Origin of the sequence: Neobacillus jeddahensis, assembly GCF_000612625.1 — a bacterium.
Lineage (GTDB): Bacteria > Bacillota > Bacilli > Bacillales > Cytobacillaceae > Neobacillus > Neobacillus jeddahensis.
On record NZ_CCAS010000022.1, the window covers coordinates 1 to 57,671 of the forward strand.

At 38.7% G+C, this 57,671-nt stretch carries 48 protein-coding genes and 1 riboswitch (1 of these 49 running past the window's edge); of the genes, 8 read left to right on the plus strand and 40 right to left on the minus strand.

Annotation, left to right across the window (positions count from 1 at the left end):
• The 8 genes from TY15_RS11560 to TY15_RS11590 all read right to left on the minus strand — a co-directional run.
• On the minus strand, positions 1-215 hold a 215-nt coding region (locus tag TY15_RS11560), incomplete at its 3' end, for a cytochrome ubiquinol oxidase subunit I (protein ID WP_042374481.1).
• 16 nt (positions 216-231) lie between these two features.
• A complete protein-coding gene (locus tag TY15_RS25160) occupies positions 232-366 on the minus strand; it encodes a hypothetical protein (RefSeq protein WP_257000215.1) in 135 nt (44 codons plus the stop codon).
• 104 nt (positions 367-470) lie between these two features.
• Positions 471-1,253 (minus strand): cytochrome c oxidase assembly protein, encoded by a 783-nt coding sequence (locus TY15_RS11565; RefSeq protein ID WP_040204178.1) that lies wholly within the window; start codon positions 1,251-1,253, stop codon positions 471-473.
• A gap of 174 nt (positions 1,254-1,427) precedes the next feature.
• Entirely contained in the window at positions 1,428-2,021 is a 594-nt protein-coding gene (locus TY15_RS11570; RefSeq protein ID WP_040204179.1) for a putative ABC transporter permease, read from the minus strand.
• Positions 2,022-2,205: 184 nt separating this feature from the next.
• Entirely contained in the window at positions 2,206-2,748 is a 543-nt protein-coding gene (locus tag TY15_RS11575; protein WP_040204181.1) for an NADPH-dependent FMN reductase, read from the minus strand.
• Between the two features lie 293 nt (positions 2,749-3,041).
• Positions 3,042-4,787, minus strand: coding sequence for an ATP-binding protein (locus tag TY15_RS23175; RefSeq protein WP_179301703.1), 1,746 nt, complete (start codon positions 4,785-4,787; stop codon positions 3,042-3,044).
• A 130-nt stretch (positions 4,788-4,917) separates the two neighbouring features.
• A complete protein-coding gene (locus tag TY15_RS11585; protein ID WP_081799396.1) occupies positions 4,918-7,053 on the minus strand; it encodes a heavy metal translocating P-type ATPase in 2,136 nt (711 codons plus the stop codon).
• Positions 7,054-7,266: 213 nt separating this feature from the next.
• Positions 7,267-8,460 carry a PDZ domain-containing protein gene (locus TY15_RS11590; protein WP_040204182.1) on the minus strand — a complete coding sequence of 398 codons (1,194 nt, stop codon included), beginning with the start codon at positions 8,458-8,460 and terminating at the stop codon, positions 7,267-7,269.
• A gap of 284 nt (positions 8,461-8,744) precedes the next feature.
• A riboswitch (cyclic di-GMP riboswitch) is annotated at positions 8,745-8,830 on the plus strand.
• A gap of 133 nt (positions 8,831-8,963) precedes the next feature.
• On the opposite strand from TY15_RS11590, the gene TY15_RS11595 reads away from it, so the two are divergent.
• The gene (locus TY15_RS11595) at positions 8,964-11,117 is read left to right on the plus strand and encodes a HAMP domain-containing methyl-accepting chemotaxis protein (protein WP_052353762.1); all 2,154 of its coding nucleotides are present in this window, start codon (positions 8,964-8,966) and stop codon (positions 11,115-11,117) included.
• A gap of 72 nt (positions 11,118-11,189) precedes the next feature.
• Here TY15_RS11595 and TY15_RS11600 read toward each other — a convergent pair whose 3' ends face one another.
• From TY15_RS11600 to prfB, 7 genes are all read right to left on the minus strand, one after another.
• The gene (locus TY15_RS11600) at positions 11,190-12,647 is read right to left on the minus strand and encodes a S41 family peptidase (RefSeq protein WP_040204183.1); all 1,458 of its coding nucleotides are present in this window, start codon (positions 12,645-12,647) and stop codon (positions 11,190-11,192) included.
• A 137-nt stretch (positions 12,648-12,784) separates the two neighbouring features.
• Positions 12,785-14,092, minus strand: coding sequence for a murein hydrolase activator EnvC family protein (locus TY15_RS11605; protein WP_040204184.1), 1,308 nt, complete (start codon positions 14,090-14,092; stop codon positions 12,785-12,787).
• Positions 14,093-14,367: 275 nt separating this feature from the next.
• Positions 14,368-15,261 carry a permease-like cell division protein FtsX gene (gene ftsX, locus TY15_RS11610; RefSeq protein WP_040204185.1) on the minus strand — a complete coding sequence of 298 codons (894 nt, stop codon included), beginning with the start codon at positions 15,259-15,261 and terminating at the stop codon, positions 14,368-14,370.
• Positions 15,251-15,937 carry a cell division ATP-binding protein FtsE gene (gene ftsE, locus TY15_RS11615; protein WP_040204187.1) on the minus strand — a complete coding sequence of 229 codons (687 nt, stop codon included), beginning with the start codon at positions 15,935-15,937 and terminating at the stop codon, positions 15,251-15,253. The genes ftsX and ftsE overlap by 11 nt, the downstream gene beginning before the upstream one ends.
• Before the next feature lie 278 nt (positions 15,938-16,215).
• Positions 16,216-16,557 (minus strand): cytochrome c551, encoded by a 342-nt coding sequence (gene cccB / locus TY15_RS11620; RefSeq protein WP_040204188.1) that lies wholly within the window; start codon positions 16,555-16,557, stop codon positions 16,216-16,218.
• A 51-nt stretch (positions 16,558-16,608) separates the two neighbouring features.
• A complete protein-coding gene (locus TY15_RS11625; protein ID WP_392391410.1) occupies positions 16,609-17,436 on the minus strand; it encodes a YitT family protein in 828 nt (275 codons plus the stop codon).
• Positions 17,437-17,716: 280 nt separating this feature from the next.
• A protein-coding gene (prfB, locus tag TY15_RS11630; protein WP_096911836.1) for a peptide chain release factor 2 occupies positions 17,717-18,818 on the minus strand; the annotation gives its coding sequence in 2 pieces (ribosomal slippage) (positions 17,717-18,745 and positions 18,747-18,818; 1,101 coding nt in all).
• A gap of 393 nt (positions 18,819-19,211) precedes the next feature.
• Here prfB and TY15_RS24025 point away from each other — a divergent pair.
• The gene (locus TY15_RS24025; protein WP_052353763.1) at positions 19,212-21,137 is read left to right on the plus strand and encodes an SEC-C metal-binding domain-containing protein; all 1,926 of its coding nucleotides are present in this window, start codon (positions 19,212-19,214) and stop codon (positions 21,135-21,137) included.
• A 32-nt stretch (positions 21,138-21,169) separates the two neighbouring features.
• On the opposite strand, the gene TY15_RS11640 is transcribed toward TY15_RS24025, so the two are convergent.
• The 7 genes from TY15_RS11640 to TY15_RS11670 all read right to left on the minus strand — a co-directional run bounded on the left by TY15_RS11640 (position 21,170) and on the right by TY15_RS11670 (position 30,296).
• Positions 21,170-23,032, minus strand: a complete 1,863-nt coding sequence (locus TY15_RS11640) for a cytochrome c3 family protein (protein ID WP_040204191.1) — start codon at positions 23,030-23,032, stop codon at positions 21,170-21,172.
• 231 nt (positions 23,033-23,263) lie between these two features.
• Positions 23,264-24,295: a cytochrome c3 family protein gene (locus TY15_RS11645; RefSeq protein ID WP_040204192.1), complete on the minus strand. Its 1,032-nt coding sequence runs from the start codon at positions 24,293-24,295 to the stop codon at positions 23,264-23,266.
• Positions 24,296-24,456: 161 nt separating this feature from the next.
• Positions 24,457-25,605, minus strand: coding sequence for a cytochrome c3 family protein (locus tag TY15_RS11650; RefSeq protein WP_040204194.1), 1,149 nt, complete (start codon positions 25,603-25,605; stop codon positions 24,457-24,459).
• A 274-nt stretch (positions 25,606-25,879) separates the two neighbouring features.
• Complete coding sequence (locus TY15_RS11655; protein WP_040204195.1) at positions 25,880-26,848, minus strand: 6-bladed beta-propeller; 969 nt, start codon at positions 26,846-26,848, stop codon at positions 25,880-25,882.
• A 16-nt stretch (positions 26,849-26,864) separates the two neighbouring features.
• On the minus strand, positions 26,865-27,572 hold the full coding sequence (locus TY15_RS11660) for a tetratricopeptide repeat protein (protein WP_040204197.1): 708 nt from the start codon (positions 27,570-27,572) through the stop codon (positions 26,865-26,867).
• Between the two features lie 133 nt (positions 27,573-27,705).
• Positions 27,706-28,863 carry a cytochrome c3 family protein gene (locus TY15_RS11665; RefSeq protein ID WP_040204198.1) on the minus strand — a complete coding sequence of 386 codons (1,158 nt, stop codon included), beginning with the start codon at positions 28,861-28,863 and terminating at the stop codon, positions 27,706-27,708.
• Positions 28,864-28,889: 26 nt separating this feature from the next.
• Positions 28,890-30,296 carry a cytochrome c3 family protein gene (locus TY15_RS11670; RefSeq protein ID WP_257000216.1) on the minus strand — a complete coding sequence of 469 codons (1,407 nt, stop codon included), beginning with the start codon at positions 30,294-30,296 and terminating at the stop codon, positions 28,890-28,892.
• A 525-nt stretch (positions 30,297-30,821) separates the two neighbouring features.
• Between TY15_RS11670 and secA the strand changes: the two genes are divergently transcribed.
• Positions 30,822-33,332 (plus strand): preprotein translocase subunit SecA, encoded by a 2,511-nt coding sequence (gene secA, locus TY15_RS11675; RefSeq protein WP_040204202.1) that lies wholly within the window; start codon positions 30,822-30,824, stop codon positions 33,330-33,332.
• Positions 33,333-33,456: 124 nt separating this feature from the next.
• On the opposite strand, the gene TY15_RS11680 is transcribed toward secA, so the two are convergent.
• The 7 genes from TY15_RS11680 to TY15_RS11710 form a co-directional block, all read right to left on the minus strand.
• Positions 33,457-34,674: a DUF5667 domain-containing protein gene (locus TY15_RS11680; protein ID WP_040204203.1), complete on the minus strand. Its 1,218-nt coding sequence runs from the start codon at positions 34,672-34,674 to the stop codon at positions 33,457-33,459.
• A gap of 198 nt (positions 34,675-34,872) precedes the next feature.
• Positions 34,873-35,421 carry a ribosome hibernation-promoting factor, HPF/YfiA family gene (hpf, locus tag TY15_RS11685; RefSeq protein WP_040204204.1) on the minus strand — a complete coding sequence of 183 codons (549 nt, stop codon included), beginning with the start codon at positions 35,419-35,421 and terminating at the stop codon, positions 34,873-34,875.
• 320 nt (positions 35,422-35,741) lie between these two features.
• The gene (locus TY15_RS11690; protein WP_040204205.1) at positions 35,742-36,458 is read right to left on the minus strand and encodes a ComF family protein; all 717 of its coding nucleotides are present in this window, start codon (positions 36,456-36,458) and stop codon (positions 35,742-35,744) included.
• 36 nt (positions 36,459-36,494) lie between these two features.
• Entirely contained in the window at positions 36,495-37,982 is a 1,488-nt protein-coding gene (locus TY15_RS11695) for an ATP-dependent helicase ComFA (RefSeq protein ID WP_040204207.1), read from the minus strand.
• 293 nt (positions 37,983-38,275) lie between these two features.
• Positions 38,276-39,115 carry a DegV family protein gene (locus TY15_RS11700; protein WP_040204208.1) on the minus strand — a complete coding sequence of 280 codons (840 nt, stop codon included), beginning with the start codon at positions 39,113-39,115 and terminating at the stop codon, positions 38,276-38,278.
• A gap of 152 nt (positions 39,116-39,267) precedes the next feature.
• Positions 39,268-39,954 carry a response regulator transcription factor gene (locus TY15_RS11705; protein ID WP_040204209.1) on the minus strand — a complete coding sequence of 229 codons (687 nt, stop codon included), beginning with the start codon at positions 39,952-39,954 and terminating at the stop codon, positions 39,268-39,270.
• Positions 39,955-39,987: 33 nt separating this feature from the next.
• Positions 39,988-41,133, minus strand: coding sequence for a sensor histidine kinase (locus TY15_RS11710; protein ID WP_040204210.1), 1,146 nt, complete (start codon positions 41,131-41,133; stop codon positions 39,988-39,990).
• A gap of 269 nt (positions 41,134-41,402) precedes the next feature.
• Here TY15_RS11710 and TY15_RS11715 point away from each other — a divergent pair, with 269 nt between their 5' ends.
• Positions 41,403-42,050: a YigZ family protein gene (locus TY15_RS11715; protein WP_040204211.1), complete on the plus strand. Its 648-nt coding sequence runs from the start codon at positions 41,403-41,405 to the stop codon at positions 42,048-42,050.
• A 124-nt stretch (positions 42,051-42,174) separates the two neighbouring features.
• Here TY15_RS11715 and TY15_RS11720 read toward each other — a convergent pair whose 3' ends face one another.
• From TY15_RS11720 to TY15_RS11765, 10 genes are all read right to left on the minus strand, one after another.
• Positions 42,175-43,233 carry a glycosyltransferase family 4 protein gene (locus tag TY15_RS11720; protein ID WP_040204213.1) on the minus strand — a complete coding sequence of 353 codons (1,059 nt, stop codon included), beginning with the start codon at positions 43,231-43,233 and terminating at the stop codon, positions 42,175-42,177.
• 153 nt (positions 43,234-43,386) lie between these two features.
• A complete protein-coding gene (locus tag TY15_RS11725) occupies positions 43,387-44,487 on the minus strand; it encodes a glycosyltransferase family 4 protein (protein ID WP_040204215.1) in 1,101 nt (366 codons plus the stop codon).
• A gap of 452 nt (positions 44,488-44,939) precedes the next feature.
• Complete coding sequence (rfbD, locus tag TY15_RS11730; protein WP_040204217.1) at positions 44,940-45,791, minus strand: dTDP-4-dehydrorhamnose reductase; 852 nt, start codon at positions 45,789-45,791, stop codon at positions 44,940-44,942.
• A complete protein-coding gene (gene rfbB, locus TY15_RS11735) occupies positions 45,791-46,813 on the minus strand; it encodes a dTDP-glucose 4,6-dehydratase (RefSeq protein WP_040204218.1) in 1,023 nt (340 codons plus the stop codon). Before rfbB ends, rfbD begins: the two co-directional genes overlap by 1 nt.
• A gap of 10 nt (positions 46,814-46,823) precedes the next feature.
• Complete coding sequence (gene rfbC / locus TY15_RS11740) at positions 46,824-47,384, minus strand: dTDP-4-dehydrorhamnose 3,5-epimerase (protein WP_040204219.1); 561 nt, start codon at positions 47,382-47,384, stop codon at positions 46,824-46,826.
• A 27-nt stretch (positions 47,385-47,411) separates the two neighbouring features.
• On the minus strand, positions 47,412-48,278 hold the full coding sequence (gene rfbA, locus TY15_RS11745; protein ID WP_040204220.1) for a glucose-1-phosphate thymidylyltransferase RfbA: 867 nt from the start codon (positions 48,276-48,278) through the stop codon (positions 47,412-47,414).
• A 103-nt stretch (positions 48,279-48,381) separates the two neighbouring features.
• Positions 48,382-49,086, minus strand: coding sequence for a glycosyltransferase family 2 protein (locus TY15_RS11750; protein WP_040204221.1), 705 nt, complete (start codon positions 49,084-49,086; stop codon positions 48,382-48,384).
• Positions 49,087-49,090: 4 nt separating this feature from the next.
• Positions 49,091-49,936 (minus strand): glycosyltransferase, encoded by an 846-nt coding sequence (locus TY15_RS11755; protein ID WP_040204223.1) that lies wholly within the window; start codon positions 49,934-49,936, stop codon positions 49,091-49,093.
• Complete coding sequence (locus TY15_RS11760) at positions 49,933-51,288, minus strand: O-antigen ligase family protein (RefSeq protein WP_040204224.1); 1,356 nt, start codon at positions 51,286-51,288, stop codon at positions 49,933-49,935. Before TY15_RS11760 ends, TY15_RS11755 begins: the two co-directional genes overlap by 4 nt.
• A gap of 141 nt (positions 51,289-51,429) precedes the next feature.
• Complete coding sequence (locus TY15_RS11765; RefSeq protein WP_040204226.1) at positions 51,430-52,215, minus strand: glycosyltransferase family 2 protein; 786 nt, start codon at positions 52,213-52,215, stop codon at positions 51,430-51,432.
• Positions 52,216-52,495: 280 nt separating this feature from the next.
• On the opposite strand from TY15_RS11765, the gene TY15_RS11770 reads away from it, so the two are divergent.
• From TY15_RS11770 to TY15_RS11785, 4 genes are all read left to right on the plus strand, one after another.
• A complete protein-coding gene (locus tag TY15_RS11770; protein WP_040204227.1) occupies positions 52,496-53,494 on the plus strand; it encodes an LCP family glycopolymer transferase in 999 nt (332 codons plus the stop codon).
• A 277-nt stretch (positions 53,495-53,771) separates the two neighbouring features.
• The gene (locus TY15_RS11775; RefSeq protein WP_042374485.1) at positions 53,772-54,023 is read left to right on the plus strand and encodes a hypothetical protein; all 252 of its coding nucleotides are present in this window, start codon (positions 53,772-53,774) and stop codon (positions 54,021-54,023) included.
• Positions 54,007-55,968: an insertion element protein gene (locus TY15_RS11780; RefSeq protein WP_244440920.1), complete on the plus strand. Its 1,962-nt coding sequence runs from the start codon at positions 54,007-54,009 to the stop codon at positions 55,966-55,968. The genes TY15_RS11775 and TY15_RS11780 overlap by 17 nt, the downstream gene beginning before the upstream one ends.
• A 74-nt stretch (positions 55,969-56,042) precedes the next feature.
• Entirely contained in the window at positions 56,043-56,381 is a 339-nt protein-coding gene (locus tag TY15_RS11785) for a hypothetical protein (protein WP_040204229.1), read from the plus strand.
• 236 nt (positions 56,382-56,617) lie between these two features.
• On the opposite strand, the gene TY15_RS11790 is transcribed toward TY15_RS11785, so the two are convergent.
• Positions 56,618-57,671, minus strand: the 3' portion of a protein-coding gene (locus tag TY15_RS11790; protein WP_040204231.1) for an oligosaccharide flippase family protein. 398 nt of this gene lie beyond the right edge of the window; only the last 1,054 of its 1,452 coding nucleotides appear in the window; its start codon lies off the right edge, out of view; the stop codon is at positions 56,618-56,620.

The following is a 57,671-nucleotide window of genomic DNA, read 5'->3' on the forward strand; positions in this document are numbered from 1 at the left end:
CCGGTCACAACCCCTACCGCCACAGAAATCACATATCCCCTTGTCCACCGTCTTGCCAATAATATGTAGTGTTCATCCTGTTTTTTAATTCCTACCCATTGCGCAATCATAATCATCAGAGGAATCCCGACCCCGATGGTTGCATAGATAATATGAAACGACAACGTTAATTCTGTTAGAACTCTGCTAAAAAAGATTGCTTCTTCATTTCCCACATTATGCCACCCTTTCTTACCCTGACACGATTCGACCGATAATCGATAATCCTAAAATGGAGGCTACGATAAAAGATAGCCAGATTAGTGCTCGTTCTTGTTTTTTATAAATAAAAATCCCTCCTCCTGTTGTGTATACCCAATTAAACAATCTTTTACTATCCTTCCCAATTTATGTCGGAATATATTTGATACCTTCTATCTATATGGTTTTGACGCGAAGAATTTTTTAAAAAAAGTGGAGGGTGAAGATGGTCAACCATTTCTCCCCCACTCCCGTATGATTCCTTTTCTTCCAAGACGTACAGTTAAATGGATGGAAAATTTGTGCATGCCCAGCATGAGGATTCCTGCCATGATTTGATCAATTCTTGTATTGAAGGGTGCCGGAAGGATCGTGAGGGTACTTAATTGGGAGGGATTCATACAAAAAGTAGCCATCATTTCGGTTAAGAGCGGATTATTCGCCCCGCCGATACAGGCATTTATGATAAAGAGGCTGCAGGCGGGCAACAGTAACAAGCCACTCCAATAGGCATAACGCTTATTCTGTCCCAAAGCAATGGGTCGCCACATACTAAAGGACAGGAGTAATAGCACAACAAGATAGCTATTATGAAGGAAGGAATGTTGCGACAGGAACGCTAGCACGATAGAGGTATGGTACATCAAGAACAAACTAGCAAATACAACGAGTGCCACTTTGGGAGGGAAGAATAATTTCTTTATTCCACCCATCTTTTTGGGGAACGAGGCTGGGATCCCTAAGATGAATAAAGGAGGAAAAATGAAAAATAAAATACTCATTTGGATCATATGCAAACTGACTGCCAAATGACTTAATGTGGCTAAGGGACTGCCAATCGTTACGTATAAGATGGCTAAAGAGAGGAAGAAAAGTAAGGGTTGTTTATGATATAATTTGACTTTGGTAAAGGAAATCATCATGCACCCATAAAAGAGACCTGAACAAATAAGACCCATTAATAAAGGCAAATTCCACAACTGCTGACCAGCAAGCCAAAAATCATAGAACATTACAGTGCCTCCCTCTCAATCGAGATCGAAAACCCCTTAGAGAAAAATTCAACCCACAATATAGCTAACTTTACATTTTATGTTCACAGACGGAATAAAATACCTCACTAAAACCAAACACTCCTTCTTGATAAGATTGAAGGAGTGTCATTGTTACAAATGGTGTCAGGCACCTTATTGAATGGGATTAGTTGGTTCTTCTTGAATGAGGTCCTGGAGGGAGTGTTTTCGGATTGCTAAGACGAGATCGGCAAGGAAGTAAAGTCCAACTGCTGACCAAATCCAAGCCCAATAGGGTCCAAGGACTCCATAAATGAAGACCATTCCAGGATGAACCCATTTTATACAAATTAGTGATAAAACGCCACAACAGATGGAGAAGGGCAGACAAATATGGCCGTGGAGCTGTATAGGAGTATCTGCATAATCCCACCATTGTTTATGAAATAGCTTCTGTAGTAAGGCACCACTTACATATTCCACGGCGGTTGGAATCAAAAGGCATAAAAGGACCACAATGGCCCAATGGGTTTCTGGTAAAATCAGATAAACTAAAAGCACCGGTGCAAATCCATACATTGGTTTAAAAGGACCAAATAAAAAGTTCTCTTTTAAAAATTCGCGTGTTGTGAAGTAGCTATAGCTGTTTTCCAGCAACCAGCCAATAAACGAATACACTGTAAAATAGAAAACGATGGCCGCAGCTCCTTCAATTGTTAGAATTTCGAGAGTTTGATACTCAATGCCTTTCAACATGCTAAGAATCATGGCTAAACCACCTTTCATTGATAAGAATTTCCCACTATAGTTTAGCCGCCGCCCTGCCAAATATACCAAAACATCCCTTTTTTTAAACAAAAATGGTGCCTGACACCACGCATGTTTTTCGCGTGGTGTCAGGCACCATTTATACTATCGAGAAATAATGAACACATTCCTCCGCTTACACTTTTTATCTTAACGGTTTTAATGCGCCACTCCAAGCGTTGACTTCATCAAGCATTGTATTTACATTTGTTAAATGTAATTCAGCCGGTTTGAAGACACTGCCATTTTCAAAATCCGTGAATAGGGACAAGGTTGGGTGTGTACGAACATCTGCTATTTTCAATTCACCTAAGATTCCACGTAAATGTTCAGCAGCACGGGCACCACCAGTTGATCCATAGCTGATAATACCTGCAGCTTTGTCATTCCATGCTTCACGAGCAAAGTCGAGAGCATTCTTTAATGCACCTGTAATACTGTGATTGTATTCTTGAACAACGAATACGAAACCATCTAAGCTGGCCAGTTTTTGATTCCATGCTGCGATACCTGGTTCTGTTCCATCTGTTGTACCTAAGAATGGAAGGTTGAAATCGGCAATATCAACGATTTCATAATTAGCATCTCCGCGTTGCTCTGCGATTCCTTTAACCCATTCGCCAACCTGTGGACTAACGCGTCCTTGACGTGTGCTTCCTAAAATAATCCCAATGTTTAATTTTGTCATTGTTTTTTTCCTCCTCTGTTGTTTTTCCAAATAATTTATCTAACAAACCTTCAATTCCTATATTTCAATTTAAAATATTTTTAAATCGAGATAATAATAAAACAATCCAACTATTTTGTCAACTAATTCAAAACATTTCTATGATTTTAAAAACTACAAAAAAACCAACCACTTAGTCTAGATACATAAGTGATTGGTTTTGTTTAAAATGGAAACTACCAAATTTCATAAAATTCGAGAAGTATATTCACGTTAAAGGAATTCTTCAGGCCATAAATAAATCCCTCTCATGTTCATTTAGTAAGGGAACCCCGCAAAATGATATCGACAATCGTCCCCATTCTTTCCTTACTTCTAATTTGAATATCTCCGTTATTCTCTCTCAAAATTTTAAAACAGACTGTGAGGCCTAAACCAGTCCCACGCTCTTTCGTTGTATAAAACGGTTCTCCTAATTTCTGTAATATAGATTTCTCAATACCTTCACCATTATCAATAATTCGAATTCTTATATCATGCCCATTCATTTTTTCTGTTTTTATTCTAATCCTTCCGTCCATTGGCACAGCTTCCAGAGAATTTTTAAGAATGTTAATTAAAACTTGTTTTAATTGCTTTTCTTCAATTGTAAAGGTAGATAAATTGTCTTTCGTTTCAATATCAATGGTTGCCGGGATGAGAATGGCCGTTGTATCTAGTAACATTTTTACATCATGAATCACTTTAGCGAGACTTACTTCCTTTGTAAATTGGACGGAAGCCTGTGGCTTAGCCATAAAAAGCAATTCCCCTACTACCTCATTAATTCGATCAATTTCATCGTTGACAATGGATAGGTAATACTTTTCACTGGACTCACTTACACTTTGATCCAAAAGCTTGATAAATCCTTTTATCGATGTAAGTGGATTTCTAATTTCATGAGCAATTCCCGCCGCCATCTCCCCAAGCACGCGCAAATTCTCTGTCTTCACGAGCATTTCTTCATCTTTTTTACGTTTCGTAATATCCGTACCTAAACAAAGCGTGTGGTGATGGTTTCCTTTGAAATAAATCGGTAAAAAGCGCCATTCAACAATGCGCTTTTCTCCTTGACTGTTGAAGACTGATTCGTTGAGGTTTAGACGTTCCTCTATTAACAAGAATTCCTTCATCCATTCATCTACTTTTACCCCAATCAGCTTAGATGGACTGATCTTAAAAAGCCTAGCAAATGCTTCATTAACGATAACAAATTCGTTTCGACTATCCTTTACATAAATATAATTGGGATTATTATTTAGGATAATCTCTAAAAAGCTTCTTTCTTCTTTTAATTCCCGATTCATTTTTTCAATCGTTGCATTTTGCAAAATAAAATAGGATGCAAATAAGATGATCGCTGCAAAAGCCGCATTCAAGTTGGAAAAAAATAAAGGATAGACCATATACCCACCTAAAATCCCGTTAAGGTAAATAAATAACGAGGCATAGACAAGTGCGCGGAAAAATTTTCTTATTTTTACTTCCTCTATTTTTTGACAGATAAACAACAGTAAAAAGGACTCTATAAATATCAGAACAAGATTTACATAAAAAGTGATGTTAAGTGCCCCGTAGGCCGGAATATAGTGAGCGGGAAACGCTGCATTCTCTTGAATCTGGTACAATTCAACAACGCCACTAGACGTAAAGTTAAAATAATAAACAAGGAAACCAAATAATAAGACAGAATAAAAGACGGCCTGATTAAAGACCCATTTATAATAGTTCCTTGTGCTTTTGTTAATCAGTCCAGTTTTGTAAATAGTAAAAATAATATAATATAGCAGAGGCGTCCCCATAATGGGACCAAAGCGAAAAATCCTAAAAAGAACATCAATGGTCGTTTTCGAGAAAAAATCGCCTGCATATAAAAAAGCAATATCCATCTGCCAGATGGATAACAGAAATAAAAAATAGGCAATGGATCTAGCCATATTAAATTTATGACCCCAATAGATGATAAGTCCACAGAACAAGGGAATGAGAGAGACAGAAAATAGTAAGATAAATTCCAATAGATAAACAGCCCTTCTACCATTTTGACAGTTAACCGCGCGTAATCCGTATAAACATAAACAATACATTCCGAATTATAACCTTTTTACATCAATTTGGAAATTGGATTTCAAAAATAATACAGTATTATTATTTGTCTTTTACTCGGAGAAGTCGTAACCCATTTAATGTAACAATAAGTGTTGCTCCCATATCCGCGAAGACCGCAATCCAAAGCGTCAACCATCCAGGAATAACTAATAACAGTGCTACAAGTTTAATTACTAGAGAGAAAGTGATGTTTTGTTTGATAATAAATAAGGCTTTTCTACTTAGTTTTAACGTAAATGGCAGCTTACCTAAATCATTCGCCATTAAAGCAATATCTGCTGTTTCGAGAGCCGTATCCGTTCCAGCTCCTCCCATGGCAATACCGACAGTCGCTGCAGCTAGAGCTGGTGCATCATTCACCCCATCCCCAACCATAGCCACACGGTCGTATTGATGACGTAAATCTTTAATAAAGGTAAGTTTATCTTGAGGTAAAAGTTCAGCCTGTATATCAGAAACCCCTACATGCTGGCCAATAGCATTGGCTGTCCCTTTATTATCACCCGTTAACATAATCGTTTTTTGAATTCCTAATGAGTGAAGCTTCTGAATCACTGATTGACTGTTCTCTCTCACTTCGTCAGCCACGGCAAGTAGTGCCAGGATTTCAGTGGCAGTACCTGCCACCATAACTGTTTTGCCCTTATTTTGCAGATCAGTAATGGTCGTTTTTAGATTCGGTGAAATTCCTCCCGATAAGATCTCATCAAATAAATGAGGATTTCCAACATAATATACCTTATCGTTGACTCTACCTTTAATGCCTTTACCTGTCAGCGAAGAAAAGTCTTCAATCTTACTATCTTGGTAGGGAAGTTTTTCTTGTTCAGCCTTTTTCATAATCGCTGAAGCCAGCGGATGCTGAGATCCATTTTCTAAAGCAGCAATAATGGAAAAAATCTCATTCGCATCTGTATTACCATGAGGGAGAAAATCCGTTAAAACGGGAATTCCTTTCGTTAAAGTCCCTGTCTTATCAAACGCGATGGCACGAATCGATCCCATTTCCTCTAAATGAATCCCACCTTTAATCAATACTCCATTACGTGCAGCATTCCCAATCGCCGTCACAATGGACACCGGGGTGGAGATAACAAGTGCACATGGACAGCCAACCACTAGTACTGCTAGCCCCTGGTAAATCCACATACTCCACTCCCCGTCAAATAATAATGGTGGAAGTACTGCTACAAACAGTGAAATCAACATGATGACAGGTGTATAGTATTTCGCAAACCGATCGACAAATGCTTGAGATGGAGCACGCTCTGCTTGAGCCTCCTCCACTAAATGAATGATTTTTGCGATCGTGGTATCGTCCACATGTTTGGTCACTTTGACTTCAAGAAGACCTTCTTCGTTAAGAGTTCCAGCGAATACTTCATCATCAACTGTTTTGGAAACTGGAACCGATTCCCCTGTAATCATCGCTTGATTCACAGAAGATAGTCCTTTTACAACCAATCCGTCCATGGCGATTTTCTGTCCAGGCCTTACGATTAATAGATCGCCAATCCGGATTTCGTCCACCTCTAAAGTAAACTCTTGGTTCCCTCTACGTATCAAAGCTTCTTTTGGGGCAATCTCTATTAGGGAACGAATGGATTGTCTCGCTTTATCCATCGAGTAAAACTCTAGAACCTGACTGATGGCAAATAGAATGACAACAGTTGCTCCTTCACCCCACTCACCGATCATGGCTGCCCCGATAACAGCGATGGTCATGAGGGTTCTCATATCAAAATCTAAACGGAATAAGTTCTTTATCCCGGTCTTAAAAAGGTTAAGCCCACCTACTAAAATAGCAGCTCCATAAGCTAAAATGGAGGATATACTTTCTTCACCATTCATTTGTGCTGAATACCAACCAATGAACAAGAAAACCAATGCAACAATAACTGATTGATATTTCTTCAAGAATGGTTTATTTTGCTCTTCAAAACGTTGTTTCTCAGGAATGACTTTTATATTTTCAAACGCCCCTGCTTTCTCTAATTCCTCTATTGTTGTTTCCCCATAGACAGTGAGCTTTGACGCACCGAAATTTACACTTGCATTCACAACACCATCCAGGTGCTGTACGTTCTTTTCGAACTTTGTCGCACAGCCAGCTCAGGTGAATCCCTGCACTCGGTATACCGTTTTTTCATTTGAATTTTCTAAAGTGTTCCCCAAGTATCTTCGCCTCCTCTTAAAATGTAAGGACTACTAATCTTCTGTTCAAAAAGTCACCATCTAACATTCAAATATCCATTTGAATATCAGTATATGAAAGGTCATGAAAATGGTCAAATGATAATTTGAATGTTTGGATAAGAAATACGGAGACTGGTGCCATAGGCATAAAAAAAACGCTAAAAAAATTCAGCGTTTTTTTTATCACAATGATCATCCAATTTTTTTATCATACTTTCGTTCATCCTGTACAAACAGGATCCCGAGTTCGTGATGGTCCCCCTCGTAAAGGGCGCGTTGCACAAAGCGGATCTCTCCGTTAGTATCGAAAACCTCAAGCTTGCAATGGGCCCGATTTTTCTGCAGTGCCTCATATAGAGTACTTTCGTCACGAACCTTTACTCCGTTTGCCTTTGTAATGATTTCTCCCACCTTCAAGTCCATTTTACTTGCAGGCGATTCAGGGATAATCCCAATAATCATCAAACCTTGATTCTTTTTAGAAAAATAAAAGGGAAGACTCTCATCCTTCAAATAGGCCATCAACGCTATGGTTTCCCTGCCAACTACTGCTAATGCAGCGACAACAATCGACACAAGTGGGTACCAATAACCCGCAGCGGAAAGGAGTGAAATGATGACGCCTAGAACGATAACTCGTCGCCCTTGAAGCTGAATCGCTTCTTTAGGCAGCATCCCTTTGATTTGCTGATGGAAGCCAATCGCAATTGGGACAAAGAGCAACGAATACTCATGGGCCCCTAAACGAAAGACCGGCCACCACTCAAATGGAAGCTGAAGAACATTACCTGGAATTAGCATAAATATCGGCAGCATCCACAACCGTCTTACCTCATGCACCCCTACATTTTGACCCCGCTTACTTTTTACAAGTTTGGGTGAGGACCCCTTGCTGCCATTTTTAAAGATCAAGATACCTTCTGCAATGAGCAGAAGGCCAAGGACCACGACAATGGACGGGTAAACCTTATTATCAATGGAAGCAAACGCCTTTGAAAAAAACGGAACAGACCAGTGATATTCTGCCATAAACGGAATCAAGAAAAAGGCTGCCCCAAATGTATAAGCCGGAGACATGAGACGAATATTGGTGGTTAATGACCACACCAGCGTAAAACCAGCAATCAGTAGAATGACTGCGAGTGGCATGGTAATCCCCACTCCTACAATCACCACAGAAAGGATAAGCCCGATCAATAGCCCTAGCGGAAAGAGCTGCCGTAGTTCGAAATAGGCATCATGGGCCCGAATATGAAAGTTTTTCCGTTCACGTTTTACCCTTATAACGCCTAATATTCCTGCAAGGAAAACGAGATAGTATAAAACAGGATGAAGAAATAACTTGCCTGTCCCTTTAAGAAGTTCCAGAAGCCATGTTTCCACCATTTCCTGCCACCTGCCTCTATCAATTTTTAGTATATTAAGGAAAAAATCTCTTAAAGTCTATTTTACCAAATTTCCACTATAAAACATATTGCTAGTTTCAAGAAAAACATAAAAATGTCGTAACATTCTAGCATTTCTTGGTCCTAGCATATTTTTCACTTTTATTATAGTAAAACATAATATAAATGGGGAAATGTGTCATATTCATTACAAACGCTTCCATTTACCTATAAATTTTCTGTAGTAAATGGTATATTAGACTTAAAGTTAATATGTTTATATAATTATGAAAAAGGCAAACTCTATTGAAAGATGAGGGCGCAAAGCCATGTACCTAAGGCATTTATGCTATGGTTGACAGGTCGCCGAAATAATTGAAGCTCTCTAAAGCTATTCAATTTCGGATAGCTTTTTATTTTTTTAATTTTTTGAGAATTAGAGCAAAATCAACTCAGAGTATTTTTTAACTGATTTTCAGAAGGAATAGAAAAGGGGTTTGAGAAATGTTTAAAAATATGTCGATGAATGTGAAACAAATGGGAAGTTATATCATCATCATTTTATTTTTTATTGTGATTACAAATACTTCTTACAATAACGTCAACCACCTTCGAGATCAAACCATTTCGATAGGAAAAAATGATGTGCCTAAAATTGTCTTAGTAGGTGACATACGAGAAGAATTTGCCCGAATTGACCAAGCCACAAACAAGCACGTCTTTGAACGAACCTTTGAAGACAAAGAATCAATCGAAGTGTCAATTGACAAAAGCATCGCTTCTATAAATGATAATGTAAATGATTTAAAAAAACTAAAGCTGACCGCCAATGATGAAAAATGGTTAACAGAGTTCAGTACAGATTTCAAAGCATACACGGCTTTTCTTCCAACCTTCTATGCCGAATCTAGAAAAAATGATTATGAGACGGTAAATACACAGTTAGCGAAAATAAGCACTTTAAGTGCCCAAAATGAAAATGCATTGGCGAAATTATCTACATCCACTCAAGAAAATGCCAATGCTACCATCGATACTTCTAAGCGAGATTCAAATAAGTTCAATTATGAAATTTTAATTCTATCTGTGATTGCTTCTCTCTTTAGCTCATTGATTGCCATTTTTATGACTAGACTGATTTCACGTATCGTAAAAGGTCTTGTCAATAATGTCGATGTATCGACAAGCTCTGTCACTGAAATAAAAAAGTCAATTGAAAAAACAGGTATTAGTGCCCAGCAATTGGATGCATCGATGGCTAAAGCCAACCATTCCGTAAACGAGTTGGTCCAATCAATTCAACAAGTCGCAGGAAACACCACGGTAACAGCCTCAGGGGTAGATGAAATCTCCGCTGCCGTAGAACAAATGAGCACATCAACCAATTTGGTAGCAGGTAGTGCAGACATTCTGAATGCTTCAGCTGAAGAAACCTCTTCTGCTATTCAAGAAATGATGGCCTCCATTGAACAAGTGGCCGGGAATGTCGGCAATGCCAGTGCAGGAGTGGAACAAATTTCCGCTGCAATTGAAGAAATGGGTGCGTCCATTAAAGGAGTCAGCGAGAATGCTGTTAGCTTAACTAATACGGCTGAACAAACAGCGGAAACAGTAGAGGAAATGGTTGTCTCCATCAAACAAGTAGCGGAAATTGCTCAAAATGTAAATGGACTCAGCATCTCGGTTCAACATGATGCCCTTGAAGGAATGAAATCTTTGAACGAAACCTTAAATGGCATGCAAGAAATTGCTCAAGTTATTAACCAAGCCAGCGATGTCATGCAAAACCTTGGAAAAAGTTCGGAAGAGATTGGCAGCATCATCGAAGTCATAGACGAAATCGCTGATCAAACCAATTTATTAGCCCTCAATGCTGCGATTGAAGCAGCCCGTGCTGGGGAGCATGGCAGAGGATTTTCTGTTGTCGCTGAAGAAGTGCGAAAACTAGCGGAGCGGTCTGCACTGGCTACCAAGGAAATTGCAGGCTTGATTAAAGGGATTCAGACAGAAACTGCTTTTGCCGTCACCTCGATCAACGATGGTGCCCATAAGGTCACAATTGGAAATCAGTTAGCTGACAAAACGAATCAAGCAATCAAGAAAATTTCTGAAGGAATTACCCAGGTGACCGAGGAAATGGATCAAATTGCCAAAGCCACTGAAGAACAAAGGAAGAACAGTGAATTTATCACCAAAGCGGTTGATAACGTAACAAAGCAAACAGTTGAAATGACCCATTCAACAAAGGAACAATCCATCACGGCTGACGAAATTGTGAAAGGAATCATTCAAACTAAAAATCAAGTTCTACAAATTTCCGTTGCAACGTCAGAACAAGCAAAGGGTGGCAGTGCGATTGTACAAGCGGTCGAAAATGTCTCAGGCCAATCAAGCTCTGTGACAATGGCGGCGAAAGAACAGGCCCAGACCTCGGAAGAAATCGTGCGCAATATCAATACCATCAAGGAAATGGTTCAACAAATGTTGGTGGCAACCAACGACCAAGCCAAATATGGTCAAGAAATCGCTCTAGAGGTTGATAATGTTCGAAAACAGACAACTGAATTAGATGGCAGTATTGAAACACAGACAAAAGAAGTAGAGGATGTCGCACTGGCCATTAGTGATGTGAATGACCAAGTGAAAAAGTTAAAATAATTGTCCAAGACAAATGGGACTATCTAAAAAGTCATATACCTGATTTTTGGATAGTCCCATTATTTTTTTCTTCTATTGTTTTGCAATCAACTTCAATGCCATTTTCAGTTGCAAATCATTTTTTTCTTTTTTCATTTCTTTTACGGCCGCTTCTTCTAGTTTGGCAGCCGTAGTAACATCAATTTTCCCCGTTCCCTCAAGGTCATTTTCCTGCTGAAAGCCTTTGACAGCAAGTGCGGTTTCTTCACTAAAGTATCCATCTGTGCGTCCAGGTGCAAAACCTAATCCGTCCAAAATTTCCTGGGCATTCTTCACCTGTTCATTGTTCATATCCTCGGTCAATGGCATTTCCACTTGAATCGGATGAGTCTCAAAGATGGCCGGTTGTTTGATAGCCACGTCTGGCTTAATTCCTTTTTTGTGAATCCAATTGCCATCAGGAGTGAGCCACTTTGCTAAGGTTAGCTTAATATTGCTGCCATCCCCCATAGAGATGGCTTGCTGAACGGTCCCTTTGCCAAAGGTTGTTTCGCCAACAAGCTGATATCCAGCTGCCTCCTTCAGTGAACCCGCTAATATTTCTGACGCAGATGCACTTCCTTTGTTGATCAGGACAAGGACAGGATACTCTTTTTTCTTAGTAATAGTTGAGAAGAAGCGTTGTTTCTTGCCATTTCGTTGTTCAATTTGAACATAGGGCTTATCTTTCGGGATAAACTCCTGCAAAATCTCGCCAACACTATCTAAAAATCCACCAGGATTGCCACGCACATCAAGGATCAACCCTTTAATATCATCATTTTCCAAAGCCTTTAAATCCTTTTTGAAATTTGCCGCCGTATCCTCTGAGAATGAGGTTATTTCGATATAGCCAATTTTTTTACCATCCTGTTTTTTAATCGAGGAATGAACCGTCTCAAGTGGGATCTCATCGCGTTTGACATCAATGGTTAAGGGATCTTTTAACCCTTTTCTAGCAATCTCAAGTTTTACGGTTGTCCCCTTTTTTCCACGAATCTTTAGCGTAGCCTTATTGAGGTCAAGTCCCTCAACACTCTTGCCATTGACCTTTAAGATTTGGTCATTTGGCTTGATACCGGCTTTTTCTGCAGGAGAATCTTTAAATGGGGAGACGATGACAATTTTTCCATCCTCCATCCCTACTTCGGCACCAATTCCTTCAAAGGATGATTCCAAGGTCTGCGTGAATTGCTGGGCCGTTTCCTTGTCCATGTAGACTGAATAAGGGTCCTTTAATACAGACAGCATCCCTTGGATTGCGCCTTCCTTTAGCTTCTCTTCATCAACCTTTTCAACATAACGACTTAAAATGAGATCATAAGCCTGCTCCACTTTTCCAAGGTCCTCACTAGGTTGCTCGGACTCCATTTGATTATCTTTTTGAGGCGACGTTTGCTCAAGGGTAGGGGATTCTTCCTGTTTATCTAAGATAACCATTCCAGCATAGGTGCCCCCTGCTCCTGTTAGTAGTGATCCTGTCATCAACAGGGCCATCCATTTCCGATTCATTTGTACCCTCCTCAGTTCATTCCCTGTTATTAAAAGGCTACGAATTCCTGGCCAATTAGTAACTTATATGTGAGGTATGGACGAGTTATGAATGAAAGGAAGGCAAAAAAAGAAGAAGCTTGGCTTCTTCTTTTCACTTATACGCCTGGAATAATTCCAGCTGGATTAATTTTGTTCGTTTTACCACTATTCCATTCACCCTTATGGAGTTCAAAGTGTAAATGGATACCAGCAGCCTCTCCTGTTGCCCCTTTAGTACCAATAGGTTGCCCTTTCTTAACAGTATCCCCTTCATGAACTAATCTACTTCCGCTTACCATATGTGCATATACGGTTGTATAGATCTGGCCATTTATCATGGAGGTAATCATGATACATTCTCCATAAGAAGAGGAAAGATAAGACCTGAATACAATCCCATCTGCTGCAGCAACGATTGCATCAGAATTCGTTACCTTACCAAAGTCGATTCCATTATGGAAGCTACTGTCAAACGTTCTATAGCCATATCCTGAAGTGACAGGTCCAACCGTAGGCCTTGTAAATGATGAGCTTGAGACTTGTGGAGTTGCTCCTACTGATGAACCTGAACCTGAACCTGAACTTGAACTTTTACTAGAACTTGTGTTTTTACTTGCTTTTGCAGCAGCCGCAGCTGCGGCCTGACGCTCTTGTTCCAGCTTGATTGCCTTTTGGATAGCAATTTCTTGAGATGCTAATACTGACTCTTGCTCTTGTATATCCATAACATGGTCATGCTCTTCTTGTTCCTGGTCAACAAGTGTCGCTAATAATCTATCTTTCTCAGCTTTTTGCGAATTTAATTTCTGATTCATTGTTTCTAAGTCTGCTAGCATCTTTTCTATGCTGGCAAGATCTGTTTCAACTTTGACTTGCTTGTCCACAAGTTCCTTTTTATCCGCCTCATGCTGTTTTAAAATATCCTGATCCGCTTGCATAATCGTCGCAACGGCATTGGCGCGATCAATGAAATCACTAAAACTGCTTGCACCCATTAACACATCCAAGTAATTGACCACTCCGCCTGTTTCTTGATAATTGCGGGCACGATCCTTCAAAAGCACATTTCGTTTCTCAATCCGTTCCTTAATGACACGTATTTCTTCTTGAAGCTTTACAATCTGTGCTTTCGTTTCTTCCACTTTTGCTGTCTTATCCTTAATTTTCACAGTCGTATCACTAATGGCTAAATCAAGGCGTTGCATCTCGTTCTTCACATCAGACTGTTGATCTTGTAAATTACTAATCTTGTCATTTGCTTGATTTAGTTCAGACTCAATCGTGGAACGCTTTTCTTGAATTTTATTTTGTTCCCCTTTTAAACTGGAAATAGACTCAGCTGCTGTTTTAACAGGTGCTCCTCCAAAAACGGTTCCTAAGCCTACCGTTGCTGCAACGGCCATTGTTATTACTGATTTCTTCATTTCCGATTTTTCCCCTCCATCTCTCTATATACAGGTAAATCGTTCTTTATCTGTGTGTACAAAGGTAGTTTTGCCGTGTAACATTCTATCGTTTTCAATCGTTTAAATAGGGTAATAGACTAGTACTCTAGTATTCATTAAATTAGGAAGGAAAAAGGAAACTTGCCGATTGACGAGCCCCTAAGGGCGAAGACAGAGGCATAGTTGCACTTATGCCTGATAGAAAGGTTATACTTTCCGATCGGCCAAAAAGCAAACCTTCCCCTTAAGGAAGGTTATACCTTTAAGAATTTTCTAACAGACATCACACTACCCCAAACGCCAATCAAGGCACCCATCAGAATCAAAATGCCAGAAACCTGATAGATGAATGGATCGAATGGTAGAATTTTGACAAATGTACCCTCAAGCCTTGGACCAATGTAATCGTATGCTCGATAGTAAGCAATTGAAATTAAGATAATTGGTAAAATCGAGCCAAGAATGCCCAGCCATAATCCTTCTAAAAAGAACGGCCAGCGAATAAAGGTATTCGTTGCTCCCACTAATCGCATTATTTTTATTTCTCTTCTTCTTGCGATGATCGTAATTTTAATCGTATTCGAAATTAAAAAGATCGCAGTAAAGAATAAGCCTATGATGAAAACAATCCCTACATTTCGGCTTGCCTTAATAAACTTAAATAATTTTTCAACCTTACCCTGCCCGTATTTTACTTTCGCCACATAATTATACTTGGTCACCTTATCGGCAACTTTCATTGTATCTGTTGGTTTTTTCGTTTTTACGATAAATACATCATTTAATGGATTATCCTGTTCAAATAGCTTGAAGGCCTTCCCCTCTTCACCAAGACTTTTCACTAGATTATCTAGTTCTTCCTTTTTTGGTGAATAGGTAACGCTTTTTACTTCAGGAATTTTCTCCAACTGAGTTTTTAGTGATTGCTGATCATCTTTACTTGCAGCAACATCGATGTGTACGCGGATTTGCACGTCCTCTTCAATGGTTTCAGCCACCCTGTTAAGATTCATCATAATAACGAAAAAGACTCCAACTAAAATTAAGGTAACGGTAACAGCACTAACGGATGCAAAAGTCATCCAGCCATTACGACTGATACTTTTAAGGCTTTCACGGGCGTGACGACCAATTGTCCTAATTTTCATATCCGTAATCACCTCTTTGCTCATCGCGAGCGATCTTTCCAGCTTCAATAGCAATTACGCGATGCTTTATTGTATTTACAATCTCCCTGTTATGGGTTGCCATTACAATGGTTGTTCCTCTTGTGTTAATTTCTTCAAAGATATTCATAATTTCCCACGATGTCTCAGGATCGAGGTTGCCTGTAGGCTCATCCGCAATCACCACTTTCGGTGAATTAACAATGGAACGTGCAATTGAAACACGTTGCTGTTCGCCGCCAGATAACTCGGTCGGAAGCATTCTTGCTTTATGTTTAAGGTTAACAAGATCGAGAACTTCCATTACCCGTTTTTTAATAAATTTAGGTTGTGCTTCTATTACCTCAAGAGCAAAGGCTACATTTTCATAGACTGTTTTACTTGGTAGTAATTTAAAGTCTTGAAAGACCACTCCAAGATTTCTTCTAAACAGTGGAACCTTTTTCATTTTTAATTTGGCAAGATTAACGCCATTCATGGTAATAGTCCCAGAAGATGGCACTTCTTCACGGTACATCATTTTAATAAATGTTGATTTGCCGGCACCACTCGGACCGACTACATAGACGAATTCACCCTGATTAATCTTGACGTCTATTCCATTAATAGCTGTTACGCCATTCGGATACTTTTTATATACTTCTTGTAGTTCTATCATTTTTATCACCTATAGTTAAGTTATTTCGAATATATAAATCGACAATAATCTTCTTTATTTGCAAAATGACCCAAACAACAAACAATATGTGCATAATTTCGCATAGTTTTATTATAACATCATAATTCGCTATTAAAAGCGGTAAAAATATTACAGTTTCTTTTCAAACAATACACAGTTCGACAAAATTCTTCATGAGCAACCCTATTTTTCCACTAAATAAAGGAGATGGAAAAATAAAAAACGCTCTGTTTTTTCTAACAGAACGTTTAGATTGTTTATTTTTTAGCTGCTAACCAATCAGCGATCGAATCAGCGTCATCACCTGATACTAGACCAGCTGGCATTCCACCAGACTTACCATTTTTCAGAATATCTAATATTTCATCCTTCGAGTATCTAGACCCAACCTTTGTTAAATCAGGTCCCACTGCGCCCTTAAGGTCCCCACCATGGCAACTAGAACACTTTTGATCGTAAATCTTTTGTGCGTCACCAGATTGAGCTGTTTCTGTTCCACCATTGTCCTTATCTGCCGATTCATCATCGCCGCCCCCACAAGCAGCAAGTCCCATTACTAGAGAAGTTCCTAGCAATAAGGTTAAGAGTTTTTTCTTCATCTCAATACCCCCTCAAGAAAATATTACCACCAGAGAATTATTATACCAATCCTATGCGCGTTTGAAACCTTCACCAAGCACCTCTGCTGCATCCATAACAACGACAAATGCAGATGGATCTAAGGTTTTGACCAATTGTTTCAATTTTGTGAACTGAGTTTGATCCACCACACACATAAGTACTGGTCGTTCATGGTCCGTAAATCCACCATATGCAGATAGTTTTGTCACACCACGATCAATTTTATTCAAAATACCTTCACGAACTTCATCTTGTTTATCTGTTATGATCATCGCCATCTTTGATCGGCCAAAACCAACTTGAATGAGATCGATGGTTTTACTTGTCACATAAAGGGCGATCAATGCATACAGCCCCTTTTCAATATCAAATACGATCGCGGCAGTAAGGACAATTAACCCATCAATCATGACCACACATCTGCCAAGTGTAAAGCCTGTATATTTATTAATAATCTGTGCAGCTAGGTCGGTCCCACCTGTTGATGCCTTTCCTCGAAAAACAATCCCTAAGCCAAGCCCTACACCAATTCCTCCGAACAATGCGCCTAACAATGCATCATTCGTCCATGGCTCCAAATCCTTGGACAGAAAAACAACAAACGGTAAGAAAATAGTTCCTGCTAGTGTTTTGATCCCAAATTGTTTCCCTAAAAATAGGACGCCAGCTATAAATAGAGGAATATTAAAAGCCCACTGAACATAGGCCGGCTCCCAGCCGAATAAGGTTTTAAAGATCGTACTGATACCACTTACCCCCCCAGATGCTACTTGGTTAGGAAGCAAGAACACATTAAATGACAGCGCAATAATGGCCGCACCAATTAAAACGAATATGTAATCAGCGGCGATTTGCATTTTGGGATGGCTTTGTGTCAAATTGCTTAATAAATTCATACTATTTCTCCTCAAAAATTCTTTCTTCCATAATAAATTCTTGTTGCCGAAAGAGAGTATAGCACGGGAAAAATATAGTGTAAATGGTATTAAATTGACGCATTGAAGGATTAAACCATTACGCTTAGTGTATACCTTAAGCCTATTTTTCATGATGATTCCTGTAGAAATATAAGAGAAGATGATCTTCTTTCGACAAAAAACAGCCTTTGTCGAATTTAGCCGACAAAGGCCACCATGATTATGAAATTCTTGAACGCAAATAAGAATTAATAAACTGATCCAAATCTCCGTCCATAACAGCCTGAACATTCCCACTTTCTGTGCTCGTTCGATGATCCTTGACCATGGAATATGGATGGAAGACGTAGGAACGGATCTGACTCCCCCAACCAATTTCCTTTTGTTCACCGCGGATCTCCAAAAGTTCCTGCTCTTGCTTTTCAATTTCTAATTGATAAAGTTTGGCTTTCAGCATTTTCATCGCTGCCTCGCGGTTTTTTATTTGAGAACGTTCTGCTTGGCATGTGACGACTACGCCAGTTGGTGTATGGGTAATCCGAACAGCTGAGTCAGTGGTATTGATATGTTGTCCACCTGCACCTGTCGCACGATAGGTGTCAATTTTAAGATCTTCTGTGCGAATGTCAACTTGAATTTCATCATTAAATTCCGGCATGACTTCACATGAAACAAACGAGGTATGACGACGGCCAGAGGCATCAAACGGCGAAATCCTCACCAATCGGTGAACACCTTTTTCCGCTTTCAAATACCCATAGGCATTATGACCTTTAATGGCCAGTGTTACACTCTTGATACCGGCTTCATCACCTGGTAGATAGTCCAAGGTTTCTACCTTGAACCCCTTTTTCTCTGCCCAGCGTGTATACATCCGTAAAAGCATCGAGCCCCAGTCTTGCGATTCTGTCCCACCTGCACCAGGGTGAAGCTCCAGGATGGCATTATTTTTATCGTACGCCTCACTTAAGAGTAGCTGCAGCTCAAATTGATTCAAGCGCTCGATAAGCTGTGTCAGCTCTTCTTCCAACTCGGCACGTAGTTCCTCATCATTTTCTTCCTTCACTAACTCATAGCTTAATTCCAGATTTTCATATGAGTCATTCAACTCGGTAAACTCATTGACCTGGTCCTTTAAGCCATTTGCTTCACTTATGACTGTCTGTGCCTTCTCTTGATCATTCCAAAAATCTGGTTGGAGCATCTCATCATCTAGCTCAGCAATTCTGGCTTCTTTATTTTCAAGGTCAAAGAGACCCCCTAAAGTCCGCTAATTTCTTAGCTGATTTCTCAAGTTCGTTCCGAATTTCTGCTAATTCCATTTCCTTCACCTCTATAAAAATAATCATTACGGCCTGTATTACAACCTATTCAGAAAAATAGTGTCAGTTCCTAACCCATTATAACGTGTGTAAGGGATAAAATTCAAAGGCTGACCTTTCAATGCCAAGGATCGGTCATTTTATCTAGGGGTTCACTTCATCGCCCCGGTAGACATATAGAAAGTACGACTTCCACCTTTAAACGTAAAATTCCACCAAATTTCCTTAGTATGTATATATTTCAAACTGTCAAAAATGGTATATTAAATAAGAATAAAGTGGCAAAATGAGGCCATTTAGATTGCTTGTTCATACATAATGAATGAAACTCAATGAAATTACTTGCGGTTCTTGAAAGCGAAAATATTGAGTCAAAAAAAGGAGAAATTTGAGATGGAGAGAATAAACAGGAATGGTCCTTGTCCTTGCGGAAGTGGCAAAAAATATAAAAAATGTTGCGGGGCGAGTGAAGCTGTATCCATCAACGAGATAATTGAAAGTGAAATGGAAGAATTACAAAAGGAACTCCTTCATTTTGCCTACTATCACTTTGGTGAAGCCATTCGCGATGATTTTGAAGATCTGGAAAACACGATTACGATCGAAATTGACGAGGAACGAGAATTTTATGAACTCATTCATGCTATTTGGTTTTCCCTTTTTGATGGATTGGAAAATGAAAATACGATTATGGAGGCCTTTATCACTAAAGAAGCAGGGAAAATTAAACGCCCTAGACTAAGGAATATTTTTCAGACATGGACAAAACCTAGAATAATCGCTGGCAAGGTGGTCAGTAGTAAGCAAAACCATCTTATAGTAGAGGATGGCTTCACATTAGAACAGCTCGATACAATTATGATCGGTGTACCTGACATCATTGAAGAAGGTTCATTCGTTCTCGGCATTCTTTTACCATATGAACAACATTATGTCTTCTATCCAGCACCGTTTAATCTACCAGGATTGAAGCCCGAGCATGCATGGTCTTACATCGAAGATAGTTGTTACGAAGCCGTTTATGATTCTCCACAAGAGTTTTTGAACGATCATTTTATTGAAGTCATGAGTGAGCTACCATTGGTCGGTGGAATGGTGGAAGTGGAGGCAATGGAATGGCCAGCTCCCGTTTACAAACAAGTTGCCGATCTTTTTAAGGAGAAGATGGAGTCACAAATCCCTCCTCCCCTTGTTGACACTGGCCTGATACTCTGGTTTCATTTTTGCCAAAAGAAACAGAAACGGATACAAAGTCCAAATCTTTATGTAGCCGCGCTCCAATATTTAATTTCATTAATCGCTCCACCCGAAGAAATGATGACACAAAAAGAACTCGCCAAACAATACGGGGTTTCCGCTGGAAGTATATCCTCCATTGTATCGGAGCTGGAATCGGAATTAGCTGCGGAAATTGCAGAATTGCTCAGTCTTGATGATGAGGAGGAACTTGAGAACTTATCTGAATACACCAATCCCTCGATTATTGAATTCCCAGGAGGCTTGAAGGTTAAATCAGATGATTTATCAGGACAGATGGTGCAGACGCTTCCAAGCATAGATAAGCCAACGAAGAAAACAGGACGTACCGTGTCTAGACGTGATGAGGAACGAGCTAGAGATTTAATTTATAACGCTTTCCAATCAGAAGGAAAGCAACGCTATAAATTTGCAGAAGAGGCCCTAAAGCAGAATCCTAATTGTGTTGATGCCTATGTCATCCTTGCCGAAAAAACGAAGAGTCTTGAAGAATCGATTTTATTATATGAAAAAGGAATACAGGCTGGGGAACAGGACCTTGGCAAGGCCTTTTTCTCAGAAAATCGAGGATCCTTTTGGGGCTTAATTGAAACTAGGCCGTTTATGCGAGCCAAACTCCATTACGCTGAGGCCCTTTCCCTTTTAGGAAAAATAAACAAGGCCATCCAGCAATATGAGGAGCTACTTGAATTAAATCCAAACGATAACCAAGGGGTTCGCTATTCTTTATTTGTTGCTTATGTGGATTCAGGCCATTTTGAAAAAGCAGCAAAATTACTTCATCAATATGAAGAGCCGTCTGCACAAGGCGTATACAACAAGGTGTTGCTTGAATTGTTTACGAATGGTTTCACTAAAAATGCGGAGATGCTTCTAAAAAATGCTAAACAAGTAAACAGGCATGTTATCTCATATTTGACTGGTAAAAAACGTCTACCTGCCTATCCACCTGACTTTTACGGTTTTGGGGATGAGAATGAGGCGATTGTATATGCGGATATGCATTTGCATTTGTGGAGGAAGATTGATGGGCTTGGGGAATGGCTGAAAGGGATAAAATAAAAAACGAGCGGGAATATTTACCCGCTCGTTTTTTATGGCGTTTCTCCTCCTTTAGGAGCATGCGCAGCCTCAACGAATGAATTGTTGTTGCTATGGCATTCCGAACATAGTTGCTCACTGTTTTTATCGTGACCACTATTGTTAGGATCAAGAGATTTTTCTGTTATTTTATCATAAATGGCATTCCCAGTTTTACCGTACAGAACTGTTTTACCATTGTGACAGGATAGGCAGAAGTCTCGTTGAGATGAAGCATCCCATTCACCACTTGCTTTCGTAAACTTCGCATCCACATCTGATTGAATATTCCCAAGCTGTTGTCTTAACATTTTCATATTTGACGATCCATGAGTTTCATGACATTCTGCACATGGGAGCTGTCCATTTAGGGAACTTCCGCTATCATCTGTTGCAACAATGTTATGGCCAGATTGACCTGTAAGCGCATCATTTTGGTAATATTGTTGAATATCTGAAATTAGTTCACCACTTTTTTCATCTACTGTTTTACCATTATGGCAACTTAAACAAAGGGAAAAATCACTTGAAACTCCTGTGGCCGTGCTTGCTTTTTTATACGTAAAAAAAGGATTTACGTTAGCATCTGAACCTGCGTTACTATGCATACTTGTTGGATTTTCTTTCGATCCTGGAGTATGTGGATTATGACAGCTTGAACAAGCCACACTTGTATCTTTATTATGTTCATTTTCTAAATTAGAATTTTCAAGTTTTGGTGAACCATTCGTCCCATCGTGACAGGCTAAACATAAGTCATTCCCATTTGATCCATATTTCCCACCTTCAAGAGTGGGTGACGTTCCATTATGAGTACTATGACAAAATGCACATGCATTGGTCACATTGGAAAATGGCCCATGGATATAGTCCTTCTCCCTGACCTGATTCCCTTTATCAGCATCAAATTGATAATTTTCATAATTTCCACTGACTGTCGTAAATTTCAGGAATCTAGGAATAATCTCTTCACCAGAAACATTCGAAAATTTAGGATTTAGATAAATATAATAAGAAGTACCTGAGTCAAACTGTTTGTCAGGAGTAAAAGTGTAAATGTAAGAACTAATCTCATCCGTAATCTTAGTCGTTCTCTCTAACTTTTCTTTACCAGTAATATCTCCAAATAACGTAATCAAAGGTTGAGTTTCAGTTAATGCATCATTACTTCTTACATCAATTAATATTTTATAGTTCAAAGGAACTCGTGTCATATCTTCAGCTGGAAGATAGCTGCTAGGTGCATCCTTCCCTGGCATATAATCATCCACTGCATCTATGGGAATAAGATACATTTTGGCCATATACGGTCTTTTAGTTGTTTCCTCAGCCGATAATTGACTAATATTAATTTTTTCTGTAGAAGGTTGAACTTGATTGATTGCCTCATTTTCAGATATCTCTTGTTCAGATGTCTCTTGTTCAGCATTCTCTTCCTTTTCTGCTGGCATAACAGTAAAGGACTGATCAAGCTTAGTGCTAACTCCATCCTCATCAGTTACCACAAAGGTGATGGTATGAGGCCCCTCACTGAATTCCTTAGTAAAAGAGAAATCTGCAGATTGCTCCTCACTTGTGATGATAAGCTTACCTGTATCTGTAATATCAAGTGGTTGCTCAACATCACTTAATTGTTCAAACACTTTTACTGAAAGTTCGTCAGGTGATGTCAGATCATCTGAAATTTCCCCTGTAAATTCAACCGTTGGAACATTAAACACTGCCCCTACAGCATCTGGTGTCACGATATTTATTTCTGGGACACCTGTGGCGGAATGAACAATGTCTTCAGGAGAATATAAAAGGAGGGAACTTAAAATAACGCTCCAAATAACAAAGTATGAAATTAGCTTTCGTTTGTAGTTCATCCTTTTCATGATATTCATCCTTTACTTTGTGCAAAATAGAAATATAAAAGGTTTAAATTTATTATATCAACTGAAATATCATTAATTATCAGCGTTAAGTTAAATATTTTTGACAATTTGGTACCATCTTAAAATAATAAAAGAAGGCAGCAATAACTACTAACACCGCCTTCTTTATTAAATGATTTGGTTAAACCATCTGTAAAGTTAACGAACAGTAAATCTATTGGTCAGTCTCGTTTATTTAGTTGGTTTACCAGAGTAGTTTCCGCCTGCTACTGGAGGAGTATCTAACTTATGTGTAGATTGGTGACAAGCCCAACATACTGTCATGTTAGTATATTTCTTGATAGAGGAACCGCCTTCACTGATATCCTTCATATAAGCTTCAGCTTTCTCTTGAGTCCAGCCTGACTTCACGTAATCAGCAACGGTTTTACCAGCAGTATCTTTCAATAAAGTAATGTCAGTACCGTGTGCGTAGTGACAGCTTGCACAGTTACGACCTGCTTTAAAGCTATTTGTAGTGTGTGAATAGTGACCATCAACACGCTTAGCGCCACTAGACTTTAAGTAATCTTCGTGACAAGTAGAACAGAAATTAGAATATACACGTTGCGGTACGGTAGGCGAATCTTCGTTTACAAATACAGGACCATTAGATTTATAAATTTTCAAACCAGTAGGCCCTGTGACAAGATTAATATCTTTATAATCAGGGTCTTCAACTAAGTCGAGATCAATTGCCGCCGTAGAATATGTTTTACCATTAACAGTTGTATTTAATAAACGATCGTTCGTAGATCCGTGTGGATTATGACAGCTTGAACACTGTAATTCTCCTTCGGTTGGTGTTAAAGCACCTGGAGCTGAACTAATTGCCACTGTGCCTACATTGTGCATAGAAGAACTATCATGTGTGCTATTGAAAACACCTGCACCAGAGTTTTTTTCTACATTATAAAAGCCCAAAGTACCATCATGACAAGTTAAACATAAATCAGATTCAGTTTCTTCGAATTTCAATAATGTTGCACTGTCCCCATTGTGGGTGCTGTGACAGTTACCACAAGAGTTTGTGTTGTTTTGAAAATTACCGTGCGTTCTGTGTGTTGCTACGTTACCATTGTTATCGATTGTGCCAACGTTAATGCCAGGTGCTGGGTTGCTTGGTGTAGGAACAAATGGTTCCTCAGCAGAGGCAATGGCTGCAAACATGCTTAACATGATAAGAGCAAATAGGGTAGAAAAGCCTATTTTAATCTTACTCATTTTTAAAAACCTCCCAAATTTCTCTCTCTAACATTTTTCTCTCTTTTTCTCTTTGAAATAATATTGATAGAAAAACAAGGTAGTAAAAAACTATTACTACCTTGGTTTCATGTTTACTTTTTAAGAACTAACTAATAGCAGGGCTATTTGTTGGCCTTTTATTATTTGATGTTAGCCTTTTCGTTGAATGTTGGAGCCCAGCCATGTCTTGAACTCCATACCCAGTTCCATAGTTCACCAGTTCCAGCCCATGGATCTCCAATTTGTGTTGGCATTGGCCCGTTCCAAGCATCTCCTTGATTGGCTGGTGGTGTACCAATTAGTCCTTCATTGTGGCTAGATGTATGACATGTGTAACAAACAGCCATGTTAGTGTACTTCTTGAGTGAAGAACCTTTTTCACTTATGTCTTTCATGTAAGCTGTCGCAACTGCTTCAGTCCAGCCTTTACCGCCTTCTGCAACTGGTTTCATGTAATCTTCAATTGTTTTACCTGCAACGTCTTTCAACAAGGTAATATCAGTACCGTGAGCGTAGTGACAGCTTGCACAGTTACGTCCTTGTGAAGAGCTGTTTGTTGTATGCGAGTAGTGGCCAAGAGCCGTTTTAGTTCCGCTGCCAGTGTCATAAGTGTCATGACATGCAGCACAGAAATTAGCATAGTTTACTTTGTCCTCATTACCCAAAGGACCTTTTGAGGTTGTAATCTTTAATCCAGACATGTCTGAAGCGTTGTTGATTGCTGCATATGCTGGATCTTCTGTTAAATCAAGTTTGATCGGTGTTGTTGAAACAGTAACACCTGCAACAGTATTATTCAATAAACGGTCGTTAGTAGTACCATGTGGATTGTGGCAGCTGGAGCACTGCAATTCTTCTGTCGATTTATTGTCTAATGCACCAGGAGCTGAACCAATTTCAACTGTACCTACATTGTGCATTGAAGCACTTTCATGAGTAGTATTGAAAGTTCCGGCACCTGAACCTTTTCCTAATACGTTATAGAAGCCTAAAGTACCATCGTGGCATGTTAAACATAAGTCAGCCTCAGTTTCTGTGAACTTTAATAAGTTTGCACCGTCTGCCTGGTGGGTACTGTGGCAGTTGGCACAAGAGTTTGTGTTGTTTTGGAAATTTCCGTGTGTTTTATGCTGATTGACTTGACCGTTGTTATCAATTGTTCCAACATTAATCCCAGGTGCTGGATTACTAGGTGTTGGTGTGAACTCTTCTGCAGAAGCAAGAGCAGCAAACATGCTTAGCAAGATAAGCGTAAGCAATGCTGAAAAACCTAATTTTACCTTATTCATTTTCTAAAACCTCCCAAATTTCATCTCTCTTTTTTCTCTCTAGTATACTTTTACCTCTAAAGCGATAGCTCCTTCTTCTTTTCGCATCACCACCTTTAAGGAAGATTCACCTTACTTTTGTGAATGATTTACTGCAGATTCAAGGAAAACCTTCCTAAATTCCTTGTATTATTGTAAACACCTTCTAACATCGAAGGGAGGTTAACGAATGTTTTCCGTGTTACAACAACTGCATGTTTTCTGTTAAAAACACCACATTGTAAGAAGAAACTAATCAGTAAAACACTGATACTCTTTGATTGATCGTATCTGTTACAAATATTTCATCTCTGTCATCAATATATAGTCCATTAGGAAGATATAGCTTGCCATTTTCTGTTCCCATACCACCTAATATCTGTACTTCTTTTCCATCCTTGTCATACGCATAGATGTTATGAGATAGGTTGCTTACAATATAAACAGTTCCATTAGAATCAAGGGCAACTCCTCGTGGATTCACAAACAATGGTGAGCCTTTTCCATCTTTTGAACCGTTAATTACATTCAGAAACTTACCATCTTCATCAAAAACCTGGACTCTGTTATTTCCAGAGTCTGTGACATAAATTTGATGATTATCTTTGTTCACTGCAACCGCATTAGGAGCAATAAACTTGCCTTCGTCCTGTCCCGCACTGCCAATTTCCATTAGCTTTTTGCCTTCTAAATTAAATATTAATAACTTGTTTGATTTAATATCCGTGACATATAGCTTCTCATCGTAAATGCGCAGACCAGCTGGTGATTGAATCGCTTTATCCTTGTCAGGGAAGTATTTAATAAATTCCCCTTTTGCATTAAAGATTGAAATGTTGCCATTATACATATCAGCGACATAAATATTTTCATCTTCATCGCCTGCAATCCCATATGGAAATTGGAATTGTCCTTTATCTGTCCCTGCTTTACCAAACTTCAGGACGTTGTTTCCGTTTTGATCATAAACTTGTACTTGAGTGTTTTTTGTGTCTGTTACATATATTCGATCACCAATTTTAGTTACATCCATTGGCTTATTAAGCGGGTTTTCAAAGCTTCCGTAAAATGATTGACGAAATTCCGGATCTCCTCCAGTAGGGTTTGCTGATGCAACAATAGGTTTTAGTGCTGGGCCTAAATCCAAAAAAGTGATGGCCGAGAATATGGCAACAGAAAGCACAACCATTGCACTCATCCATATATATGCAGTTGTTTTTTTCAATTCAAGTCATCTCCTTTTAATTGCTGTCATTATCTTTTGCTGCTAATCTAGTTAATGCTTCCGTAGCTGGTTTATAAAGTGGATCGTAGCTTAATGCTTTTTTGTATAGTTCCTCTGCATCCTTCACTTTTCCTTGATCCTCTGCAACTCTGCCAATCTCAAAAATAATATCATTATTAACTGGCATTAGCTTATCTGCCTCTTGAAGTGATGCAAGTGCTTCTTTGAACATTTTAAGCTTTCGATAAACCATTCCTTCTAATAAGTGACCCTTATAGTCCTTAGGAGCTAATTCCACAGCTTTTTTCGCTTGTTTAAGAGCATCGTCATAACGCTTTTCGTCGTTATAGACAAGTCCAAGATTAAAATAGGCACCTACGTTCTTTTTATCTAAATCAATTGCCACTAATAGCTGTTTTACCGCATCCTCATTCTCACCATTTAGATGGTATGAGTAACCCAGATTTACACGATGTTCTGGTTTGTTAGGTTCTTTACTAACTAATCCCTCATAATAACTAATTTGTTGATCCATTCTATTTTGGTCATTATTTGTCCAAATGAATCTATCACAAATCAAATAGCCGCCAATCAGACTAATCAGAAGTGTTGCAATAATAAACGAGAATCCCTGTAGCTTAGTAAAGCGATCATTACGTTTATTTGTTCGAGTTTCCTCATTTTCCGCTGCCTTTTCTATAATTGGGAGTTCTTGGGCCTCCATAAGTATCCTCCTCATAATGCTCAGGTATTTTCTGTAGGAATCCTAGAAAAACTTTTCAAGATTGAAACCTACTCTAAATCTAGAATTCTTAATTCGATATGGGAGCAGCCCAAACGCACTTGGGCTGATTATCTTAGCTTTTATGACAACTTGTGCATGTCTTTTTGACATGACAGGTGTAACATCTTTCTTCCGGTTTCTTAACATTATCGACTGGAATAGGGTGATTTTCACGCCAGTTTGTAAGATGCTTCTTCTGGTGACAACTAGAACAATTTACTGCATTATTGCTAGCAGTATTTGTTCGATTAGGATCATGACAGGTATAACATTTTTGTTCATCTTTGCTAGCTTCTGTGCCGTGATTTCCGATAAATGAAGTGGTATGACTCGCTGGCCGTGTTTTATGACACTCCTGGCAGAAGGTATTTTCCTTTGCATAGGTGTGTTCATCCTTCTTGGCTTGATCAGTATCAATTTCTAGATATTTCTCAAGTGTGGTAGTTTCTTCATACCCTTCTAATTTTGCAGTTGACATATATTGATGGCATGAATTACAATCCTCTAAATCTGTTTTCGCCTTCAATCCATGTGTTTTAGTTTTAAAGTCTGCTTCTTTATGGCTTTTCGGGATCATTCCTGTATCATGACAGGCACTACATTCCGTCGTGATTTTTCTTGCAGTATGGCAATCCATACAGGTTTCCATCGTAGGGCGGGTGAATTTTAAATCCGCCATTGCTGCTTTTCCAGCCTCGCTATCCCATTTATCGTAGTCAGTTTTAAAAGTCATATTCCGATCGGCAATTTCGCCGTGGGCGACACTACTATGGCACTGCGTACATTTGATTTTTTTATCTTTATGCTGACTATGATCAATAATAATATCCCCTGATGCAGTTACTGATCGATTGGACATATTATGACAGCTTTCACATGCACTATCAGGTATCTCTTTCGGCATTCGAATAATTGCTGCTGATATATCCTCTTCATTTCTTAAATTCCTAATCACTCCATCTGCTTTATCCTTCGCTATCTGCTTTATCCCCGGATCAGTATGACAGTTAACACAATCGACTTCTCTATGAGTGGAAGCTTTCCACGTATAGACCTCAGGTTTCATCTCATGACAAGATGAACAAAACTCTGAGCTAGAGGTAGCCTTTAGCCCAGAGAACCCCAGTGAAAGGAAGATGACTATAAAAAACAGTGAAAGAGTCATAAATTTTATTAATTTATAGCGATAACGAGGAGGGGCTGACAGATCTTGTTTGTGATTATCATCCATAAAAGCGTCCCCCCAGATCCAAGTTTTTAGTTTTTAACATCATCTTTAAAGCCTGTTCTATGGCAATACTGGCAATATACATCTGTTGAAGCTTTTGCATCGGTTGAATCTGCTTTTGGTTTATCGCGATCGTGACAAACGAAACATTCAGCTTTCATATCATTTGTTTTTGCCTTATCTGCGTGACTTGTTAACCATTGATCGCTATCGCCATGACTTTCAGGTCGATCAGAATGGCAGGCGCTACAGAATTTATTTGTTCGGGCTTGTTCTTTTGCAAGCGTCACATTTGGTGTGTATTTATTAACTTTTTGATCGCCCATTTTTAAGAGTGATAGAATATCCTCTTTTGGAATTTCTCTTACCCATTTTGAATCTTGGTGACAGTTCATACATTTATCTAGCTGTTGTACAGCTGTCTCACCATGACCATTACTCCAGTTTACATCTTGGTGCGTCTTTGGAATTTCTGTTTGCTTGTGACAAGTTTTACATTCCATTGAGAGCTTAACATCTTTTGTTTGCTTGCCGATTGCCTGTAAAATGAGATCTTGTGTCTTTTCCTCATGTACAGCTACAGTCTCTTCTGTTGCCTCGGTTGCTTCCCCTTCTGTGGTTGCTACCGTTGTTGCTTTACCCTCTTCTTTGTTCTTATCGATTTCCTTCTCTACTTCCTCTGGATTAGGAGGAACGTTGTAGGCTGGATCTTTCCAAGGCTTTTCACCGTTATTTACTTTGTCATGACAGTCAATACAGGTACCCATATTTGGTCGTAAGTATTTTTCTTCCATCATTTTTTCGGCACTTTCCTTGGTCCATTTACCACGAACTTCTTCCGTATTGATTCCACGTGTAGCCATCTTCGCATGAACAACCCCTGCGTGACAGGAAATACAAGGAATACCTTCTTCAATATGTCCTTTGTGATTCACTTTTAGGTCGCCAGATGCCGTTACGAGACGGTTTTTGGAGTGACATTGTAAACAGTTTTCGTTTGAAACTGCCTCTTCTTCAGTTTGAACAATTTGTTCTGGTACACCAGTTACATGATAGTAAACTTCTTTTAGCGACTTCATTTTGTGTGTCAGCATATTGATCGTACCTGGTTTAATATGACACTGAACACAGGTAATCTGGTTATGCGCACTAGCTGTATACGATGAATATTCAGGCGCCATTTCATGACAGCTTGAACAGAATGATGGTGAATTTGTAAATGAAATCACACCATATCCTCCTCCAAATAAAACAATACAGCCCACTAGTGAAGCGAATAATAATTTCCATCTGTTAACTGGATTTTTCCAATCTATACTTCGGAACTTTCGCCAAAGTCTTCGTATTGGGCCGACTTTCTTTCTATCTTCTCTTGATTCGGGTTCTGTCTCTCTATTTTTTTTCCCCCAAAAGGCCACAGTACTCACCCTTCCCATTTTGGATTTACTCTCTATTTATGTTCCTAATTAACCTCTCTAAAGGTAGTATCTAACATTGCAAGGGTATATTCCAATGTACAATTTGTGAATATTTCCGCATAATAAACCACAATCACCTTTACACTAATAACATCATATAAACGTTGTTATTACAGGGTTAGTTACCAACATACTAGTAGTGTTTAACTAACACGAAATTAATTTTTATACATCCCAACCTACATTTATTCATTTTTTATACATTTGTAAAGTGAGAAATGTTTCACTTCTCAACAATCCAATCTGTTTTGCCATCAGTCTGCCATAATTGTCGAAAAATCGAACATTTAACGACGAGGATCCACAATTTAAAAATCGGCTTGCACTATAATAGAAGAATGACAATCCACGCTCCAGCGGCTACATTGTTGTCACTGTTTTAAGGAAATGGTAAGATGAATAAGAAAATTATCGAATGAATTTAGACATGTTTTTTTGAAAATTAAATTTTTGAGTCTCGATAAAAAGGAGCGTTCATCAGGTATGGGGATTTTAAATAAAGTGTTTGATCTGAACAAACGCGAGCTGAAAAGGTTAGACAAGCTTGCCTTGAAAATTGACGCACTTGCGACAGAAACGGAAAAGCTAACAGACGATCAACTTCGTGAGAAAACAGAGGAGTTCAAGGCACGCTATCAAAATGGCGAAACATTGGATGACCTGCTCGTTGAAGCCTTTGCGGTTGTTCGCGAGGGTGCACGCCGTGTGCTTGGTCTGTATCCTTACCATGTACAGCTAATGGGGGGAATTTCTCTTCACGAAGGTAACATTTCCGAAATGAAGACAGGGGAAGGTAAAACATTAACCGCTACGATGCCTGTTTATTTAAATGCCCTCTCTGGTAAAGGCGTACACGTTGTGACAGTTAACGAATATTTGGCAAGTCGTGACGCATCTGAAATGGGTGAGCTCTATCAGTTTTTAGGCCTAACCGTTGGCTTGAATTTGAACAGTATGGATAAGGATGAAAAGCAAGCGGCCTATGCTTGTGATATTACGTATGGAACGAACAATGAATTGGGATTTGACTACTTGCGTGATAACATGGTCCTTTATAAGGAGCAAAAAGTGCAACGTCCGCTCTTTTATGCCGTTATTGACGAAGTTGACTCCATTTTAATTGATGAAGCACGTACTCCACTGATCATTTCAGGATCAGCTCAGAAATCTGCTGTACTATATGTCCAAGCGAACGCATTCGTCAGGGTATTAACCAAGGATACTGATTACACCTATGATGAGAAAACAAAAGGCGTTATGTTGACAGAAGAAGGGATTAGCAAAGCGGAGAAGGCCTTTGGGATCGAAAACCTTTTTGATATGTCACATGTTACATTGAACCATCATATTAACCAGGCCTTAAAAGCGAATGTCAGCATGCACCTCGATATTGATTATGTTGTCCAGGATGGCGAAATTATTATCGTTGACCAGTTTACTGGCCGTTTGATGAAGGGGCGCCGCTATAGTGAAGGGTTGCATCAAGCAATTGAAGCAAAAGAGGGTCTTGAGGTACAAAATGAAAGCATGACGATGGCCACCATTACATTCCAGAACTACTTCCGGATGTATGAAAAATTAGCTGGTATGACCGGTACGGCCAAAACGGAAGAAGAGGAATTCCGCAACATCTATAATATGAATGTTATCGTCATTCCAACTAACCGACCGATTGCTCGTGATGACCGTCCAGATTTAATTTACTCTTCAATGGATGGTAAGTTCCGTGCGGTCGTTGAGGATATTGCTGAGCGTAATCAAAAAGGACAACCCGTTCTTGTTGGTACAGTTGCGATTGAAACATCTGAATTAATTTCAGCTTATTTAGCTAAAAAACGCATTCAACACAATGTCTTGAATGCAAAAAATCATGAGCGTGAAGCCGAAATCATTGCCGAAGCAGGTCATAAAGGCTCTGTTACGATTGCCACCAACATGGCTGGTCGTGGTACCGACATTAAGCTTGGTGAAGGTGTTATCGAGCTTGGTGGCCTTGCAGTTATTGGTACGGAGCGTCATGAAAGCCGACGGATCGATAACCAACTCCGTGGCCGTTCGGGACGTCAAGGGGACCCTGGTGTTACCCAGTTCTACTTATCGATGGAAGACGAATTAATGCGTCGATTTGGGTCTGACAATATGAAAGCGATGATGCAAAAGCTCGGCATGGATGACACCCAGCCTATTCAGAGTAAGATGGTGTCACGTGCTGTTGAATCAGCCCAAAAACGGGTTGAGGGTAACAACTTCGATGCCCGTAAACAGCTCTTACAATATGACGACGTTTTACGCCAACAACGTGAGATTATTTACTCCCAACGTGATGAAGTGTTAGAGTCCGAGAATCTTCGTGATATTGTTGAGAAGATGATCGTAAACTCAATTCAACGTAATGTTGATGCCCATGCCTCACGTCACGAGGATGAGGAAGATTGGGATCTTCAAGCAATTGGGGAATATGTTCATGCTACCCTTTTACAAGAGGGTGATATTACCGTTGATGACCTAAAAGGCAAAGATCCTGAGGAAATCGTTGAAACGATTTTTGCAAAAGTAAAGGAACGCTATGAGGAGAAAGAACAAATTCTTTTCCCTGAACAAATGCGTGAATTCGAAAAGGTTGTCACCTTACGGGCGGTTGACTCTAAGTGGACGGACCATATTGATGCAATGGATCAGCTACGCCAAGGAATCCATTTGCGTGCTTATGGACAAATTGATCCGCTTCGTGAGTACCAACATGAAGGCTTTGCGATGTTTGAAGCGATGATTCAATCGATCGAGGATGAAACAGCCATGTACATCATGAAGGCTGAAATTCGCAACAACCTTGAGCGCCAGGAGGTTGCAAAGGGACAAGCGGTTAATCCGAAAGATGACGGCGAACCGGTTAAGAAAAAGCCAAAGGTGAAGCAAATCGATGTTGGTCGTAATGACCCATGTATTTGTGGCAGTGGCAAAAAGTACAAGAACTGCTGTGGGGCAGCAAAATAATAAAGTGAAACGGTGAATCCGCAGGATGTTCCGTTTATACAAAAGCGAGAGTCGACATATGAGTGTCGGCTCTCGCTTCATTTGTATCGTTTATTTTATCTTTTGCAACTACAGGGTATTCTACTTAGTGATTACCCTTATCGTTACCTTTTCCATTTTCTTTTGCTACAGCATTTGTGGGTCCTTCTTGCGATTTTTGCTCGGGTTTAGAGGGTACGATTGCCTGCTTTTCTTTTGTTGCTGCCGATTGCTGTTTTACTTCCACTCTTTCTGCTGCTTCCTGTTGTTTTGCTTCCCCTTTTACCGCTGCTGCTAGAGTCTTTGCTTGCGCTTTTGAGGAGGCTTCTAGTTGCTTAACTTCCGCCTTTTCTGCATCAGTTTGTTCGGCCTCGGTTTTAACTATCTCTTGATCTGCTTCTGTTGCTATTTCTTCACTGTCCGTTTTATCGTTCTTTTTGTCAGACATTTCTTTTCCAAGCGATGCCTGATTTTCAGGTAATTCTTCAGTTACGAATTTCCCCTTCATCTCTTGCATTTTATCAGCAAGATTTGGATCCTTTTCTTCAAGCTTTCCAAGCCTTTTATCAAGTTTAACAAATGATTTTTGAATATTTTTCATAAGTGCTTGTTGAGCGGTTGGATTTTTCACATTTCCTAAGGCCATTAATAACGCATCAATGTTGTGAGCAAGCTTACTTTCAGCAGTAACCTCCACTTGATCGGAAGATTCCTCCTCATTACGACTGTCCTCAGTATCTGAAGTTTCGTCTAAATTCGTTAATTCTTCACTTGCCTGTTCTTGAGTCGCAATAGCTTCTTTTAAAAGTTCAGCTGCCTCATCTGCTTTACCGTCAGCAAATAAAACATTCGCTTCTGCAATCCGTTCAGCTGAAAATTCCGCCAAAAGCTTTGCCTCTTTATAATCATCCGCTGTAATGGCCAGACGTATTTTTTCAGTCATGATCTTTACAAAATAAAAGAAATCACCAGGAACTAAAGAAGGCTCATCAACTTCTTGTTGTTCAGATTCTTCCGTTGTGTTGGGGGTAGCTTCTTCTGAACCCCCTGATACTTGTTCTTCAGAAGATGAATTTGTTTCGTCAGCGGCCGGTTCTACAAACTCAGCTGCTGTGCCGTTATCATCCGCACTAGTCTCCACTAATTCTGTCTCTGTGCTAGTTTCTCCTCCTACCATTTCAGTCGGTTCGGTAGTCGTCAGTGTTGATGCAAATGGTTCAGTCTCCTCACCATTTGCAAAAGCTGAGCCTGTCCCCATGGAGAAAATAAGTGTTGAAGCAAGTATCCCACTCGTTAGTATATAGGTCAGTTTGTTTGTAGACATGTTGTAAATTTGCCCCCTTTTAATTGATACTAAACAGTTCGTCAATCAATGAAGAATTTTGGTGGTTCTTAAAAAAAATCTTAACCTTTATTTTAATATTAATAAATGATCAGTATTTTCCACCTCTGTGGATTAAAATAATTTAATTATTTCCATAAAAAAAACACCGCCCCATTCCTGGAGCAGTGTTTCGATCGCTTATTGTGCTTCAATTAAACCATAACGGCCGTCTTTACGCTTGTAAACTACGTTTGTACGGTTAGAGTCTGAATTTGTGAACACATAGAAACTGTGTCCAAGCATGTTCATTTGAAGAATTGCTTCTTCACTATCCATTGGTTTCAAATCAAACCGTTTTGTACGGACTAATTCAAGATCGTCTTCATCTACATCGTGTACTTCTGGGCTTTCAGTAGTGGAAAATGTAACAGGGAAATCGCCCTTTTCACGGAACTTACGGTTCACTTTTGTTTTATGTTTTCGAATTTGACGTTCAAGCTTATCTGTAATCAAATCAATTGCTGCATACATATCGACATTTGTTTCCTCAGCACGTAACACTAATTGTTGCAATGGAATGGTTACCTCTACTTTTGAGGTTTTATCTTGATTGAATTTTAGATTCACATTTACATTTGCATCAGGTGCTTCCGTAAAGTACCGCTCCAATTTCGTTATTTTCTTTTCAACATACTCTCTAATTGCTGGAGTTACCTCAATGTTTTCGCCACGTACGTTATATTTCATGTGGACTCCTCCTTTTGTTAAGGCTATGTATTAACAATTCTATTTTACCCTATGATAATCCTGCTAAATCATCTCAAAAATTTTGTCGAATTATTGACAAAAACACTGGGTAAATAGTGACAATTATTTAAGCAATTATTGACATATGACCTCTTTATTTACTAAAATGAACTTTTATTCATTTTAGTTTACTATTAGGTGGGTTAATTTTCTAGTAAAATACCTTAGACCTTTTGACAATTGGCGCAATGTTGAGATTTTCTAATAGTGTCCACACCACGTGGACAAATACGAATTTTGTCCACGAAGGGTGTCAGGCACTACCTTGCTATGGTAAGGGATTGGATGCTCGCTGCCCCAGCTTCTTTTAACAATTTAGCAGCGTGGCGTAGGGTTGAACCGGTTGTGTAAATATCATCAACAAGCACAATCCTTTTCCCTTCTAATTGGCTGTCCGAATTGATGGTGAAGACCTGCGGGAGATGAATCCGCTCCAACCTTGTTTTTTTTGATTGCTTTTCTGAGTGAATTCGACTGAGAATATCCGAAGTGGGGTAGCCGGCCTCCTGCAACAGTGCCATTGCTTGATTAAACCCACGCTCATAAAGCCTCTCTTCGCTCAATGGAATCGGCACTAGTAAATCTGGGTGCATTTCCATGAGCTTTTCTTTTATATATACTGCAAAAATCTTTGCCAATATATAATCACCACGAAATTTATATTTTGCGATTAATTCCTTTAAAAATTCATTATAGAGGAAAAGAGAGTAATTATTATCAAGATATTTACTCCATTCTGGGTCCTCCTCCCAGCGAATACAATCATGGCATATATCTCCATCATGATATTTCTCATCCAAATTACTTAATGGCCTGTCACAGATCCTACAGGTATCTCCTTCAATTCTCTCAAGCTTTTCCTCACAGGACGGACAAAGCAGACGCTCTTTTTCCACTGAGACCATCCCTCTCCAGCCTATTATTGGCTGGAGAACCATATGACAATTCAAACAACGATCTTGTTGAAAAAAAACCATTATTGGGCGCTCCTTTCAAAATATCATTCAGACAAACTAAGGATTGAGTAAGCCTTTGGCAATCCCCTCCCTGTTCATGGAAACGATTTGTTTCCTCGCTTTCAACATCTCTTCCGTTTTTCCATAATGAAAAAAGGTAACCAGCCCATCAGGGTAATCCTTACTTCGCCCTGCTCTTCCAGCGATCTGCACAAGGGCGCTTTCGCTAAAAATAGAATCCTCCGCTCCCACTACAGCTACATCGATATTAGGGAAGGTAACGCCACGTTCTAAGATCGTTGTCGTGAGGAGAATAGGGATTTCGTTTGCTCTCATTTTTTGAACCTTATTTTTTCGATCAGGGTCTTCGGCATGAACAGCTTCCAGGCTGGGATGAAGCTGCCGAAGAATGGTAAGCGCCTTTTCCATCATTGGAATATGCGGAAAAAAGACTAATGCCTGTTTGTTAGCTAAAATTCGATCATTAACCCAGCGAATGACATTAGCCGGGAGCCGATTCTTTTGTAATTGCTTTTGCCAATTTCCACACCACACAAATTTAGGAACGGGTAACGGATGCCGATGAAATCGGGCTGGAATAGTTGTACAAGCTCGTTTTCCGGTGCGGCATTCCCTTTGCCATTTTTCATTAGGCGTTGCCGTTAAGTAAATCATAGCGGATATGGGTTTGCGAGCCTGGATGGCCGCATGCTGGAGTGATTCCTCTACTGTATAAGGAAATGCGTCTACTTCATCTAATATGATGGCATCAAAGGCATGATAAAAGCGAAGTAGCTGGTGGGTGGTGGCGATCGTAAGGGGAGCGTAGTGGTGACGATCTTCGCTTCCACCATATAGGGAGGCAATTGGAATGTCAGGAAATGCGCTTATAAGTCGCGGCGTCAGTTCTAAAACGACATCCGTTCTGGGCGTTGCAATACAGATTCTTTTTTTCGTTGCAAGGGCTGCCTCAATTCCCGAAAATAAAACTTCTGTTTTCCCTGCCCCACATACAGCCCAGACTAAATGTTCCCGGTTTTGCTGAATCGCCTCCACAACGTGATCTGACGCTACCATTTGTCCTTGTGAAAGGGTCCCCTGCCAAGCCCTGATTTTTGCCGGGAGGCTGGTGTCAGGCACCGGACCACTCCAGCCTAGTAATGGAGTACACGCACTGATTCTCCCCATCATGAGACAATGACGGCAATAATGACAAATTTCCCTACACCGAGCGCACGGGAAGGCAGCAAACCATTGAGGATCTTTGTTTCCGCATCGTATACATTGAGGCTGCTTCCCACTGTATTCAATTCCTTTTCGGTATGTTATATAACCATTTTGATAATGGGTATGAATTTCCTCGAATGTGAAGGGTAGATCATCATGAAGGAGCTGTTTACCAGTGAGAAGCTGCTGAAGATTTGGATTGAAGGGGAAGCATGGATTAAGCGGCGGCTGAGGGATGGTTGGGATTTTTGAGATGGGTAGGGAGTTATCCAATTTATTATTTGGAATTAACATTCCATCTTCTATGATAAAGCGCATATTGACCACCTCTCTGGACAGAGATAATAGATCCGACTTTTTGTTTTACCTGACGTGGCTCTTTCCATAATAATAGGATCATCACTCCTATTCTATTTCAAAAAGAAATTCTGCAATGAATGGAGAATTTCCTGTCTTTTTGTAGATGAATTTGTGACTATTTTATGTATGTTACCCCATGTGGAAGAGGTTCCGCAAACCCCTTTATAGATTACCTTTAAAGACTTCCTATGTTCCTGCCAATTAAAAAATATTCCAGCCATAGGCTGGAATATCAACTATCCTACCGGATCTTATTTTTTCATCCAGCCCAATCCCATTGAGCCTTCACCTAAATGAGTCCCGATGACTGCGCCGAAATAGCCAATCGTGAATTCGACGTTGGGATACAATGCGGACAATTCATTCCGCCACTCCTTCGCCTCTTCCTCGCGATTGGCGTGAATAATGACGGCTCGGTATGCTTCACCACCGGAAGCATCCTCATTAAGCAAGTCCACTATTCGATTCATCGCTCTCTTCCGCGTACGGATCTTTTCAAATGGGACAATGACTTTATTTTCGAAATGTAATAATGGTTTCACCTGAAGCAGACTGCCAATAAAGGCTTGGGCACTCGAAAGTCTTCCACCACGTTGAAGATGGGACAAATCGTCAACCATAAAATAAGCTCGTGCTGTTTGCTTCAACTCTTCAAGCCTATTCATAATTGCTTCAACATCTTCACCACGGCTTGCCCATTCAGCTGCTTCAAGAGCATAAAATCCTTGAACCATGCAACTGATTTCTGAATCAAACGCGTAGACCTTAATCCCCTCTACCATCGTACTAGCTGTAATCGCCCCTTGATACGTGCCGCTGATCCCACTTGAAAGATGAATGCTAATAACAGCATCATAATCTCGTGAAAGTTGTTGGAACAGCTCAACAAATTGCCCAATCGGAGGCTGGGAGGTCGTTGGTAACTCTTTTGTTTTCACCTCTTCATAAAATTCACTGGCATTCAGATCCATTTCTTCCTGATACGCTTCTGTTCCGAAAATGACATTCAGCGGAATCATATGTATATTCCATTTATCTCGTAACTCCTTCGGTATGTACGCGGTGCTATCCGTGACAACTGCCGTTTTCATAAAGTATTACCATCCTTGTCTATTTAGCTACACATTGTTTGCTTTTTATTTTAAATGAAGAAGAAGGAATTTGCATTAGTAACTTATCCTGTCAAAATTGAAAAAAGAACACGCCAATAAGCGTGCTCTGCTTTACTACCTTATCAAAAAAGTTATCTTACTTCAACCCAACCATTTTTTATTGCCACTACAACGGCTTGGGTACGGTCATTAACATTCATCTTTTGCAAAATATTACTTACATGATTTTTAACTGTTTTTTCGCTAATGAATAAGGCCTCTCCGATACCTCGGTTACTTTTTCCATCAGCAAGCATTTGCAACACTTCACATTCCCGTCGTGTCAACAGATGCAATGGTCGGCGGATTTCAACTGTTGGTACATATCCTCCACCACTGCGAACAAGACTTGATGCTAGTTTGCGATATTCATTGACTAAATTGTGAGTCACTTTTGGATGTAAATAAGACCCTCCATCTGCAACAACGCGAACAGCCTCAATCAAGGCATCTGCATCCATTTCTTTTAACAGATAGCCTCGTGCACCTGTTTTTAAAGCGTGGGTTACATAGTTCTCATCGTCATGGATCGATAAAATAATAACCTTTGTGTTCGGGAATTGTTCAATAAGCTCACGGGTTGCCTCAACCCCATTCATTTGCGGCATATTGATATCCATAATCACTACATCTGGTTGATGCTCTTGGACCAGACCTAATGCTTCACTTCCATCATCACCTTCAGCCACTACATCGAACGACTTTTCGAACTCTAGTATCCTCTTAACACCTTCTCTGAATAGTTGGTGATCATCTATAATAACAATTCTTGTAGTCATTGGTTATGCCTCCTACTCTTTCAATTTCAATTTTTAACCCGCCGTTACGGCATTCTCTTTCGTTATAATTGGAACATGGATTAAGACAGTAGTCCCTCTGCCGATTTTGGAATCGTAAGTAATTTCTCCATCAAGCAGATCGACACGCTCCCTCATCCCAATGATTCCAAATGACTCTGGTTTCTTTTGGGAAGTATCGAAGCCAACACCATTGTCCTTAACCAAAACAGATATGGCGGTATTGGTTATTTCTAATGTGACTTTGATCTCACAGGCATTTGCATGTTTGAGAGCGTTTTGCACAGATTCTTGAATCATTCGGAACAATGCCACCTCATACTTAGTTGGAAGCCTGCGCTCGACACCAATATTCACAAAATTAATTTTAGCATTATTATGATATTCTTCGATAGTCTGTAAATATTTTCTAAGGGTTGGAACGAGACCTAAATCATCCAGTGCCATTGGACGAAGGTCATAAATAATTCTCCGAACCTCATAAAGTGCCGAACGAACCATTTTTTTATAGTTGTGAACCTCAGAAAATGCTTCTTCTGCGCCTTTGTCTCGGTAAACACGTTCGATTAAGTCCGAACGCATGATGACATTAGCCAACATTTGAGCCGGACCATCATGAATCTCCCGCGATAACCGCTTTCGTTCTTCTTCCTGTGCTTCAATAATTTTCAAACCAAAGTCTTGTTTGGCTTTGGCATTTTCTACTACTTCTCCAACTTGTTTAAGATCGCTAGTTAAGTAATTCATCACAACTGAAATTTGCGAAATGAGCTGTTCAGCTCGATCTATCGTTTCATCTAGCCCAACAATTCTTCGCTCAAGATCATCCCTCTTATCCAACAGTTGTTTTTTATACTGCCAATTGATAGAGAGGTCCATTTGTAGCTGGTGGGCCTTCTCGTAAGCCTCACGAACCTCTTCCTCGCTATACTGTTTAAAATTCATACTAACCTCAGACAGCATCATTCGAGCTTGAAGAACTTGCTCCTCTAGCAGATCCCCCTCATCGATAAGCTTAACCATCAACTGCTGGATATTTTCCAATTCCTTATTCATGTTCTCGAATTCCTGACGACATTGCTCACCAATTCGGAAAATATCACTCTTGCTACATGTTACCATTTCAAGCATTTCTTCACGAATTTCATCAATTGATTTCATATAAATTCTTCATTCCCTCCAGGGGATTTTTACCCTTAAGGTCTTTTAACATATTTTACCTTAAAATCTACCGATTTGCGAATCTGAACCACTCTTGTTGACCTTAACCTAGGGTGAAAAGTAAGATATTAATAATCATCACTTTTCATCCTAATGTACTATTCACTTTTAAGATCTTCAAGAACTATGACTATTATATCATTCGAACGTTACTGTCATATTAAAGGGATATTACAACAATATTTTTTAAAAAAGGAAAGGAAAATCATATGCTGCCCCGATATCTTACTGTAAAACAAACTGGTGAACACGAAATTAACATCCAAAGATCACGATTTATAGCTCATATTACAAGAGCTGAGACCGAACAGGAAGCGCAGGAATTCATTCAGGTCATTAAGAAACAGCATTGGGATGCGACACATAACTGTTCTGCCTATCTTATTGGTGAGAATGATCAAATCCAAAAGGCTAACGATGACGGTGAACCAAGCGGTACTGCTGGCGTACCTATCTTAGAGGTTTTGAAAAAAAGAAAGCTAAAAGACACCGTAGTTGTGATTACCCGCTATTTTGGCGGCATTAAATTAGGTGCTGGTGGACTGATTCGCGCCTATGGTAAAGCAACATCAGAAGGTTTGGACGTTGTTGGTATGGTCGAAAGGAAGCTTTCACAAATTGTACATGTGAAAATCGACTATACCTGGCTTGGGAAAATAGAAAAAGAACTACGCTCCACTAAGTTTAAAATTAAAGAAATTCATTACCTGGATAGTGTTGAAATTGAAACCTATGTGGTGGAAGACCAGGTCCCAGCGTTTATGGATTGGATGGTTGAGCTGACTAACGGTCAATCTGCAATGGATAAAGGGAACAAGGTTTATTTAGAAGAAGATTGGATAAGACAACAACAGTAGTTCTTTCTGTTGATTATAATTGGGATTTAGGAATGGGACAATTGGGAAAAAAATCGAAAAGGGACTCTGAGCTGAGTCCCTTTTACTATGACCAAAGCAGCTAGCACCTCTTTAGTCTTCATCGTTATGGACGATCTTTCACAGTCGTTAAGGTACGAACAATATTTAACAAAGGTTGATGGTCCTTCCCCATCAATCCAATTTTCTCAGCAATAATTTCTATTAAGAGAACGACAATTCCAATTAAACAAATTGCACCGCCCATTCTTGCTTGCGAGTAAATAATGGCGACAAGTCCAAAAAAGGCTGCCATTGCGTAAATGAGTAAGACAGTCTGACGGTGTGAATACCCTAAGCGAAGCATGCAATGGTGGAGATGAGATTTATCCGGTGCTGATAAGGGCTGTTTGTTAATAATTCTTCTTATGATCGCGAAAACCGTATCTGAAATAGGTACTGCGAGAATGATAACCGGAATAACAAAGGAAATAAAGGTAACATTTTTAAAACCAAGCAATGACAAAACAGAAATAATGAAGCCTAAAAATAGTGCCCCCGTGTCTCCCATGAAAATACTTGCTGGGTGGAAGTTGTAGATTAGAAAACCGAGTGTGCTTGCTAGCACAATCGATCCGACAGTAACCACGTATAGATTCCCTTGAATAATGGCAATGCCTGAAATAGTAATTAACGCAATGGAAGAGACCCCTCCTGCCAATCCATCTAGACCGTCAATTAAGTTAATTGCATTTGTGATGCCAACAATCCACAAAATCGTGAAGGGAATGCTAAGTAAACCAAACTGAAGTTGACCCCCAAATGGCAGATTAATAAAAACCACTTGCAAATTACCTACAAAGACAACTGTACAAGCGGCCGCTAATTGACCCAGAAGTTTATACTTTGCCGGTAATTCCAACAAATCGTCGCAAATGCCAGTAATGACAATAATGAAGCAGCCAATCATAATCGCAAACGAATAGGGACTTTCTGGCTTGAACAGGAAAATGCCTATCATAAAACTAATAAAAATTGCTAATCCTCCAAGCCGCGGCATGATCGCTTGATGGACTTTTCTCTGATTTGGCCGGTCGATAGCACCTATAGCAAATGCTAATTTTTTTATAAATGGTGTTATAAAAATGGAGACAAGAAAACATACTAGCAAGGTGAGATAAAGCATCAGACATCCTCCTTGTTAGTCAGTTTGCCCATTATTAGCAATTCAAAAACAACTATAATTTGGTAAAAAGTCCTGAATCGCCATAAAAAATAATGATAAATTAAAAATAAAAAAGGCAAAGAAATGGATATTCTTTAGCCTTCTATGAATATATTAATATCGATTTTTTATATTTATAGGTTTAAAACCCTTCATAAACTTCAATAGTGGTTTATAATCATCCCGTACTAGACCTATTTTTTCAACAATAACTTCTATTGTAAATAGTAGAACTAAGATTACAATCAATGAGCCCCAGACAGTAGATTGTGAGAAAATGAAAGCAACAAGACCAAAAACTGCACTCATTGCATAGATCAATAGAACTGCTTGCTTATGTGAGAAGCCTAACCTTAATAAGCAATGGTGTAAATGTGATTTATCAGGTGCAGACAACGGCTGTTTATTAACAAGTCTGCGAATAATCGCGAAGAACGTATCTGAAATCGGAACCCCGAGAATGATTATAGGAATGACAAGCGAAATAAAAGTTACATTTTTAAAACCAAGAAGTGAGAGAACACTGATTAAATAACCTAAAAATAATGCCCCTGTATCACCCATGAATATCTTAGCAGGGTGAAAATTGTATATAAGAAAGCCAAGTGATGAAACAGCAGTTATCAGTGCTAAAATCATAACATAGGGATTCCCCATTAGAAAGGCCATTCCTGCAATAGCAAATAGGGCTATTGTAGAAACGCCAGCAGCTAAACCATCCAGTCCATCAATTAAATTAATTGCATTTGTAATACCTATAATCCAAAACATGGTAATCGGGATACTTAAGAATCCAAAATTTAATTGACCGCCGCCAAAAGGTAAATTGATAAATTCCACCCTCAAATCACCTATAAAAACAACAACAAAGGAAGCTAGAATTTGCCCAAACAGTTTTAATTTTGGAGAGATTTCCTTTGTATCATCAAGAATACCAGTTAAAATAATAATGATACTCCCAATAATGATCGCCATATGGAGATTTTCGTTAGGATTCATAATTGGTAATAGGGATTTAACATTTGGTTGAATAATCGCGATTCCAATTAAAAAACTTATATATATTGCTAATCCACCTAAACGAGGCATTATTTTTTGATGCACTTTCCGTTGATTCGGTTTATCAGTCGCACCTATCTTAAAAGCAAGCTTTTTTACTAAAGGAGTGAGAATTATTGCCGAAAAAAAACAAATAACTAACGTTAGATAGAACATATAGCCCTCCATGGTTACATTACTTTTTAATTAATGATGTATTTATTTTATTATTTATATACATCAATTTAAATCTGAGACTATCATTCCCTTTAGGATTATAGCATAGACAATACAAGAAATAAACACTTTAATTCTACATCTTTTTCCTAAATGTGAGAAAAAAGTCACTTTTGAGATTACTAGAAATAGATATTTACCCATCAAATTTATGGAAACGAAATACGTAGTCTATTTTGTAAAACGACAAAATTTTCCACAAAAATAACTTTTCATTTTACAAAAGGTCAAATTATGCCTTCCTTCATATTGACGCTTCTATCCTGAAAATGTTTCAATAAAAATTCTCTCCCAGAACATTTTTTTATTTCGCCCTCTTAACCACTAAATAAATATGGCCCCTGTTTATTACAACAGAGGCCCCTTAATATTCTCTTAACAAAAAGAATATGTTATATATTATTTTTTGTTTCTTGTAAATAAGCTGTTAATGCATCTTCCCAATCACGGAGAGAGGTTAAGCCCCTCTCTTCAATTTTTTTCTTACTTAACACGGAATAGTTTGGACGAGCTGCTGGACGTGGAAATTGATCACTTGTTAATGGATTAACCGTCACATTTAACCCAGCCTGTTTAAAGATTTCAACTGCAAACTCATACCAGGAACAGACGCCACTGTTAGTTGCATGATAAATCCCGTATTTGTCTGTTTCCATTAATTCAACCATGAACTTGGCTAAATCGACTGTGTAGGTGGGAGAGCCAACTTGGTCATGAACCACTCCTACTTCGCCGCGTTCCTCTCCTAGTCGGAGCATAGTCTTAACGAAGTTATGACCATGAATTCCAAATACCCATGCAGTTCGAACGATAAAGGATTCCCTTAAATGTTTCTGCAGTAATTCTTCACCAGCTAATTTCGTCCTGCCGTATGCGCCTAAAGGTTTTGTTTGTTCGTCGACTTCATAAGGCTCAGAAGCAGTACCATCAAAAACATAATCAGTACTAATATAGAGCATCTTTGCACCAATTTGTTGTGCTGCTTTAGCAAGATATTCAGTACCAGAGGCATTAATTTGATAAGCAAGATCTTCGTTTTCTTCAGCAGCATCTACATTGGTATAAGCCGCACAATGGAGAATGACATCTGGCTTTACTTCGTTAATGAAAGAGAACACTTCCGCCTCATTGGTTATGTCTAATTGATTACGATCTGTTCCGATTGCCTCATGGTTTTTTCGGGTCAATTCTAAGACTACATCCTGTCCTAATTGACCTGCAGCCCCAGTTACCACTACCTTCATTACTCTACCCCTAATCTGTCGCCATATTGGGATTTTACATATTCCTGGTATTCTCCTGAGATAATATTTTCCCACCATTCCTGGTTACTCAAATACCACTCAATCGTTTGTTTAATACCCGTTTCAAAATTATATTTAGGCGACCAGCCGAGCTCAGTACGGAGCTTCGTTGCATCAATTGCATAACGACGGTCATGACCTGGACGGTCTTTGACAAACTTCATTAACGATTCTGGTTTATTGAGTTGTTTTAAAATAGTCTTCACAATGTCAATATTCGTACGTTCGTTATTACCGCCGACATTATACACTTCACCATTACGCCCCTTATGAAGAACTAAATCAATGGCTTGGCAATGGTCTTCAACATGAAGCCAGTCCCTAATATTTAACCCATCTCCATAAATAGGGAGTTCTTTGTCATTTAATGCATTAATAATCATTAATGGAATGAGCTTCTCAGGGAAATGAAATGGTCCATAGTTATTGGAACAACGTGTAATGTTAACTGGAAGACCAAATGTTTCATGATATGCACGAACAAGCAAATCAGCACCGGCCTTACTTGCACTATACGGGCTATTAGCCGCTAACGGGGTTTCTTCTGTAAAGAACCCTGTTTCACCAAGAGTACCATATACTTCATCCGTCGAAACTTGCAGATATTTAGAAACGCCAAATGTTTTGGCTGCATCCAATAAGGCAAGGGTACCTTGAATGTTTGTTTGAACAAAGATACCAGGATCTGTAATACTACGGTCAACGTGTGATTCAGCAGCAAAGTTCAATACATAATCAAACTTTTCTTCTTTAAATAAACCTTGAACAAATTCGCGATCTGCTATATCACCGCGGACAAACTTATAATTAGGAGCATTTTCAATATCCTTTAAGTTTTCAAGATTTCCTGCATATGTTAATAAATCAAGGTTTACAATTTGATAAGCGGGATACTTATTTACCATGTAGCGTACAAAATTGCTTCCGATAAAACCAGCACCGCCTGTAACTAATAACTTCATTGTTTTCCTCCTACTTCTCGAATACAAAATTGAGATGAGTTGCTTCACTTAACGTTGGATGTTTCGTATCTTTATCCGAAAGAATTGGATTCGTTGTCGGCCAATCTATTCCTAAATCAGGATCGCTCCAAAGGATTCCGCCATCATGCTCAGGTGAGTAATATTCATCGACTTTATAGGCAACAGTAGTGTCAGGCACCAATGTGCAAAAACCGTGAGCAAAACCTTTCGGGACCAGCAGCTGGCGTTTGTTTTCAGCGCTTAAGATCACCCCTACCCACTGACCATAGGTGGGAGAGCCTTGACGAATGTCTACAGCTACATCGTAAATTGCGCCAGTGATACAGCGGACAACCTTTGTCTGTGCTTTTGGGTTTAATTGAAAATGTAAACCACGAAGTGTGCCAACGGGAGCGGACAATGATTGATTATCCTGGACAAACTCATAGTGCAAACCTAATGATTCAAACAGATCTTTATTATAGCTTTCCATAAAGTATCCACGGTGATCTCCAAATACCTTTGGCTCTAGAATCTTAACACCAGATAATTTTGTTTCAATAATGTTCATTCTTATTACCTCACTTATGGATTACAGTTATTGATTGGCGATTTTGATTAAATATTGACCATATTGATTTTTCTTTAGAGGCTCAGCCAGTTCGATCAACTTCTCTTTTGTAATATAGCCCATTTTATAAGCTATCTCTTCAAGGCAAGCAATTTTTAATGATTGTCTCTTTTCAACTGTTTCAATAAACTGCGAAGCTTCTAACAGGGATGCATGTGTACCGGTATCTAACCACGCGTATCCGCGGCCAAGAAGCTCGACATTTAGCTCTCCCATTTCAAGATACGCTTTATTGATGTCAGTAATTTCCAACTCACCACGCGGTGATGGCTGAATATTTTTGGCGATATTCACAACACGATTGTCGTAAAAATAAAGCCCTGTTACGGCATAGTTTGATTTCGGGTTGTCCGGTTTTTCTTCAATTGATATCGCTTTTCCATTTGAATCAAATTCAACAACACCAAAACGTTCTGGATCGTTAACATAATAACCGAAAACTGTAGCTCCAGATGGACGTGCTGACGCTTTCTTTAATTGGTCTGTTAAGCCGTGACCATAGAAAATATTATCGCCTAGCACTAACGCAACACTATCATCGCCGATAAACTCTTCCCCTAGGATAAAGGCTTGTGCCAAACCACCTGGATCAGGTTGGATTTTATATGTAAAGTTCATTCCTAAATCCGATCCGTCTCCCAAACTTTGCTCAAAGCGTGCAGTATCCTCCGGTGTAGAAATAATTAATATATCCTTAATACCAGCAAGCATTAATACGGATAATGGATAATAAATCATTGGTTTATCATATACAGGCAATAACTGTTTAGAAACTACCTTGGTTAATGGATAAAGTCTTGTGCCACTTCCTCCAGCAAGAATAATACCTTTCACTAAAGACAACTCCTCTTTTAATAATTTTCTAACCTTCACCATTATAAAAATGATAAGTCAAAAATACAAACACGAACTGAAATGTAACAAAAACGTAAATAATTTAACGTTTGTAATTTATTATTGCCGAAATGGTGCGCATTCGCCCTTTTAGCTGTGTTACTATTGATCGTCGCTTCATCCCGGTTACATTTCCCCCGTGACGGACATATTTTACAAGCTGCTGCTCGAGAAAGACGGTTTTCTTCTTTTTCAGCATACACACGAGGGCGATCCATTGATCATGCATTTCAATCTTATCAGGAAATGGCAGAATTAATGGCACTAATTCTTTCTTAAAAGCCATAAAAGCCCCAGTATAGGAGTTTTTTAAAATATTCCCAAAAATTCCTTGGTTTATGTTGTTATGGTTATAATCATTCCAGGATGGATTAATCATTTGTAATTTTCCATCCACAACATAAGCATCGTGCAAAACCAAGTCAGCCTGTTGTTCCTCAAATACCGTGATAACATTTTTCACTTTATTGTCTTCCCATATATCATCCTGGTCACATAGAAAAAGGATATCTCCCTTTGCTAAAGATATCGCCTTTTCAAAGCTCTTAATGGCCCCTATATTGCTGGCATTTACATAAACCTTTACCCTGTCGCCATAGTGTTCTTTGATCACGTGTAACGTATTGTCTGTTGATCCATCATCAACGACAATTACTTCATCCTCTCGAGCTAATTGTTTAAGGACGCTGTCTAGCTGTCTTATGACAAACCGTTCACCATTATATGTCGCCATACAAACCGATAACATAGAATTATCTCCTTTTTCTATTCAAGAGCTTGCTTAACGTATACATAGCAATTTTTTTGTTCTTCACTAGTAATACTTGTTTAACCAATCTCATTGCCAGTTGTTTTCGATAGGAAGGATAAAGCCCCAGTTTATAATTTTTATAAAAGTTAATTTCAGCATCCAAAATACTTTTATATCGGTCTAACGAAACCTGGCTATAATCCATGACAGATAAATCATGTTCAAGTACTACATCTAATACCCAAACCTTGTGATGATTCGCATAAATCGCATAGAATAACCAATGATCTAAATAATCCAATGGAAACTGCCCATTAAATCCCCCAATACGCTCTAAAAACTCCATCCGAATCAGAGATCCTGAATTAATTGCCATCACCGGTACATCTTGCAGTCCCGTTGGCGGTTGTTCCTCTTTTAATGGGCGGAGATATCCGCTATATACAGGAGATATCATTGTACCATTACTTATAATTTTAGGTACCAATGCTGCAACATCTGATTCTAATTCTGGTAAGTTTTGGAGTTCTAGAATATACTCATTCGTTAATTGGGTATCGTGATCCAACAGGAGTAGCCAGTCACTACCGCTTTTAGCAGCCTTGGACCAGGCAAAATTGTATGCAACAGCGATTCCTAGATTACGGGGGTCATGAATATACTGGATGGAAATCCCCTCATGATCAAAAGAAGGCAGTACCTGCTTTTCTGGACTATTATCATAAATAACCATTTCCAATTCATGTGAAAAGTCTGTTTTTGAAAATAAAGTTTTTCTTAACGTTTGGAATGTTCTACTTTCTTCAACAGCTTGCTTATATAGAACCATGACAGCCATTAATTTCATTTTACTACCTCATTTTTAATTGAGTCCTTTTTTTGTTGAGAAACAATTAGAAGAATAAGGAAAAAGCTAATCCCAATTGGGTTATTGATAAATGGATTGATATTCGTCAATAATAGCACACCCATAAAGGCCGACAATAATGAAATCTCAAGGCCCGATAATTTATGCCCCTTTTTATAGGCACTATAGTAATTGAAGTAAACAATTAAAAATAAGTACGCCCATATAGCAAAACCGATTAATCCCTGTTCCACTAAAATATCAAGGAAGCTCATTTCTAACCCGTTGATTCTGCCTGCTACTTCCGTTCCATAGCCTGTCCCTATAATAAGGTTAGCGGGATGAACCAAAATGTCTCTAGATGCCGTTATAAATTCAAGCCGATGGTTGACACTGATATCATTTATTTCTGTCTCTTGTTCCCTTATTTCTTCATTTTTCTGGACATTTGCTGCCGGATCCGTCTTAACCACTTCAAAACGTTCGAGCGTCATATATTTATACAAAAAGGGAACAGCCACGACCACAACGATTAATATCGTGAATTTCTTAATAAATTGCTTATGGTTCATAAGTTTTTGAAGCTTACTGACTACTCCCTTAATTGGGTCTACAAGAACCTTTACATCTAGCACAATAATCATAAACACACTTAGCATAAATGCTAATAAGAATCCTCTAGTTTCAGACCATAGAACTGAAACAGAACAAAAGATTACAAGAGCAATGCTAAGCTTACTTTTACTTTTATTAAATAAGTCATTAATTGCAATAACTAATCCAATAAGGACAAAGAAGTGACTCTTATAAAAAACACTATTACTTGGTCTAAAGAATAAATCTCCTGTAAATATCCTATTTAACAAGTCATAATATGGTTTAAAATCAGCGCCTACAAAGACAGTCTTTCCTAGTAATGAAATAACAATTGTAAATAGTGCTACACCCAGCGCTGAATATTTTAACAAAGTGATAATCCGTTGAAGGGAAAATCGTTCCTTTGAAATATAATATGCTAATGGAAAATACACTACAAAGTATGATACTCGTAAAAAATCGGTAACAATTGCCCCTAGTGGATGTCCATATAATACACCAATGAGCGAGCTCACCACAAACCATCCGATCAATAAATAGACGCCAATCGTAACTGGATTTATACGGATAAATGTATTGATTTCTTTATTAAAAAAAGCTTTTTCCTTTATGATTCGAATAATGAATACTAAAATTAGGAGTAAAAACAAGACTTGACGAATCGATAAAATTCCAAAATCAATTAGTCTCCCCCCGCCTCCTACGAATACTTCAATAAAAAAAATTGTCAACAATTTCTTTTCAAACTTGTTCATAAAAATACCCTCTCCTAATCCCTCGTGCCAAAAAATAAACGTCCGAGAGTGCTGGCGTTTTTTTATTTTTATCTGAATCTGGTTAAGATAGTCCCTAACTTAACCTTCCGCATTTTTCCAGTCATTAGAATTCAAGTGGAGTTAAAACCACCGCCATCCCCATTTATTAAAATATTTATACATTGATTGCATAAAAATCTTAAATAATTTGGAATTTTTGTGCGCTCCTCTTTCGTAATAATGAACCACTTGTGAAAATGGCGTATACACAATCCTTCTATTGCGCTTTTTCAATTCCAGACAAAGATCATAATCCTCAAAGTACATAAAATAGCGCTCGTCAAAACCGCCTACTTCCTTAAAATCCTGCCCTCTTACTAACATAAAGCATCCTGATCCAATTCGGATATCCACATCACGATCATTTGGAATATTTCTTAATTCATACGATGCTAAACGTTTATGAAACATTTTTTTCACAATTTGAAAAGGGATAAAGCGGAGCGCATAGTCAAAAACAGATACACGATCACGCATTAAATGCTGTACACTACCATCAGAATTTAAGACCTTTGGTACTAATAATGCAATGCTTGGATCTTTTTCCATCCTATCGATCATTTCAAGTAAGTCATCTTTTAGCAGAACAATATCTGGATTAAAGACCAAGAAATACTTTTCTTGAGCATGTAATAAATTATAATTGTGACCAAAACCAAAGCCATTATTTTCAGCGAAAAAGGTAATCTCCGCAAAATCCAAATATTCACGTAACCGCTGTTTATAGTCTTCATTAGAGTTATTATCGAAAATAACAAATCGGAAATTATTGTCATGGACAAATTCTTTTTTTAAATTATTTAACACATCAAAGATATGTTTACTATTGTATGTCACAATACTGATTGTAACTTTTGCGTTAGACACTTTTTTCACACACTTTCATTTCATTATTTTGATGTCTAGGCTATTTCATTAACTCAAATTTTATGGACTGATTTTAGTAAAACAAAAGCAGACAATGACAAATATCCACATATAATGAATTCTTTAGACTTACCAAAAATAAATTATAGCATCATTATAGCGAAACTTGTACTTTTATGGCGGATTTTTTTAATTCTTGTTGAACTTATATTCGTTCAATATTATAATATCCCTTAGAATTTCTTTTTACATCACTACCTTTCAGAAGGGAATTAAATAAATGAATAGAACTAGATCTCACCTTAAGCAAGGGAAGAGGAAGAAAAAGAAAGTTAAATGGTTTCGTTTATCATTATTCATACTATTTATTCTTGTAGTGGGTGGCGGCTCTTATGCCTACAGTGTTTATCATAATGTTGCGAAGGCCGTAGATAAAATGAATACACCACTCACAAGAGAAGTTTCCGCAAAGCGGGAAACTCAAGTCGAATTTCATAATTCTGATCCAATTTCTATCTTAATGGTTGGGGTTGATGAGCGAAAAGGCGACAGTGGACGAACAGATTCTATGATTGTTGTGACGATTAACCCCAAAACAAAATCTACGAAACTTTTAAGTATTCCACGTGACACAAGAACTTTGTTAATTAGTAATGATAGCTCCAAGAAAGAACGGTTAGATAAAATTAACGCTGCGTATGCCTATGGTGGAATTGAAGAAAGTATTGATACAGTAGAGAATTTTTTAAATTTACCGATTGACTATTATATCAAAGTAAATATGGAAAGCTTTAAAGACATAGTCAATGCAGTCGGTGGTATTGATGTAGACAATAAATATGCATTCGAGTTAGATGGGGTGACCCTTAGTAAGGGAGAGCACCATTTAAATGGAAAAGAAGCTCTTATGTATGCCAGGATGAGACACCAGGACCCAAGAGGTGATTTTGGACGTCAAGAACGACAACGGGAAGTTATCTCAAAGATTGTCGCAAAAGGAAAGTCCATTTCAACACTTACCAAATATGATGATATTCTAGATGCACTCGAAAAAAATATTAAAACCAACCTTACACTCGATGATATGATTGGCATACAATCAACCTATAAATCTGCAGCCGAGCGAATCGATAATATTGAAATGAATGGAGAAGGAAAGACCATTGATGGTATTTGGTACTACTTGGTAGATGATGAAACTAGACAAGAGATTTCTAACCAATTACGAGAACACTTAGGTTTAGGACAAGAAACTGTAACAACTTTGGATTCTTATTAAACCAATGAAAAAAACCCGTTAGGTTGAAACTAACGGGTTTACTTCAGAGGTGCAAACAAGCTAATCACGACCGAAAACACATTAGAATTCACACACGAATTCTAATGTGTTTTTTTGTTGTTATATCAATGTTCGCAGATATTTCTTTTGTAAATTCACACCCCAATTCGCATAATAAATCACAGGTATGGAAATAATTATTGTAGGGTATGTGAATTTGCTGTGATTTACAGTGTGAATTCATATGTGAATTTTCGAACGGAGGAATATTACCACTATGGAAATAAGGTTTATTGAGCCGAAGAACAAGCGAGCGGAAAAGGTTGGCTGGAAAATATCTGAAAGAACACGCTCAATCGTGAAATATTACGCGGAATACACTGAGTTTACTGAAGATGAGTTGGTAGATGAGTTCTTGCTCAATATCCTTAATGATAAGAAATTCTTAAAATGGGTAGAAAGCAAACGATATAACAAAAGGATTTTAACCCAAATCTTTGATATAGAGGAGGATGAAGATATTGGCTAAATTAAAACGATTGGCTACCCCTTCAGATGACGTATTGAATATCATTGAACCTGTTTCATCGGATGAATTATTGGATAGACATCTTAACTATCCGATTCTAAGCCCCAGGCATTTCGCCCAAAGATACAATAAGTTATACGAACCTATTGAGTTTATATTTAATGGTCAAACTCATAAGATTCAATTTAATTATTGTGCTAATCCATATTGTTTGTGGTTTGGTCAGCCGCAAGAAAGATTTGAGAACATAAAAAATAAACCAAGCCGATACAAATTGACCAGTAAAGGACGATATAGAACGGATTCTATCGTCTGTAATCCAAACCACGAGCCACATCCTGATAAAAAATCGCTCAACTGTACAGTTACTCCAATATCCAAATGGTCCGTCGCTGAGGAAATTAAACGCTTGGCTACAATGGACATTGTGAAAGACATAGAGCCTGACTATGTGTTTCATAACGAGAATTGTGTGACTGATAGTTACACTCCATTTAGTAATCCGAAGGATTTTTATCGAAGAGGAACAAGCAGCGGCGGTTCCCAAAAATGGCAATGCAAAGAATGCAAGAAAATAACGAATGTCTTGCCTAATCGTGAAAAGAAATTTACTTACAACCAAAAGAAGAATGATATTATGCCGATGTTTGCGAAAATGCTCATTAATCGTCTACCTGTAAGCCGGACTTGCGAGGCTCTGAATATTTCTCCAAAGACCTATTATCACAAATTAGAATGGCTTTATCGTAGATGTCTTGAATTTCTTGAGCGTTATGAACAAAAATCACTAGAAACAAAGGAAGTTGACTCGCTTTGGCTCAATACCGATAAGATGATATACAATCTAAACAACGTCCGGAAAAAGGGGCACGGTGGGCTGCGATATGATAATGTTGAGGACAAATTAATGCAGACCCAAATCATCGTTAGCGGCGATGTGGATACTGGTTATATTTTTCGGTCAGATGTAGCCTATGATTGGACTATTACTTTGGAGGATATTAAAGAGGATACGGTCTATTACAGGGAAGACCACCTCTATGAATTTTCTCGTAAAAATGGCAGGCTTCGTTTTTCTGTTTTGCCACAACCACCCACAGAGAACGATGATGAAACAGACCTAGAGTACGAAATGGCTTTTAACAATTTTCAAAGGAGAAATAAATACATTGATGGTTTGCATACCAATTCGAATTACACAGCGATTGCTCATCTTTGGCTGTTAAAGCAATCACTACATTCACCAAAATGGCGTTTCGTTACTGATGAGGACGAAACATTAATGAAGTCTATTTACCGCGTATTCAAAGAAGAGATTCTATCAGGTGAAGCCCATCATTTCTTATGTAAAATCGACCGTGATAAAACCCTTCAGGAGGCATTTCGTGAACACGTCGTAGCCGCCTCCAAACTAAAGGCTTGGGGCGAGGCAAACGGCTTTGAAGAACAATCTTTAAGAAAACTTGCGACAACTAAGGTATCCATTGAACTTAATAAAAAGCCATTGTACAAAATCCTATCAGACGGCACACAGAACTATAAAGTTTGGGCTAAGAGTACAGTAGAACATCCCCTGCCACCATCGGATAAAGGACATTTTTCAGTTGATTGTACAACGGATACAAGTTCCTATTCAGATGAATATGTCGCCAATATGCTTTTAAAAGTTACTGACCGACCAACAAGCAATTTTATGCAAATGATTCGAAGGAGATTATCCGTACTTGAAAGACCCCTTGTAACGGCAAGAGGGAGTGGAAAAAGTTACATCTATGCAAACTTTAACCCAAAGTACGCTCAAATGGCTGTCACCATTCTGCGAACTTACTACAATTTCTGTTTAAGAACGAAATCGAAAGGTAAAAAGGCAAGATTAACTCCTGCTCAACAACTGGGTCTTATAGATAAGCAATTTACTCTGAATGATATATTGTATTTTAAATAAATCACCTATTTAATAGGGAAAGTGTTATTTTTTGGGGAAGTATAACTATAGAGATATTAATTACAGGGGGAAATATGAAGAGGAAATTAATTGTTTTAGGAATAATAATTTTATTATCATTTGTGCTGTGGTGGGCTAAATATTTGTTTTTTGTGCCTCATTTTCAAGAAGGTCCAAATAAAACATTGGTTTCGAAAAATATAAAATTAGAATTAGTTACAGATTCACCTGAACCTGAAAAATTAGGAATCAGTGTTCCGGGATTTCTTCCGTTTTGGAAGACAGTTGGCACGGTTGACGGAGAAATGGATGGGACTCTATGGGAATTTAACGATAAAGGAAAAAAATATGTTCTATACACAGCCAATACTGAAATGCCTTGGAGCTATACTTATAAATATTCGACAAAATAAACTAACGAGTGTTTAGTGAAATAAAATAATACAAAAAAGGCTTAGAGTTGAAGATAGCTCTAAGCCTTTTTGACCTTGAAATCTACTGTGATTTGTGTTGTGGAAATTATGTTATTTCCTGTGTGATTAGGTCTGTGATTTAGAGTTTTGCACCTCACAAGTAAACCCGTTAGTTTCAACCTAAAGGGTTTTTTTCATTGGTTTAATATTAGGGCCTTTTACTATTAAATATCGAGTTATGAACGACGCTCATGTATTTTCACCAAGAACTTTTGTGAAAATACTCCTAAAAGCTTATACACCAATGAGTCTTTTATGAGCAAAAGTCCCAATCCATACACTATGCCACCTGCAAGTAATTGTAGTAAGGTAAGTAGAACAGGAGTTATCGTGACTATCTTTCCAACAAACCATGCTGCAATAAATACAAGTATGCTTAAAACTAAATATTTAAAGAACAGCTGCAGGAAGGTTCTAAAGTGAAAATAGCTTCTCGCATAATACATTTGAATGATAGCCCCAACTGACTCGGCCACAAGAAGGGCAATGGTAGTCGCCAAACTACCCATCGATGAAACGAGTACTAAATTAGTCATCAAACTTAAGATGGCGCCAACAGTGATCGCAACCGAGTATTTATTTTGCTGATTGGTGGCCACTAATATTTGAACGCCAAATACATTTGCCAGTCCCACAAAAAAGATGACCGGACTCATAATCATCAGATTAAGTGACACATCCAGAAAGTCTTTTCCTAAAAACCAAATAACAAAATTAGGTGATATCGCGACTAACCCTAATGTCATCGGTAAGGTAATCATTAACACAAATTGCAAAGTGACATTGGTGTATCTTTTTAATTGTTCTTGATTTCCTTTTGCAAATTCAGATGCCATTCTCGGAAGTAAGACAGTACCTAATGAGCTAATCAAGCCGATCGCAATTTTGACCACCTTATTAGCCTGAGTATAATACCCAACTTGTACTTCCCCGGAGACATTCCCTAAAACAATTCGGTTGACTAAAACATATACCTGAATCATTAATTGAGGTAAAAACAAAATAAGGATGGGTATAACATGGGCCTTAAAATCAGGAAATTCTATTTTTACAAACTTTAATTCCTTCAGTAAGGGTCTCCACATAATCAGCTGCCCCACTAACAGTGTGCCTCCGTTAATGGCTACATATAACGGCAAATCGTTGTATTCCTTAATGAGTAGAAACGTAAGAATAATTCCGGCCACCTTGATCAGCATGTTCCTGATGGCAATTTTTTTCATCTGTTCT

Bases quoted from the DNA above. Each gene is read 5' to 3' on its own strand.
- TY15_RS11575 (WP_040204181.1), bottom strand. From the start codon at position 2,748: ATGACAAAATTAAACATTGGGATTATTTTAGGAAGCACACGTCAAGGA.
- TY15_RS11750 (WP_040204221.1), bottom strand. From the start codon at position 49,086: ATGTTATCGGTTTGTATGGCGACATATAATGGTGAACGGTTTGTCATA.
- TY15_RS24025 (WP_052353763.1), top strand. From the start codon at position 19,212: ATGGAGAGAATAAACAGGAATGGTCCTTGTCCTTGCGGAAGTGGCAAA.
- ftsE (WP_040204187.1), bottom strand. From the start codon at position 15,937: ATGATAGAACTACAAGAAGTATATAAAAAGTATCCGAATGGCGTAACA.
- rfbB (WP_040204218.1), bottom strand. From the start codon at position 46,813: ATGAAGTTATTAGTTACAGGCGGTGCTGGTTTTATCGGAAGCAATTTT.
- TY15_RS11775 (WP_042374485.1), top strand. From the start codon at position 53,772: ATGGAAATAAGGTTTATTGAGCCGAAGAACAAGCGAGCGGAAAAGGTT.
- hpf (WP_040204204.1), bottom strand. From the start codon at position 35,421: ATGAAATATAACGTACGTGGCGAAAACATTGAGGTAACTCCAGCAATT.
- TY15_RS11565 (WP_040204178.1), bottom strand. From the start codon at position 1,253: ATGTTCTATGATTTTTGGCTTGCTGGTCAGCAGTTGTGGAATTTGCCT.
- TY15_RS11625 (WP_392391410.1), bottom strand. From the start codon at position 17,436: ATGCAAATCGCCGCTGATTACATATTCGTTTTAATTGGTGCGGCCATT.
- TY15_RS11725 (WP_040204215.1), bottom strand. From the start codon at position 44,487: ATGTTCTATCTAACGTTAGTTATTTGTTTTTTTTCGGCAATAATTCTC.
- TY15_RS11570 (WP_040204179.1), bottom strand. From the start codon at position 2,021: ATGATTCTTAGCATGTTGAAAGGCATTGAGTATCAAACTCTCGAAATT.
- TY15_RS11780 (WP_244440920.1), top strand. From the start codon at position 54,007: ATGAAGATATTGGCTAAATTAAAACGATTGGCTACCCCTTCAGATGAC.
- TY15_RS11590 (WP_040204182.1), bottom strand. From the start codon at position 8,460: ATGGTGGAAACATGGCTTCTGGAACTTCTTAAAGGGACAGGCAAGTTA.
- TY15_RS11600 (WP_040204183.1), bottom strand. From the start codon at position 12,647: ATGAATCGGAAATGGATGGCCCTGTTGATGACAGGATCACTACTAACA.
- TY15_RS11700 (WP_040204208.1), bottom strand. From the start codon at position 39,115: ATGAAAACGGCAGTTGTCACGGATAGCACCGCGTACATACCGAAGGAG.
- TY15_RS11670 (WP_257000216.1), bottom strand. From the start codon at position 30,296: ATGGGAAGGGTGAGTACTGTGGCCTTTTGGGGGAAAAAAAATAGAGAG.
- TY15_RS11705 (WP_040204209.1), bottom strand. From the start codon at position 39,954: ATGACTACAAGAATTGTTATTATAGATGATCACCAACTATTCAGAGAA.
- TY15_RS11760 (WP_040204224.1), bottom strand. From the start codon at position 51,288: ATGAACAAGTTTGAAAAGAAATTGTTGACAATTTTTTTTATTGAAGTA.
- TY15_RS11690 (WP_040204205.1), bottom strand. From the start codon at position 36,458: ATGGTTTTTTTTCAACAAGATCGTTGTTTGAATTGTCATATGGTTCTC.
- rfbD (WP_040204217.1), bottom strand. From the start codon at position 45,791: ATGAAGGTAGTGGTAACTGGGGCTGCAGGTCAATTAGGACAGGATGTA.
- secA (WP_040204202.1), top strand. From the start codon at position 30,822: ATGGGGATTTTAAATAAAGTGTTTGATCTGAACAAACGCGAGCTGAAA.
- TY15_RS11645 (WP_040204192.1), bottom strand. From the start codon at position 24,295: ATGAGTAAGATTAAAATAGGCTTTTCTACCCTATTTGCTCTTATCATG.
- TY15_RS11595 (WP_052353762.1), top strand. From the start codon at position 8,964: ATGTTTAAAAATATGTCGATGAATGTGAAACAAATGGGAAGTTATATC.
- cccB (WP_040204188.1), bottom strand. From the start codon at position 16,557: ATGAAGAAAAAACTCTTAACCTTATTGCTAGGAACTTCTCTAGTAATG.
- TY15_RS11715 (WP_040204211.1), top strand. From the start codon at position 41,403: ATGCTGCCCCGATATCTTACTGTAAAACAAACTGGTGAACACGAAATT.
- TY15_RS11665 (WP_040204198.1), bottom strand. From the start codon at position 28,863: ATGGATGATAATCACAAACAAGATCTGTCAGCCCCTCCTCGTTATCGC.
- ftsX (WP_040204185.1), bottom strand. From the start codon at position 15,261: ATGAAAATTAGGACAATTGGTCGTCACGCCCGTGAAAGCCTTAAAAGT.
- TY15_RS11660 (WP_040204197.1), bottom strand. From the start codon at position 27,572: ATGGAGGCCCAAGAACTCCCAATTATAGAAAAGGCAGCGGAAAATGAG.
- TY15_RS11785 (WP_040204229.1), top strand. From the start codon at position 56,043: ATGAAGAGGAAATTAATTGTTTTAGGAATAATAATTTTATTATCATTT.
- rfbC (WP_040204219.1), bottom strand. From the start codon at position 47,384: ATGAACATTATTGAAACAAAATTATCTGGTGTTAAGATTCTAGAGCCA.
- TY15_RS11770 (WP_040204227.1), top strand. From the start codon at position 52,496: ATGAATAGAACTAGATCTCACCTTAAGCAAGGGAAGAGGAAGAAAAAG.
- TY15_RS11650 (WP_040204194.1), bottom strand. From the start codon at position 25,605: ATGAATAAGGTAAAATTAGGTTTTTCAGCATTGCTTACGCTTATCTTG.
- TY15_RS11710 (WP_040204210.1), bottom strand. From the start codon at position 41,133: ATGAAATCAATTGATGAAATTCGTGAAGAAATGCTTGAAATGGTAACA.
- TY15_RS11695 (WP_040204207.1), bottom strand. From the start codon at position 37,982: ATGCGCTTTATCATAGAAGATGGAATGTTAATTCCAAATAATAAATTG.
- TY15_RS11640 (WP_040204191.1), bottom strand. From the start codon at position 23,032: ATGAAAAGGATGAACTACAAACGAAAGCTAATTTCATACTTTGTTATT.
- TY15_RS11755 (WP_040204223.1), bottom strand. From the start codon at position 49,936: ATGAAATTAATGGCTGTCATGGTTCTATATAAGCAAGCTGTTGAAGAA.
- TY15_RS11605 (WP_040204184.1), bottom strand. From the start codon at position 14,092: ATGAAGAAATCAGTAATAACAATGGCCGTTGCAGCAACGGTAGGCTTA.
- TY15_RS11680 (WP_040204203.1), bottom strand. From the start codon at position 34,674: ATGTCTACAAACAAACTGACCTATATACTAACGAGTGGGATACTTGCT.
- TY15_RS11720 (WP_040204213.1), bottom strand. From the start codon at position 43,233: ATGCTTTATCTCACCTTGCTAGTATGTTTTCTTGTCTCCATTTTTATA.